The organism is Pseudomonas sp. GCM10022186 (assembly GCF_042656385.1).
Taxonomy (GTDB): Bacteria; Pseudomonadota; Gammaproteobacteria; order Pseudomonadales; family Pseudomonadaceae; genus Metapseudomonas.
Genome location: NZ_JBHSOU010000059.1, coordinates 1 through 49959, shown reverse-complemented (window position 1 = coordinate 49959; position 49959 = coordinate 1). Strand labels below are relative to the sequence as shown.

Annotated in this window: 48 protein-coding genes and 1 riboswitch; of the genes, 18 read left to right on the top strand and 30 right to left on the bottom strand. The window is 65.2% G+C overall.

The window, feature by feature from the left end; all coding sequences use genetic code 11:
- Positions 1 to 984 precede the first annotated feature (984 nt).
- Entirely contained in the window at positions 985 to 1755 is a 771-nt protein-coding gene (locus tag ACFPU0_RS18910; RefSeq protein ID WP_377694819.1) for a lysophospholipid acyltransferase family protein, read from the bottom strand.
- A gap of 127 nt (positions 1756 to 1882) precedes the next feature.
- Here ACFPU0_RS18910 and ACFPU0_RS18905 point away from each other — a divergent pair, with 127 nt between their 5' ends.
- The 5 genes from ACFPU0_RS18905 to ACFPU0_RS18885 all read left to right on the top strand — a co-directional run bounded on the left by ACFPU0_RS18905 (position 1883) and on the right by ACFPU0_RS18885 (position 6873).
- Positions 1883 to 2359, top strand: coding sequence for an Lrp/AsnC family transcriptional regulator (locus tag ACFPU0_RS18905; RefSeq protein ID WP_377694818.1), 477 nt, complete (start codon positions 1883 to 1885; stop codon positions 2357 to 2359).
- 205 nt (positions 2360 to 2564) lie between these two features.
- The gene (metC, locus tag ACFPU0_RS18900) at positions 2565 to 3740 is read left to right on the top strand and encodes a cystathionine beta-lyase (RefSeq protein WP_377694817.1); all 1176 of its coding nucleotides are present in this window, start codon (positions 2565 to 2567) and stop codon (positions 3738 to 3740) included.
- 106 nt (positions 3741 to 3846) lie between these two features.
- Positions 3847 to 4701: a sulfurtransferase gene (locus ACFPU0_RS18895; protein ID WP_377694816.1), complete on the top strand. Its 855-nt coding sequence runs from the start codon at positions 3847 to 3849 to the stop codon at positions 4699 to 4701.
- Between the two features lie 244 nt (positions 4702 to 4945).
- On the top strand, positions 4946 to 5425 hold the full coding sequence (locus tag ACFPU0_RS18890; protein WP_377694815.1) for a hypothetical protein: 480 nt from the start codon (positions 4946 to 4948) through the stop codon (positions 5423 to 5425).
- A 179-nt stretch (positions 5426 to 5604) separates the two neighbouring features.
- Entirely contained in the window at positions 5605 to 6873 is a 1269-nt protein-coding gene (locus tag ACFPU0_RS18885) for an OmpP1/FadL family transporter (RefSeq protein ID WP_377694814.1), read from the top strand.
- Positions 6874 to 6930: 57 nt separating this feature from the next.
- Here ACFPU0_RS18885 and ACFPU0_RS18880 read toward each other — a convergent pair whose 3' ends face one another.
- From ACFPU0_RS18880 to ACFPU0_RS18870, 3 genes are all read right to left on the bottom strand, one after another.
- Positions 6931 to 7485, bottom strand: a complete 555-nt coding sequence (locus ACFPU0_RS18880) for a glutathione peroxidase (RefSeq protein WP_377694813.1) — start codon at positions 7483 to 7485, stop codon at positions 6931 to 6933.
- A gap of 170 nt (positions 7486 to 7655) precedes the next feature.
- Entirely contained in the window at positions 7656 to 8861 is a 1206-nt protein-coding gene (locus ACFPU0_RS18875; protein WP_377694812.1) for an MFS transporter, read from the bottom strand.
- A 43-nt stretch (positions 8862 to 8904) separates the two neighbouring features.
- Positions 8905 to 9318: a MarR family winged helix-turn-helix transcriptional regulator gene (locus tag ACFPU0_RS18870; protein ID WP_377694811.1), complete on the bottom strand. Its 414-nt coding sequence runs from the start codon at positions 9316 to 9318 to the stop codon at positions 8905 to 8907.
- 170 nt (positions 9319 to 9488) lie between these two features.
- Between ACFPU0_RS18870 and ACFPU0_RS18865 the strand changes: the two genes are divergently transcribed.
- Entirely contained in the window at positions 9489 to 9857 is a 369-nt protein-coding gene (locus tag ACFPU0_RS18865) for an endonuclease domain-containing protein (RefSeq protein ID WP_377694810.1), read from the top strand.
- Positions 9858 to 9962: 105 nt separating this feature from the next.
- Here ACFPU0_RS18865 and ACFPU0_RS18860 read toward each other — a convergent pair whose 3' ends face one another.
- The 11 genes from ACFPU0_RS18860 to btuB all read right to left on the bottom strand — a co-directional run bounded on the left by ACFPU0_RS18860 (position 9963) and on the right by btuB (position 20723).
- Entirely contained in the window at positions 9963 to 10712 is a 750-nt protein-coding gene (locus ACFPU0_RS18860; RefSeq protein WP_377694809.1) for an adenosylcobinamide-GDP ribazoletransferase, read from the bottom strand.
- Positions 10709 to 11275: an alpha-ribazole phosphatase family protein gene (gene cobC / locus ACFPU0_RS18855; protein ID WP_377694808.1), complete on the bottom strand. Its 567-nt coding sequence runs from the start codon at positions 11273 to 11275 to the stop codon at positions 10709 to 10711. The genes ACFPU0_RS18860 and cobC overlap by 4 nt, the downstream gene beginning before the upstream one ends.
- Positions 11272 to 12330, bottom strand: coding sequence for a nicotinate-nucleotide--dimethylbenzimidazole phosphoribosyltransferase (gene cobT / locus ACFPU0_RS18850; protein WP_377694807.1), 1059 nt, complete (start codon positions 12328 to 12330; stop codon positions 11272 to 11274). Before cobT ends, cobC begins: the two co-directional genes overlap by 4 nt.
- Complete coding sequence (gene cobU / locus ACFPU0_RS18845; protein ID WP_377694806.1) at positions 12327 to 12848, bottom strand: bifunctional adenosylcobinamide kinase/adenosylcobinamide-phosphate guanylyltransferase; 522 nt, start codon at positions 12846 to 12848, stop codon at positions 12327 to 12329. The genes cobT and cobU overlap by 4 nt, the downstream gene beginning before the upstream one ends.
- Entirely contained in the window at positions 12841 to 14310 is a 1470-nt protein-coding gene (locus tag ACFPU0_RS18840) for a cobyric acid synthase (protein ID WP_377694805.1), read from the bottom strand. The genes cobU and ACFPU0_RS18840 overlap by 8 nt, the downstream gene beginning before the upstream one ends.
- Entirely contained in the window at positions 14307 to 15299 is a 993-nt protein-coding gene (gene cobD, locus ACFPU0_RS18835; RefSeq protein ID WP_377694804.1) for a threonine-phosphate decarboxylase CobD, read from the bottom strand. The genes ACFPU0_RS18840 and cobD overlap by 4 nt, the downstream gene beginning before the upstream one ends.
- Complete coding sequence (gene cbiB, locus ACFPU0_RS18830) at positions 15292 to 16200, bottom strand: adenosylcobinamide-phosphate synthase CbiB (protein ID WP_377694803.1); 909 nt, start codon at positions 16198 to 16200, stop codon at positions 15292 to 15294. Before cbiB ends, cobD begins: the two co-directional genes overlap by 8 nt.
- Complete coding sequence (gene bluB / locus ACFPU0_RS18825) at positions 16197 to 16847, bottom strand: 5,6-dimethylbenzimidazole synthase (protein WP_377694802.1); 651 nt, start codon at positions 16845 to 16847, stop codon at positions 16197 to 16199. Before bluB ends, cbiB begins: the two co-directional genes overlap by 4 nt.
- Positions 16844 to 18142: a cobyrinate a,c-diamide synthase gene (locus tag ACFPU0_RS18820; protein ID WP_377694801.1), complete on the bottom strand. Its 1299-nt coding sequence runs from the start codon at positions 18140 to 18142 to the stop codon at positions 16844 to 16846. The genes bluB and ACFPU0_RS18820 overlap by 4 nt, the downstream gene beginning before the upstream one ends.
- Positions 18143 to 18232: 90 nt before the next feature.
- Entirely contained in the window at positions 18233 to 18844 is a 612-nt protein-coding gene (gene cobO, locus ACFPU0_RS18815; protein WP_377694800.1) for a cob(I)yrinic acid a,c-diamide adenosyltransferase, read from the bottom strand.
- 13 nt (positions 18845 to 18857) lie between these two features.
- Complete coding sequence (gene btuB / locus ACFPU0_RS18810) at positions 18858 to 20723, bottom strand: TonB-dependent vitamin B12 receptor (RefSeq protein ID WP_377694820.1); 1866 nt, start codon at positions 20721 to 20723, stop codon at positions 18858 to 18860.
- Between the two features lie 70 nt (positions 20724 to 20793).
- Positions 20794 to 21007, bottom strand: a riboswitch (cobalamin riboswitch).
- A gap of 160 nt (positions 21008 to 21167) precedes the next feature.
- Here btuB and ACFPU0_RS18805 point away from each other — a divergent pair.
- Positions 21168 to 21455: a type II toxin-antitoxin system Phd/YefM family antitoxin gene (locus ACFPU0_RS18805; RefSeq protein WP_377694798.1), complete on the top strand. Its 288-nt coding sequence runs from the start codon at positions 21168 to 21170 to the stop codon at positions 21453 to 21455.
- Positions 21439 to 21780, top strand: coding sequence for a type II toxin-antitoxin system RelE/ParE family toxin (locus ACFPU0_RS18800; RefSeq protein WP_377694797.1), 342 nt, complete (start codon positions 21439 to 21441; stop codon positions 21778 to 21780). Before ACFPU0_RS18805 ends, ACFPU0_RS18800 begins: the two co-directional genes overlap by 17 nt.
- A gap of 247 nt (positions 21781 to 22027) precedes the next feature.
- Here ACFPU0_RS18800 and ACFPU0_RS18795 read toward each other — a convergent pair whose 3' ends face one another.
- The 6 genes from ACFPU0_RS18795 to ttcA form a co-directional block, all read right to left on the bottom strand.
- Positions 22028 to 22678: an O-methyltransferase gene (locus tag ACFPU0_RS18795; protein ID WP_377694796.1), complete on the bottom strand. Its 651-nt coding sequence runs from the start codon at positions 22676 to 22678 to the stop codon at positions 22028 to 22030.
- Positions 22679 to 22685: 7 nt separating this feature from the next.
- Positions 22686 to 23204: a C40 family peptidase gene (locus ACFPU0_RS18790; RefSeq protein WP_377694795.1), complete on the bottom strand. Its 519-nt coding sequence runs from the start codon at positions 23202 to 23204 to the stop codon at positions 22686 to 22688.
- Between the two features lie 141 nt (positions 23205 to 23345).
- Positions 23346 to 23966 (bottom strand): C40 family peptidase, encoded by a 621-nt coding sequence (locus ACFPU0_RS18785; RefSeq protein ID WP_377694793.1) that lies wholly within the window; start codon positions 23964 to 23966, stop codon positions 23346 to 23348.
- Positions 23967 to 24045: 79 nt separating this feature from the next.
- Positions 24046 to 24810, bottom strand: coding sequence for an NAD-dependent deacylase (locus tag ACFPU0_RS18780; RefSeq protein ID WP_377694792.1), 765 nt, complete (start codon positions 24808 to 24810; stop codon positions 24046 to 24048).
- A 66-nt stretch (positions 24811 to 24876) separates the two neighbouring features.
- Positions 24877 to 25548: a DNA-3-methyladenine glycosylase I gene (locus ACFPU0_RS18775; protein ID WP_377694791.1), complete on the bottom strand. Its 672-nt coding sequence runs from the start codon at positions 25546 to 25548 to the stop codon at positions 24877 to 24879.
- Positions 25549 to 25642: 94 nt separating this feature from the next.
- Positions 25643 to 26467 carry a tRNA 2-thiocytidine(32) synthetase TtcA gene (ttcA, locus tag ACFPU0_RS18770; protein ID WP_377694790.1) on the bottom strand — a complete coding sequence of 275 codons (825 nt, stop codon included), beginning with the start codon at positions 26465 to 26467 and terminating at the stop codon, positions 25643 to 25645.
- A 101-nt stretch (positions 26468 to 26568) separates the two neighbouring features.
- On the opposite strand from ttcA, the gene ACFPU0_RS18765 reads away from it, so the two are divergent.
- From ACFPU0_RS18765 to ACFPU0_RS18755, 3 genes are all read left to right on the top strand, one after another.
- Positions 26569 to 27168: a DNA-J related domain-containing protein gene (locus tag ACFPU0_RS18765; protein WP_377694789.1), complete on the top strand. Its 600-nt coding sequence runs from the start codon at positions 26569 to 26571 to the stop codon at positions 27166 to 27168.
- A 155-nt stretch (positions 27169 to 27323) separates the two neighbouring features.
- Positions 27324 to 27923, top strand: coding sequence for a Yip1 family protein (locus ACFPU0_RS18760; protein ID WP_377694788.1), 600 nt, complete (start codon positions 27324 to 27326; stop codon positions 27921 to 27923).
- Between the two features lie 126 nt (positions 27924 to 28049).
- Entirely contained in the window at positions 28050 to 28541 is a 492-nt protein-coding gene (locus tag ACFPU0_RS18755; RefSeq protein ID WP_377694787.1) for a SprT family zinc-dependent metalloprotease, read from the top strand.
- 131 nt (positions 28542 to 28672) lie between these two features.
- On the opposite strand, the gene ACFPU0_RS18750 is transcribed toward ACFPU0_RS18755, so the two are convergent.
- The 4 genes from ACFPU0_RS18750 to ACFPU0_RS18735 form a co-directional block, all read right to left on the bottom strand.
- The gene (locus tag ACFPU0_RS18750; protein ID WP_377694786.1) at positions 28673 to 29854 is read right to left on the bottom strand and encodes a CaiB/BaiF CoA transferase family protein; all 1182 of its coding nucleotides are present in this window, start codon (positions 29852 to 29854) and stop codon (positions 28673 to 28675) included.
- A gap of 22 nt (positions 29855 to 29876) precedes the next feature.
- A complete protein-coding gene (locus tag ACFPU0_RS18745) occupies positions 29877 to 30704 on the bottom strand; it encodes an amidohydrolase family protein (RefSeq protein ID WP_377694785.1) in 828 nt (275 codons plus the stop codon).
- Positions 30705 to 30840: 136 nt separating this feature from the next.
- Entirely contained in the window at positions 30841 to 31980 is a 1140-nt protein-coding gene (locus ACFPU0_RS18740; RefSeq protein ID WP_377694784.1) for an acyl-CoA dehydrogenase family protein, read from the bottom strand.
- 214 nt (positions 31981 to 32194) lie between these two features.
- The gene (locus ACFPU0_RS18735) at positions 32195 to 33493 is read right to left on the bottom strand and encodes a dicarboxylate/amino acid:cation symporter (RefSeq protein ID WP_377694783.1); all 1299 of its coding nucleotides are present in this window, start codon (positions 33491 to 33493) and stop codon (positions 32195 to 32197) included.
- 324 nt (positions 33494 to 33817) lie between these two features.
- On the opposite strand from ACFPU0_RS18735, the gene ACFPU0_RS18730 reads away from it, so the two are divergent.
- Positions 33818 to 34816, top strand: a complete 999-nt coding sequence (locus ACFPU0_RS18730) for an AraC family transcriptional regulator (protein ID WP_377694782.1) — start codon at positions 33818 to 33820, stop codon at positions 34814 to 34816.
- Positions 34817 to 34970: 154 nt separating this feature from the next.
- Here the strand turns inward: ACFPU0_RS18730 and ACFPU0_RS18725 are convergent, their stop codons facing one another.
- From ACFPU0_RS18725 to ACFPU0_RS18715, 3 genes are all read right to left on the bottom strand, one after another.
- Positions 34971 to 36350: an ATP-binding protein gene (locus tag ACFPU0_RS18725; RefSeq protein WP_377694781.1), complete on the bottom strand. Its 1380-nt coding sequence runs from the start codon at positions 36348 to 36350 to the stop codon at positions 34971 to 34973.
- Positions 36347 to 37024, bottom strand: a complete 678-nt coding sequence (locus tag ACFPU0_RS18720) for a response regulator (RefSeq protein WP_377694780.1) — start codon at positions 37022 to 37024, stop codon at positions 36347 to 36349. The genes ACFPU0_RS18725 and ACFPU0_RS18720 overlap by 4 nt, the downstream gene beginning before the upstream one ends.
- 61 nt (positions 37025 to 37085) lie before the next feature.
- On the bottom strand, positions 37086 to 37694 hold the full coding sequence (locus tag ACFPU0_RS18715; RefSeq protein WP_377694779.1) for an outer membrane beta-barrel protein: 609 nt from the start codon (positions 37692 to 37694) through the stop codon (positions 37086 to 37088).
- 363 nt (positions 37695 to 38057) lie between these two features.
- Here ACFPU0_RS18715 and ACFPU0_RS18710 point away from each other — a divergent pair, with 363 nt between their 5' ends.
- Positions 38058 to 38780, top strand: coding sequence for a 4'-phosphopantetheinyl transferase family protein (locus ACFPU0_RS18710; RefSeq protein ID WP_377694778.1), 723 nt, complete (start codon positions 38058 to 38060; stop codon positions 38778 to 38780).
- 105 nt (positions 38781 to 38885) lie between these two features.
- Here the strand turns inward: ACFPU0_RS18710 and ACFPU0_RS18705 are convergent, their stop codons facing one another.
- On the bottom strand, positions 38886 to 40502 hold the full coding sequence (locus tag ACFPU0_RS18705; RefSeq protein WP_377694776.1) for an ATP-binding protein: 1617 nt from the start codon (positions 40500 to 40502) through the stop codon (positions 38886 to 38888).
- Between the two features lie 29 nt (positions 40503 to 40531).
- Positions 40532 to 41254 (bottom strand): response regulator, encoded by a 723-nt coding sequence (locus ACFPU0_RS18700; protein WP_377694775.1) that lies wholly within the window; start codon positions 41252 to 41254, stop codon positions 40532 to 40534.
- 711 nt (positions 41255 to 41965) lie between these two features.
- Here ACFPU0_RS18700 and ACFPU0_RS18695 point away from each other — a divergent pair.
- From ACFPU0_RS18695 to ACFPU0_RS18675, 5 genes are all read left to right on the top strand, one after another.
- Positions 41966 to 44857 (top strand): ribonucleoside-diphosphate reductase subunit alpha, encoded by a 2892-nt coding sequence (locus ACFPU0_RS18695; RefSeq protein WP_377694774.1) that lies wholly within the window; start codon positions 41966 to 41968, stop codon positions 44855 to 44857.
- A gap of 189 nt (positions 44858 to 45046) precedes the next feature.
- Positions 45047 to 46294, top strand: a complete 1248-nt coding sequence (locus ACFPU0_RS18690) for a ribonucleotide-diphosphate reductase subunit beta (RefSeq protein ID WP_377694773.1) — start codon at positions 45047 to 45049, stop codon at positions 46292 to 46294.
- 343 nt (positions 46295 to 46637) lie between these two features.
- Positions 46638 to 47822 carry an SAVED domain-containing protein gene (locus ACFPU0_RS18685; protein WP_377694772.1) on the top strand — a complete coding sequence of 395 codons (1185 nt, stop codon included), beginning with the start codon at positions 46638 to 46640 and terminating at the stop codon, positions 47820 to 47822.
- A complete protein-coding gene (locus ACFPU0_RS18680; protein WP_377694771.1) occupies positions 47819 to 49048 on the top strand; it encodes a nucleotidyltransferase in 1230 nt (409 codons plus the stop codon). Before ACFPU0_RS18685 ends, ACFPU0_RS18680 begins: the two co-directional genes overlap by 4 nt.
- A 1-nt stretch (position 49049) precedes the next feature.
- The gene (locus tag ACFPU0_RS18675) at positions 49050 to 49691 is read left to right on the top strand and encodes a hypothetical protein (protein ID WP_377694770.1); all 642 of its coding nucleotides are present in this window, start codon (positions 49050 to 49052) and stop codon (positions 49689 to 49691) included.
- Positions 49692 to 49959: the final 268 nt, after the last annotated feature.

The following is a 49959-nucleotide window of genomic DNA, read 5'->3' as shown; positions in this document are numbered from 1 at the left end:
CCTGCCACGGCATCGCTCGAACTCCCGCTTCGAAGGATTCCGCAAGCCTAGATGCGTTACCCATGTCTCCCGACACCCGTTACCTATGTCCCCCGGCTGAACACACGGCGCACCCTACCGCATCGGCTTCATCCTGCCAGCCCGGACATTCGAATCGTCACAGGCAGAGCCGCTGACTCATGACCACGTCCTCAGGACGTGGTTTCCCAAGTTCGAATGAATTCGCTCCCACAACGGATGTGTAGGATGGGTCGGGCGGCGTTCCGCGAGCGGAGCGATACCCATCGGCAGGCCTGCGGCCTGCTTGGCGAATGAATTGGCTATGTCTGCATTAGCTGTTGCAGGACCGAATAGAAGTCTCTAGTACGGGGCTTTCAGGTCTCCGCACCAGTCTGACACCTCCCTCTCCCCCGGCCCCCGCCCTGCGCCCCTGCCTGATCGCTTCGCGCTCAGGCGTTCATCGGCACCGGAAGCGGTGCTTCCGAAAGCGTGCCTCTTCACCCCTGAAGAGGAGAGGGGTGACTCGCGCCGGCGAGGCACAAACAATCCTGAAGCCACCAGCAGCCTGGAACTGGGCAGCAGAGGTGGGGCGGCGACTGCGCCCCGTCAGGAGGCCGAGCGGAATCGTTGCAGAGGGGGACGAGCGGCATGGATGCCGCGAGAGGCGTGCGGGGCCAGGGATGGCCCCTCACGCCGGGCCCCCGGCGCAACGATGGAGCGAGGGGAGTCCGGCGAAGCAGGACGGGGACGCCGAGTTCCGGATGCAGGGGCAAGCGCTTTGGTTCCTTTCTGTGGTGCGGCATCCCGACGTTTGAGAAAGGGACTCGCCCGGGAGGGCGAAACAGAGACTCGCAGCCCGCTCTATAAGCAGCTGGGCTCGGGGCGTTCTAGCAACACTTAATGCAGACATAGCCAATTCATTCGCCAACCGGACCGCGATGCCAATGGGGGCAGCCGCGCCGCCCTTGGCGAATGAATTCGCCCCTACAGAGCCGCCACCTCGCGCGGCTCCTGCCCCAGCAGCTCCTGCATCCGCCCACGGGTATCGGCCATCAGCTCGCCGAGCCGCTCGACGCTGTACTGGCTGGCATCGATGGGCGCACCGACATGCACCTCCACCTTCTGCCCGAGGTTCAGGCGGAAGGTACGCGCCGGCAGCACGCGATGGATGCCGCGGATGGACACCGGAATGATCACGGCATCGGTGTCCAGCGCGAGGTGGAAGCAGCCCTTCTTGAACTTCAGCAGGCGGCCATCGGCGGAGCGCGTGCCCTCGGGCGCGGCCCAGAGGACGATGCCGCTCTCCATCATGCGCCGGGCGGTTTCCAGATCGGCCAGGGCCTGGCGGCGATTGTACCGGTCGATGGAGGGGAATTCCGCCGCGCGCATGGCAGCGCCGAGGAAGGGGATGCGGAACAGCTCCTTCTTCGCCAGCATGCGGATCGAGCCCGGCAGGGCCACGAAGCTGGCGGGGATGTCGTAGTGGCTGGAATGGCTGCAGAGGATCAGGTAGCGCCGCCCATCGTTGAAATCGGGTATCGCCCCATGCACCGACAGGTCCATGCGCACCAGGCGCAGCAACAGGCGCGACATGGCGCGGGTATAGCGGTCCACCAGGGCGCGATCGACCCGCCCCAGGGGCGCGCGCACCAATACCAGGCAGCAGTAGTGGAAGACCACCAGCAGGGTCCCCAGGATCACGCCAACACGGCGCAGCAGCGAGGCAGGTTCGTTCAATATGTGCAGGCTCGGCATCGAGGCTCTCCCATCTTCTGCCCGCGCGACTTCAAGCGCGGGGAACCTTATGATGCCGACTGTCATCGTTTCGACACAGGTGGCCCGCCAGGCACCTGACCAAACGCACCCGGCACGGACCCAGCCCATGGACAAGAAAGACCTGCAGATCATCGCCCTCCTGCAGCAGGACGCCTCCATCTCCCTTGCGGAACTCGCCGAGGCGGTGAACCTCTCGCCCACGCCGTGCTGGCGGCGCCTGCAGAAGCTGCGCGAGGACGGGGTGATCACCAGGCAGGTGGCGCTCTGCGACGCCGAGCGGCTCAAGCTCGGGGTCACCGTCTTCGTCAGCATTCGCACCAGCCGCCATAGCGACGACTGGACCCGGCAGTTCATCGAAGGCACCCGCGACATCCCCGAGATCGTCGAGATCTACCGCATGACCGGCGACGTCGACTACCTGCTGAAAATCGTGGTGCCCGATATCAAGGGCTACGACGCGGTGTACAAGCGCCTGATCCGAGTCGCCGACCTGTCCGACGTCAGCTCCGGCTTCGCCATGGAAGTGATCAAGCACACCACGGCCCTGCCCCTGGATCACCTGGCGCAGCCGGGCGACCCATGATTTGCTCGCCGCGGCGACCACCAGGAAAATATTTCCAATAAACCCTTTTCAAGTAGATTTATTTTCTAGCGCCAACGGCATCCCGGCCGATCAAAGCAAAGAAATTCCCCGCGCCCATCGGTAATCTTTCCCCCATTCCAGAGGCATTCCTGCTCGGCAGGCGCTGCTCCCATCCCGCTCTATTCGGCTCCAGAGGAACACCCAGGTGGACGACCGCAAACTGCATCTAGAAACGCTGCTGGCCCACGAGGGCCGCGAACGGGGCCAGGTCGGTGGCACCGTGAACACCCCGGTCTACCGCGCCTCCACCCTGCTCTTCCCGACCGTGGAAGCCCTGCACGCCCAGCACGGCACCCTCAACACCTACGGCCGCCACGGCAACCCCACCACCCGCTCCCTGGAGCGCGCCCTGGCGGAACTGGAAGGTGCCTACGGCGCCATGCTCACCCCCAGCGGCCTGAGCGCGCTGACCACCGCCCTGCTGGCCACCCTGAAGCCCGGTGACCACCTGCTGATGACCGACTCGGTCTACGACCCGACCCGCGCCTTCTGCGACGAAACCCTCAAGCGCTTCGGCATCGAGACCACCTACTACGACCCCCTGATCGGCGGCGGCATCGCCGAACTGATGCTTCCGAACACCCGTGTGGTTTTCCTCGAATCCCCCGGTTCCCTGACCTTCGAGGTGCAGGATGTGCCCAGCATCGCCGAGGTCGCCCACGCCCATGGCGCCCTGGTGATGCTCGACAACACCTGGGGCACCCCGGTGAATTTCCCCTCCTTCAAGCACGGCGTGGACATCTCCATCCATGCCGCGACCAAGTACATCGTCGGCCACTCCGATGTGCTGATGGGCGTGATCATGACCACCGAGGCGCTGTTCCCGCAGGTGCGCGGCTTCTACAAGCAGCTTGGCCTATCCGTCAGCGCCGACGACGCCTACCTGGCCCTGCGTGGCCTGCGCACCCTGTCCACCCGCCTGGAACGCCACCAGCGCAATGCGCAAAGGATCGCGGCGTGGCTGGCCGAGCAACCCGAGGTGGAACGGATCCTCTACCCGGCCCTGCCCGGCGCCCCCGGCCACGAACTGTGGAAGCGCGACTTCAGCGGCGCCTGCGGCCTTTTCGGGGTGGTGTTCAAGGAGCTGCCCGAACAGGCTATCCGCGCCATGCTCGACGGCATGCAACTGTTCGGCATGGGCTTCAGCTGGGGCGGCTTCGAGAGCCTGATCCTGCTGACCAATCCAAGCGCCCACCGCAGCGCCACCACCTGGAAGGCGGAAGGCCCGCTGGTGCGCCTGCACATCGGCCTGGAACATCCGGACGACCTGATCGCCGACCTCGAGGCAGGCTTCCAGCGCCTGCGCGCCAACTGCCGCTGAACCCCTGGCGGCGCGGTTCGCCGCGTCGCCCTCGATAGCGCGCGACAGCCCGTGCGGACGTCCTTATGATGCCTGTCACAACAACGGTCACGACAAGGAACCCGCCATGTCGCTCGCGCAACTCATCAGCCCTGCCCAACTCAGCGCCCGCCTGGACGAACCGGGCCTGATCATCCTCGACTGCCGCTTCTCCCTCGACGATCCGGCCTATGGCCAGCGCAGCTACGTCGAGAGCCATATTCCCAGGGCCCGCTTCGCCGACCTGGAGCGCGACCTCTCCGGTCCGGTGACCAGGGGCGTGACCGGCCGCCATCCGCTGCCTGATCCGGCCGTGCTGACCGAGCGGCTGCGCGCCTGGGGCATCCGCGCCGACAGCACCATCGTCCTCCATGACGACGGCCCCGGCGCGTTCGCCGCCCGCGCCTGGTGGCTGCTGGCCTGGCTGGGCAAACGCGATGGCGTGTTCCTGCTCGATGGCGGACTCAAGGCCTGGCGCGATGCCGAGCTGCCGCTGACCGCCGTGGAACCGGCGGTGCAGCCGGGCGACTTCCAGGGGCAGCCTGACGCCAGCCTGCTGGTCGACGCCGCCACCTTGCAGCAACGACTGGACAACCCCGCCCTGACCCTGCTGGACGCCCGCGCCCTGCCACGCTTCAAGGGCGAAGTGGAACCCATGGACCCGGTGGCCGGACATATTCCGGGCGCCCGATGCGCCGCCTTCACCGACAACCTCGGCGCCGATGGCCGCTTCCTGCCGGCCGACGCACTCAAGCAGCGCTTTGCCGCCATGCTCGGCGACCGTCCGCAGGAAGAACTGGTGGCCTATTGCGGCTCCGGCGTCACCGCCTGCCACAACCTCTTCGCCCTGTGCCTGGCCGGCTACCCCCTGGCGCGGCTCTATGCCGGCTCCTGGAGCGAGTGGATCACCGACCCCGGCCGCCCCCTGGCAACAGGCGACTAAGCGCCGAAGCACCCGGGAATACCCCTGGCCAGCGCCCTCTTGCGCTGGCTTTTTTTTAATCACAAGCAGCTATATGGACAATAACCAGAAGCCCGAAACAGTTTAAAAACAGTCCTTTACAGCATAAATATCGCACTAGACTTCAAATCGAGCGGCTAACTCCGCTCCCGGTGGGGCCCTTCCCTAGAATGATGAGAAGCTGCCAAAACGCCCCGGCCCCGCCGGCACCCTTCGCGAGGGCCATATGGGAATTGCCGCCTGCGATCTGCGCCAACACGTGATACGGCCGACGCTGCTCTACCTGCAGCGCCCCTCCTCCACCGCCGAACGCCTGCTGCTGGGCGCCGCCGCCTGCCAATCGGCCCTCGGCGCCGCCCTGGACTGCGACCAGGGCCGCGGCCTCTACCGCATCAGCGATGCGCGGCACCAGCAACTCTGGGACCAGCACCTGGCTCACTACCCGGACCTGGCCAGCCAGGTACGCGGGCTGGCCAGCCAGCACGCCTTCCTCGCCGCGCCGCACCTGGAACTGACGGTCAACCTGCGCTACGCCACCGCCATCGCCTGGATGCTGGTGGAGTCGACCATCCTGGTGCTGCCCGCCGCCGACGACCTGCTCGGCATGGCCATGATCTGGCGCCAGGTCTTCCACCCCGAGGGCAGCCCGCGGGAATTCATCGACGCCTGGCAACGCCATGTGGGCGGCCTCAGCCAGGTCGCCTGATCACTGACCGACCAGTCAGGAACAGGCAACCCGTGGAAATTGCACGATCAGTACAAATGCCATCACTTTTCCGATTGTTCGACAATCTTACAAGGATTTTTCCCACACTTATGACACTGGAAAGGGCTCCTGAATCCTGTTAGCGTGCCGCGCCTTGCACCACCGTTCAGGAGTTCACCGTGATAAGCAGAGTCTTCAAGACCGCCCTCGCCCTGGCCGTCAGCGCCGCATCCAGCTACAGCCTCGCCGCCGGCTTCGCCCTCAACGAACAGAGCGTGAGCGGCATGGGGACCGCCTTCGCCGGCCGTTCCTCCTCCGCCGATGACGCCACCACCGTATTCGGCAACCCGGCCGGCATGGCCCGCCTCAAGCGCGAGCAGGTCAGCGTCGGGGCGGCGGCGATCTTCGCCAAGACCGATATCGACGACGCCCGCAGCACCTTCGGCGGCAGCAACGATGGCGACATGGTTCCCACCGTGGGCGTGCCCATGGGTTATTACGTCAAGCCGATCGACGACAAGTGGGCGTTCGGCCTCGGCATGTACGCACCATTCGGCCTGATCACCGATTACGAGGGCGGTTTCGCCGGCCGTTACTACGGCAACAAGAGCGAAGTCCGGGTGATCACCCTGCAACCTACCGTCAGCTATCGCATCAACGACCGGCTGTCCGTCGGCTTCGGCCCCACCATCAACCGCATCGACGGCGAACTGACCTCCGCGGTGCTGAATCCGCTGTCTCCCGGCCGCAATGACGGCAAGGTGAAGGTCAAGGGCGACGACACCGCCCTGGGCTTCAACGCCGGCGTGCTCTTCGAACTGGATGCGCGCACCCGCTTCGGCCTGACCTACCACTCCAAGGTGGACTACAAGCTGCGCGGCGACACCACCGTTTCCGGCAGCGGCCCCGTACTGGGCAGCTCGGCGGGCAAGTACGACGCCTCGCTGGACCTGGAAACCCCGGAATCCGTCGACTTCTCCGTCACCCATGACCTGAACGACGCCTGGACCCTCTACGCCGGCAGTACCTGGACGCGCTGGAGCCGCCTGGAAGAGATCAAGGTGGAGAACAAGGGCGTTCGCGGCCTGCTGGCCCCGGCTCTCGGCACCATCACCGAGGAACAGGACTGGCGCGACACCTGGTCCTACGCCATCGGCGCCGCCTACAAGCTGAACCGGCAGTGGACCCTGCGCGCTGGCCTGGCCTACGACCAGACCCCGACCCGCAACGAATTCCGCTCGCCGCGCATCCCCAGCGACGACCGCAAGATCCTCAGCCTGGGCGCCGCCTGGAGCCCCAACGACGACGTGACCGTCGACGTCGCCTACACCTACCTCAAGGAAGAAGACGCCGACATCGACCAGGTCAGCGCCAGCAAGGGGGCCTACCGCGCCACCTTCGAAAACAGCGCCCACGGCCTGGGCGCGCAGCTGACCTACCGCTTCTGAGTGGGATCAACCGCGACAAAAAAGCCCGGACTGGTCCGGGCTTTTTCTTGTCGGCGTTCAGGGCTGACTGGCCAGCGCCTTTTCCACCGCTTCCAGAAGATCGGGATCGTCGGGCTTGGTCAGGCTGGAAAAGTGAGCGATCACCTTGCCCTGGCGATCCACCACGTATTTGTAGAAGTTCCAACGCGGCGTCTGCCCGGACTGGGCGATCAGCTCCTTGTAGAGCGGCGTCGCCTCGTCGCCGGTGACATGTTGAGGCTGGGTCATGGCGAAGGTCACGCCGTAATTGATGTAGCAGACCTTGGCGGTTTCCTCGGTGGTGGCGGCCTCCTGCCGGAAGTCGTTCGAGGGCACGCCCAGCACTTCGAAGCCCTGCCCCTTGTAGCGCTTGTACAGCGCTTCCAGCCCCTTGAACTGAGGCGTGAAGCCGCAGTGGCTGGCAGTGTTGACGATCAGCAGGGGCTTGCCGGCGAAGCGCTGGCAGAGGTCGATGCTTGCCTTGGAGCGCAGTTGCGGCAGCTCATGCTGCAGCAACGCGGGACATTCGGCAGCCAGGGCCTGGCCACCGAACAGGGCGAGCAGCGTCAGGGGCAGTACGGACAAGGCGTTCATGGCAGCTTCCAGCGCATTCGGGCGATCTGCCTACGCTACCGCCAAGCGCATCGCCTAGCAATTGAACCCCAACTGCATCAGCGCCAGGCCGCCCTGCTGCCAGCCCCACCAGCCGAGAGCCAGGAGCAGGCCGACCAGCAGCGCGCCGAAAACCCAGCCCAGGTACAGCCTCATACGGCCTCGGCGGGCTGCAGGCGCGCCACCGGCTGTTCGCGCACCGGCCAGTTCAGCACGGCGGCCGCCAGACTGAGGAAGATGGAAATCTGCCATACCAGTTCGTAACTGCCCGTGTGGTCATAGAGGTAGCCGCCCAGCCAGCCACCGAGGAAGGCGCCCAGCTGGTGAAACAGGAAAACGATACCACCGAGCATGGACAGGTTGCGCACGCCGAACAGGGTGGCGACCGTGCCGTTGGTCAGGGGGACCGTGGACAGCCACAGCAACCCCATGGCCATGCCGAAGGCATAGGCGCTCCAGATGGTCAGCGGCGAGTAGACGAACGCCACTATCACCACGCCACGCAGCAGGTAGAGCCCGGTGAGCAGCTTCGGTTTGGAATGGCGACCGCCCAGCCAGCCGGCGATGTAGGTACCGAACACATTGAACAATCCCACCAGCGCCAGCACCGTGGTGCCCACCGAGGCCGGCAGGTGCTGGTCCACCAGGTAGGCCGGCAGATGCACGCCGATGAACACCACCTGGAAGCCACACACGAAGAAACCCAGGGCCAACAGCCAGAACCCCGAGTGGCCGGTGGCCTCGCGCAGGGCCTCGCCCAGGCTCTGTTCATGGCCCTGGGCCGGCAGCGGATTGTCCTTGAGCAGCCCCACCAGCGGCACGATCAGCGCCACCAGCAGGCCCAGCGCCAGCAACGCGGACGACCAGCCGAGCCAGCCGATCAGGCCCAGGGTGCCGGGCAGCATGGCGAACTGGCCGAAGGATCCGGCCGCCGCGGCGATGCCCATGGCCATGCTGCGCTTGTCCACCGGCACCGCGCGGCCCACCACGCCGAGGATCACCGAGAAGGAGGTGCCCGACAGGCCGATGCCGATCAGCAGGCCCGCACTGAGGGACAACGACAGGGCCGAATCGGAAAAGCCCATCAGCACCAGGCCCAGGGCGTAGAGCACACCACCGACGATCACCGTCTTCGCCGCGCCGAAGCGATCGGCCAGGGCGCCGGTGAAGGGCTGTGCCACGCCCCAGATCAGGTTCTGCAGGGCAATGGCGAAGGCGAACACCTCCCTGCCCCAGCCGAATTCACTGCTCATGGGCGCCAGGAACAGCCCGAACCCATGGCGAATGCCCAGGGACAGCGCCAGGATCAGCGATGCCCCAAGAAGAATCCAGCCACTCGTACGCCATACCGATGTCATAGAAAAATCCTTTACGGGTAGATACCCGCTTTTCGGCGAAAAATCAGTCCATATGTTCCAGATCGTCCAGCAGCGCCATCAACGCCGCTCGTTTCTCCAGCCCCATGCGCTGCCCCATCTGCACCTGCACCCGTTCCCAGGCCTGCAGCGCCTCGTCGAGGCTGGCGCGGCCGGCCGGTGTCAGGGACACCAGGCGATTGCGCTGGTCCTCGCCACCCTCCAGCCGCACCAGGTGCTTGGCCTCCAGCACCTTGAGGTTGCGCCCCAGAGTGCTGCGGTCCAGCCCCAGGGCCTCGGCCAAACCGGTGATGCTCGGCTGGTCCAGCCGCGACAGGTTCTTCAGCAGCGAATACTGGGCGACGTTCAACCCGACGCCGGCAAGGGCATCGTCGTAGAGCCGCGTCACGTTGCGGGTGGCGCGGCGCAGTTTGGTGCAGAGGCATTGGGTCGGCAACATGGGTGCGTGTATATACCCGCATAGTCCTGGGCGTCAATCGAATTGCGCATTGACCGATGGTTGGTGATGGGTCTGGCGGCGTGGGATCGGGGGATTCGGAGCGGGTTATCAGACCGCTCCGAGCGTCGGGGGCAGGACAATCATGGTTTTCCAGGGCAAGGAATAAGGCCATGAGGAAACTCGAATTCGCCAAGCAACTCAGGACTGGGCAAACCGATGCCGAGCAACGACTCTGGCAGCATCTGCGCGCCAAGCGGCTGCAAGGTTTGAAGTTTCGGCGACAGAAACCTCTGGGGCCTTACATCCTGGACTTCATTTGCCAGGAGCGGATGCTGGTGGTCGAAGTGGACGGCGGGCAGCATCTGGAAAGTGCATCGGACCGGGCGCGGGATGAATGGCTGGCACGACGTGGCTTCAGGGTTCTGCGGTTCTGGAATCATGAGGTGCTGTCGCAGACCGATGCAGTGCTGGAAGCGATCTGGTTGGCGGCGAAGGAAGCGTTTCCCGGCGACACCCTCTCCCCCGGCCCCTCTCCCTGAAGAGGAGAGGGGTGACTCGCGCCTGAAGCATTTGTGGCCACCGGGAACCCGGAGTAGTGCTGGGCTCTTCAGCCGGGCGCGGCACGGACCGGCTCCCCTCGCCCTTCAGGGAGAGGGGCTGGGGGAGAGGGCAACAGCGGTACAAACCAGCACCACCACCTCCACCAATTCCACCATCGCCCCCGCCGTATCCCCGGTGGTCCCGCCCAGCCGCTGGACGAAGCGGCCACGCAACCAGGCAAACGCCGCCAACGCCATCGCCAGCGCAATCCAGGCCGCCCAGCCAAGCACCAGCATGACCACCCCCTGCCCCGCCAGCCACACCGGCAGTTCGCGGCGCGGCAGGTGTTCGGCCAGCGCCTGGCCAAGGCCGCCGGGACGGACATAGGGGGTGGTGAGAAACAGCAAGGGCAGCAGCCCCCGCGCCAGCCAGGGCGCCAGCAGCAGGGGCAGCGCCTGGCCGGCGTCCAGCAGCGCCACCAGCGCGGCGAACTTCAGCAGCAACACCAGCACCAGGACCACCACCGCGATGGGCCCGCTGCGCGGGTCCTTCATGATCTCCAGGGTACGCTCGCGGTCGCCGTAGCCACCCACCCAGGCATCCGCCGTGTCGGCCAGGCCATCCAGGTGCAGGCCGCCGGATAGCCCGACCCAGAACGCCAGCAGCAGGGCCGCCTGCAGCAACGCCGGCCGGCCGTCGAGAAGATGGGCGACTCCCAGCAGGAACAGGCCGATCAGCAGCCCGACCAGGGGATACCAGAGCAGCGACCGGCCGATCTGCCGGGGCTCGGGCATGCCGGGCAGGCGCACCGGCAGGCGTGTGAGGAACTGCAGGGCGATCAGCAGCGGCGTCATGGCCGCTCCCGCAGGCCGCGCGCGTCGTCGACCAGCCGGAACAGCTCGCCGTGGGCCACCGCCACCTGCATCAGCTGGTGGCGCGGCAGCCGGCGGGCGCGGGCCACCAGCAGGCGGATCACGCCGCCATGGGTGACCAGCAGCACTCGTTGGCCGGCGAAACGCTCCCGCAGGCGCTCGCCGGCGGCCAGTACCCGCGCCTCGAAGTCCAGCAGGGGCTCACCCTCGGGCGGGGTGAAGCCGTAGGGATCGTTCCAGAAGCGGCCCAGGCCGTCGGCATGCGCCTCCATCAGTTCGGCGGCGCTGCGCCCCTCCCACAGACCGAAGTGCAGTTCGCGCAGGTCGGCGTCGATATGCAGCGGCAGGCCGAGTTCCCGCTCCAACGCGTTGGCGAAGGCGGCGCAACGTTGCAGGGGCGAACTCACCAGCACATCCCAGGGCCCCGCCCCGTCGATGCCGGCGCGCATCTGCGCCCAGCCGCTGGCAGTCAGGGGATCGTCCAGGCTGCCGCGAAAGACACTGCCCCGTTCGGTTTCGCCATGGCGCAGCAGGTCGAGCTTCATGCCGGCCGATCCGATACCGAAGCCTCGGCGAAGGTGGCCATGCCACCGTGCAGCTCGCAGGCCAGGCGCAGCAGCGGCAAGGCGATGGCCGCGCCGCTGCCTTCGCCCAGGCGCAGGCCGAGGTCCAGCAGCGGCTCTGCCTCCAGCGCTTCCAGCACGGCAAGGTGGCCGGGCTCGGCGGAACGATGGGCGAACAGCAGCCACTCGCGGCAGGCGGGGTTCAGGCGCACGGCGCAAAGCGCCGCCACGCTGCAGATGAAACCGTCCACCAGCGCCGGCAGCCCGAGCTGGGCGCAGGCCAGGTAGGCGCCGGCCAGTGCCGCAACCTCGAAGCCGCCGAGGCGACGCAGGATTTCCTCGGGGCTGTCGCAGCCGTCCCGATGCAGGGCCAGGGCACGCTCGATCACCCGGATCTTGTGGGCCACGCCCTGGCCATCCAGCCCGGTGCCGGGGCCGGCCAGCGCAGTGGCCGGCAAACCCAGCAGGGCACAGGCCAGGGCACTGGCGGTGGTGGTATTGCCGATGCCCATCTCGCCGCCGACATAGAGCTCGGCCCCGGCCGCCTGGGCGCGCTCGACGCTGGCACGGCCCGCCTGCAAGGCGATCAGGCACTGGGCGGCAGTCATCGCCGGCTCACGGGCGAAGTTCGCCGTGCCGGCGCCCACATGCAGGTGCAGCACGCCCGGCAGCGGCTCCAGCGGCAGCGCGGTACCCAGGTCCACCAGTTCCAGGGTTGCGCCCAGGTTCCTGGCCAGGACACTGATGGCGGCGCCGCCACGGACGAAGTTGCGCAGCATCTCGCCGGTCACGGCCTGCGGATAGGCGGATACGCCCTCCCCCACCACGCCGTGGTCGCCGGCGAATACGGCGAACCAGGGACGGTCGGCGCGCGGCCGTTCCCGGCCTTGTTGGGCGGCCAGGGTGATGGCCAGATCTTCCAGCTGGCCTAGGGCGCCACGCGGCTTGGTCAACTGGTCCTGGCGAGCCCGGGCCTTGGCACGGGCGATGGGATCCAGCGGCTGGCAGGGAGCCTGCCACCATTGCAGGGGGGTCATAGGGGTTCTCCCTTGAGAATCATGGGCAGGCCGGCGACGGTAAAGATCACCCGTTCGCTGCGTTCGGCCAGGGCCTGGTGCAGCCAGCCGGCTTCGTCGACATAGCGACGGGTCAGCTCGCCCAGGGGCACGACGCCGAGGCCGGTTTCATTGCTCACCAGCAGCACGCGGCCAGGCAGTCCGCCGATGCAGCCGAGCAACGCCTCGCGCTCTTCATCCAGTCGCGCCGGGTCGTCCAGCATCAGCAGGTTGGTCAACCAGAGGGTCAGGCAATCCACCAGCAGGCAGGTGTCGGCAGCAGCCTGCTCGCGCAGCACGCGGGCCAGCTCCAGCGGCTCTTCCACCAGCCCCCAGTGGTCGGGGCGGCGGGCGCGGTGATGGGCGACCCGCGCGCTCATTTCACCGTCCAGGGGCTGGCTGGTGGCGATGTAGATGACCTTCAGGCCGCTGTCGACGGCCAGCTTCTCCGCCAGCCGGCTCTTGCCGGAGCGGGCACCGCCCAGGATGAGTTCAGGCATGGGCGTGCTCCTGAATGCCGCAGAGTTCGGCAAGCAGGCCGGTGTCCAGATGCTGCTCGACCTGATCGGCCAGGCGCTCGATATCGCGCTCGCGCAGGGCGTGGTAATCCACCCTCTGCACCGCTTCCAGGCCAGCCCAGCGGAGGATGGCGGCGCAGGCCTCAGAGGATTCGAACAGGCCGTGCAGGTAAGTGCCCATGACCTGGCCATCGGCACTGCAAGCACCATCGGCACGGCCATCGGCCAGCATCACCGCGGGACGTTCGAGGCCGGCGCCGCTACTGACACCGGCATGGATTTCGTAGCCGCTCACCGGGACATTCGCCAACGACAGACGCCCAGTGACATTGCGCAGTTGCTTCTCCGGCGCCAGGACCGTGTCGATATCCAGCATGCCGAGGCCCGCACTCGCCCCCGCCGGGCCTTCCAGGCCATGGGGATCGGCAATGTCGCGGCCGAGCATCTGGTAGCCGCCACAAATGCCCAGCACCTTGCCGCCATACCGCAGGTGGCGCTGCAGGGTGTGGTCCCAGCCCTGTTCGCGCAGCTGCGCGAGGTCGGCGCGTACGCTCTTGGAGCCGGGCAGGATGATCAGGTCCGCCGGCGGAATCGGCTGGCCGGGAGCGACGAAGGTCAGCTGCACTTGCGGGTGCAGGCGCAGGGGGTCGAAGTCGGTATGGTTGCTGATGCGCGGCAGCACCGGCACTGCCACCCGCAGCGCCTCGCCGGCCTTGGCCGCCTGGCGCGGGTCGATGGCGTCCTCGGCTTCGAGGTGGAAGTCGGTGAGGTAGGGCAACACCCCCAGCACCGGCTTGCCGGTGCGCCGCTCCAGCCAGTCCAGGCCCGGCTTCAGCAGGGCGATATCGCCACGGAAGCGGTTGATGACGAAGCCCTTCACCCGCGCCTGCTCACTGGGCGAGAGCAGTTCCAGGGTGCCCACCAGATGGGCGAAGACCCCGCCCCGGTCGATGTCCGCCACCAGTATCACCGGGCAGTCCACCGCCTCGGCGAAGCCCATGTTGGCGATGTCGTTGGCCCGCAGGTTGATCTCCGCGGGCGAGCCGGCGCCCTCCACCAGCACCACCGGGTACTGGGCCGAAAGGCGCTGGTGGGACTGCAGCACGGCCTGCATCGCGACCTTCTTGTAGTCGTGATAGGCCGCGGCATTCATGCTGGTGACCGCGCGGCCATGGATGATCACCTGGGCGCCTATGTCGGTATTGGGCTTGAGCAGCACCGGGTTCATGTCGGTGTGGGGCGCCAGGCCGCTGGCCTGGGCCTGCACGGCCTGGGCGCGACCGATCTCGCCGCCGTCCAGGGTCACCGCGCTGTTCAGCGCCATGTTCTGCGGCTTGAACGGCGCCACCGCCACGCCCTGGCGCCTGAGCCAGCGGCACAGGGCGGTCACCAGGGTGCTCTTGCCGGCGTCGGAGGTGGTGCCCTGCACCATCAGGGTGGTCATGGATGTTCCTTGGAATAGTCGATCAGGGCCTGGCCCAGGCGTGCCCAGCCCGCTTCGTCCGGCGGCAGGCCGAAACGCAGGCTGGGCGGCGTGGCGAGCAGGCGGGTGAGGATGCCGCGGGCGGCGAGGAATTCGTGCAGGGCCGCGGCGTCGCCACGAACCAGTCGCTGGAACAGCGCGGTGCCGCCACTGGGCGCCAGGTCGCAGGCCCGCAGCAGGCCTTCCAGGCGTTGGCCGTCGGCCAGCAGGCGCTGGCGCTGGCGCTCCTGCCCGGGCCGGTCGAGCAGGATCGCCTTGGCCAGGGCCCGCGCCGGCCCACTCACCGCCCAGGGTCCGAGCCATTCGTTCAGCCCGTTCAGCACTGGCGCCTCGGCCAGCACGAAGCCGAGGCGAATGCCCGCCAGGCCGAAGAACTTGCCGAAGGAGCGCAGCACCACCAGCCCCGGCAGCGGGCAATGGCCGGCCAGGCTGTGCTGCGGCGTGCAGTCCATGAAGGCTTCGTCCACCAGCAGCCAGCCGCCCCGCTTCACCAGGCGCGCGCGCCAGGCCAGCAGGCGTTCCGCTGCCAGCCGCTGGCCGGTGGGATTGTTGGGGTTGACCACCAGCAACAGGTCGAAGCGTTCCAGTTCGCGCTCGGCGGTATCGGCGTCCAGCTCTTCCAGCTCATGGCCTTCGCGGCGCCAGGCGTGGGCGTGCTCGGCGTAACAAGGCGAGATCACCCCGACCCGGCTGCGTCCACGCAGGCGCGGCAGCGCCTGGATCGCCGCCTGGGAGCCGGCCACCGGCAGCAGGGAGTCGCAGCCGTAGTACTGCCGCGCCGCCGCTTCCAGGCCGTCATCCAGTTCGGGCAGGCGCGCCCAGGCCGCGGCCGGAAGGGACGGCAGTTCCCAGCCATAGGGCGCGATGCCGGTGGAGAGGTCGAGCCAGTCGGCCTCGGCTATGCCGTAGCGCTGCGCCGCCGCGCGCAGCCGTCCGCCATGTTCAAGCAAGGAGCCAGCCTCCGCTGATCAGTAGCGCCAGCCAGAGCAGCACGCCCTGGCGTACCAGATCCATGGCGCGGCCGATGTCCTCGGCGCGCGCCGCCGGGCCTTCGCCCAGCACCGGGCGCTGGTGCAGTTCGCCGTGGTAGACCGCCGGCCCGCCCAGGGCCACGCCCAGGGCGCCGGCACCGGCGGCCATCACCGGACCGGCATTGGGGCTGTCCCACTGCGGGGCCTGCCGGCGCCAGCAGCGCAAGGCCAGGCCGGTCTTGCCGAGCAGCGCGTAGGTCAGGGCCACCAGGCGGGCCGGGATGTAGTTGAGCACGTCATCGATGCGCGCCGCCGCCCAGCCGAAGCGCTCGAAACGCTCGTTGCGATAGCCCCACATGGCGTCCAGGGTATTGGACAGGCGGTAGAGGACCACCCCCGGCGCACCGGCCACGGCGAACCAGAAGAGCGCGGCGAACACCGCGTCGCTGCCGTTCTCCAGCACCGATTCGGTGGCGGCGCGGGCCACGGCGGGCTCGTCCAGTTCACGGGTTTCGCGGCTGACCATATAGCCGACGCGCTTGCGCGCCTCGGCAAGGTCGCCCGCCTGCAAGGCGGCGGCCACCGGCTCGGCATGTTCGTTGAGGCTGCGCAGGCCGATGGCGGCATAAAGCGCGACCACCCCCACCAACCAGCCAATGTAGGGCAGCTCCGAAAGCAGCCAGGCGCCGAATGTGAGCGGCAGCACCGCCAGCGTCCAGGCGCTGACGCCATGGCTGCGCCAGCCACGGCCGCCGGGATTGAAGCGCTGCTCCAGGCGGCCGGCGAGCTTGCCGAAGGCCACCAGCGGGTGCCAGCCCCTGGGTTCGCCGAACAGGGCATCCAGCGCCACCGCGCCAAGGGTGAGGAATCCCAGGCTCATGGGCGGTTCCCCCAGCGGTTCTCGAATACCAGCTCGGCCAGCGGGCGCGGCTGCGCCCAACCCTCCAGGGCCAGCATGGGCGCCGGGTAGAACTCGGTGACCGGCCCCAGGCAGAGCACCGCCAGGGGCTTGCTGCCGGCCGGCATGCCCAGCAGGTCGGCCAGGGCGTCGGGATCGAACAGCGACACCCAGCCCATGCCCAGCCCCTCGGCGCGGGCCACAAGCCACATGTTCTGGATGGCGCAGGAGAGCGAGGCGAGGTCCATTTCCGGCAGGGTGCGGCGGCCGAACACATGGGCCTCGCGGCCGTCCATCAGGGCTGCCACCAGCAATTCGGCGCAGTCGCGGATGCCTTCCACCTTGAGCCGCATGAACTCGTCCGAGCGCTCGCCCAGGGCCTCGGCGGTGCGCACCCGCTCGGACTCCACCAGGGCATGGATACCTTCGCGCAGCGCCGTCGTGGTGACGCGTATGAAGCGCCAGGGCTGCATGAGGCCGACGCTGGGCGCCTGGTGGGCGGCCTCCAGCAGCCGCGCCAGCAGCTCGGGGGCCACCTCGCCGCCGCTGAAATGGCGCATGTCGCGGCGCTCGGCAATGACCCGGTAGACCGCCGCGCGCTCATCGGGGCTGAAGGCGTGTTCGCTCATGGTCGGAACAGCTCCGCGGCCGCCCGGGGATTGGACGGCAGGTAGAAGTGAATGTAGGAAGCCGTCAGCCGGCCGCGACGGAATACCGCTTCGGCCACCGGCTTGTCGTTCGGGCAGAGACCACGGACCAGGGGTTCCAGCGCAGACTCCAGCAGCGAGTGGTGGAAGGTATGCCCGCGCAGGCTGCCTTCCGGCAGCGGCGCTTCCTGCAGCGCCAGGGCCGCCAGGCGCTTCTGCATGGTGGCGCGGCCGGGCAGCAGACCGACCAGCTCGGCCGTCTCGCCGCCCGCGTCGGTAAGGGCATCCAGCAGGTAGAGCATGCCGCCGCACTCGGCGAGGATCGGCTTGCCGCCCTCGTGGTGGGCACGGATGGCCTCGGCCATGGCGCGGTTGCCGGCGAGTTTCCCGAGGTGCAGTTCCGGGTAGCCGCCCGGCAGGTAGAGGCTGTCCACTTCCGGCAGTTGTTCATCCTCCAGCGGCGAGAAGAACACCAGCTCGGCGCCCAGCCGCTGCAACAAGTCGAGATTGGCCTGGTAGAGGAAAGCGAAGGAGGTGTCCCGCGCCACGCCTATGCGCACGCCGGCCAGTTGGTCGCCCAGAGCTTGCGGCTCGGGGGCGGTGAACTCGACCGCCGGCGGCAAGGCGACTTCGGCGCTGGCGGCCAGGGCATCGGCGGCGGCGTCCAGGCGCGCATCCAGGTCCGCCAGTTCCTCGGCCTGCACCAGCCCCAGGTGACGGCTGGGCAGCTCGACCTCGGCGCTGCGCGGCAGGGAGCCGTACCAGCGGATCCACCCCGGCAGGCTGTCGCGAATCAGGTCGCTATGGCGCTGGCTGCCGACCCGGTTGCCGAGCACGCCGGCAAAGGGCAGGTCCGGCTGGTAGGTGGCCAGGCCCACGGCCAGGGCGCCGAAGGTCTGGGCCATCGCCGCGCCATTGATCACGCCGAGCACCGGTACGCCGAAGCGCCGCGCCAGGTCGGCGGCCGAGGGCGAGCCGTCGAACAGGCCCATGACGCCCTCGATCAGGATCAGGTCGGCCTCCCCCGCCGCTTCCCAGAGCAGGCGACGGCTTTGGGCCTCGCCCACCATCCACAGGTCCAGCTGGTAGACCGGCGCACCGGAGGCGCGGGCGAGGATCATCGGGTCGAGGAAGTCCGGCCCGCACTTGAATACCCGCACGCGCTTGCCCTCGCGAGCGTGCAGGCGAGCGAGCGCGGCGGTGACCGTGGTCTTGCCCTGGCCGGAGGCGGGGGCGGCGATCAGCAGCGCGGGACAGGATCTGGAGTGGTCAGTCATGGAGGGCCCTCTCCCCGGCCCTCTCCCTGAAGGGAGAGGGAGTTGGAAGCGCCATCTCCGTGACGGGAGAGGGGGAATGTGGGAAAGCCATCAGAATTCCACGCCCTTCTGGGCCTTCACGCCGGCCTTGAAGGCGTGCTTGACCACAGTCATCTCAGTGACGGTATCGGCAGCGTCGATCAGTCCCTGGGGCGCGCCGCGGCCGGTGGCCACCACATGCTGGTGCTCGGGGCGGGATTCGATATCCCGCAGCACCTCGTCCAGCTCCAGGTAGCCATGCTTGAGGGCGATGTTCAGCTCATCCAGCACCACCAGGCTTACCTGCGGGTCGTCCAGCAGGGTGCGGGCGACGGCCCAGGCGGCACGGGCCTTCTCGATATCGCGCTGGCGGTCCTGGGTATCCCAGGTGTAGCCCTCGCCCATCACGTGGTAACTGACCTCGTCGGGGAAGCGCCGGAAGAAGTTCTCCTCGCCGGTGGACATGCCGCCCTTGATGAACTGCACCACACCCACCTTGAGGCCGTGGCCGAGGGCGCGGGCGACCATGCCGAAGGCCGAGCTGCTCTTGCCCTTGCCGTTGCCGGTGTGCACCAGCAGCAAGCCGTATTCGTCCTGGGCCTGGGCGATCTTCTCGTCGATCACGGCTTTCTTGCGTTGCATGCGCGCCTTGTGGCGGGCGTCGCGGTCAGTGGATTCACTCATGGGGACATCCTCGTCACAGGGCCTGGTAGCGGACGGTGAAAAACACCGCCTGCCCCGGCTGGTTGAAGTCCAGTGCGGTTTCGTAGTCGGCATCCAACAGATTGGTCACCTTCGCCTGCAGGCGCCACTCCTCGGTCAGCCAGTACTCGCCACGCAGGTCGACAGTGGCGTAGCCGGCCAGACGCTGGTCATTTTCCACATCGTCGTAGCGCCGCCCTTCGGCATGCAGGGTCGCTCCCATGCCGAAGCGGCCGATGCGGCGATCCAGGTCGAGGTTGAACACCTGCCGGGCACGGCGCGGCAAGTCGTTCCCCTTGTTGGCGTCGTCTGCACGATTCTCGGCATCGAGCAGGGTGGCGTTGGCCTGCCAGTTCCAGCCCAGCCACTGGCTGCCCAGCACCAGTTCGACGCCATCCATGCGCGCCTCGCCGATATTGTTGGGGCTGCCGAAGGGCCCGAGCCCGGAGTTGGCGTCATGGACGATCAGGTCGTCCACGCGGGTGCGGAAGGCGTTGGCCGACCAGCGCCCCCAGGCGTGCTCGCCGGCCAGGCCGACCTCGAGGGTCTCGGAGGTTTCCGCGTCCAGATTCGGGTTGCCATAGTCGGGGAAGTACAGCTCGTTGAAGGTCGGCGCCTTGAAGGCGGTGCCATAGCTGAGGCTGAAGCGCACAGCGTCGGTAAGGGCGTAGCCCCAGGCAGCGCTGCCGGTGTCGTGGGTGCCGAACTGCTCGTTGTCATCGCGACGCAGGGACAGCTGCCAATCCTGGCGCCCGTGCTCCCCCAGGTACTGGGCGAACCAGCCCCTGTTCAGCCGTGAGTCCTTGTCGAAGGCCGTGGAACCGCTGACTTCGTCCTGCTGCCAGTCGTACCCCAGGGTCAGCACATGGCCTTCGGCCAGGGTCAGGTCGTTCAGCCAGGAAGCCGAATTGCGCTGGGAATCGAAGCGTGAGGAGAAAAGCCCTCCCGTTTCCTCACGGGAAAGGTCTTCACTGCGACCGGCCTGCAAGGTCACATCCCAGGGCTCCAGGGGGCTGAAACGGGCACGACCGCCGATGAGCCGTTGCTCGTTATCGGCGTTGGCGTTCAACCCGCCACCCGGATTGAACGAGCTGACCAGGTCATAGTCGTTGTGGCCACGAACGCGCAGCAGCGTGCCATCGAGTTCCAGGCCATTGTCGAAGCGATAACCGCCGCCGAGGCTGCCGGACAGGTTGCGATAACCGTCGGCATCAGGCTCGTGATAGCTGCTTCGCGCATCGAGTGCGTCGATGCCGTCGGTGTCCTGGCTGCTGACGCCAAGGTTGTACCAACCCTTGCCGTCTCCGCCGGAAACGCCGGCGCTGCCTTCATAGCGGTCGTGGGTGCCATAGCCGGCGGAGAACCAGGGCTTGGCACGCCCCTCGCCGCCCTTGCGGGTGAAGATCTGGATCACTCCGCCGATGGCCTCGGAGCCGTAGAGACTGGAGCGCGGGCCACGGACCACCTCGATGCGCTCGATCAGCTCGACGGGCAGGTCCTGGAAGGCGGTGAGCCCGTTACTGACCGATCCCACCTTGATGCCATCGATCAGCACCAGTACATGGTCGGACTCGCTGCCGCGCATGAACACCGTGGTGTTCTTGCCCGGGCCGCCGTTGTTGCTCAGGGTCACTCCCGGCACCTTGCGCAGCAGGTCGGGCACCGACTGGGCCTGGCTGCGCTCGATCTCTTCGCGATCGATCACGGTAGTGGCGGCCAGGCTGGCGCGCACCGGCCGTTCGCTGCGGGTGGCGGTGACCACCTGCTCGTCCAGGGTCAGGGGCGCCGCCGCCAGGAAGGGGGAAATGGATGTGCCGCCGAGCAGCGCGAACGCCGCCGGCCTGATGAAAGGCTTGCGAATCAAGGTCTGGATCTCCGTCGTGCCACCCGCGCGACATCTACAAGGGGTACTGCATGCGGAACAGCTCCGCGATGCCCTGCTTGCGCCAGGCCGGTCTCCGGGCTTGCGAGTGGAGCCAAGGCTCCCCTGCCGCGCCTTCCCATGCCTGAGCACAGTGGCCTGTTGCGGCGTTCTACTCGCCTACCGTTGCGGGGGCAGCGCCGGATTCTTCGTAGGAATGGACCGGCTTCCCTGTTTCACCCCTTGGGCAAGAGCCAAGGGGCACCTGAGGCAGCGGCGAAGGTTAGAGACTCATGGGGATAGCGTCAATTCGAGCCGTTCCGAAGTGCCGGATTGCACCCGGTCCTAATTCAGACTATAAACAGCCCACTGCTACAGCGCGCCCCTCCTGGGGGCGCCTTACCCCTACGGGGTAAAGCGCCCTCCTCCACCACGGAGCACACCATGAAAATTCAAACCATCAGCTACCTGAAGCAGCATGCTGCCTCGCTGGATCTCAGCGAACCCATGGTGATCACCCAGAATGGTGTGCCGGCCTATGTGGTCGAGTCCTATGCCGAACGCAAGCGCCGCGACGAAGCCCTTGCCTTGATCAAACTGCTGTCCTTCGCCGACCGCGATACGGCCGAGGGCCGGCTGATCTCTGGTGACACCTTGCTGGAGCGCCTCAAACAGCGCAGCCCTGCTGCACAAGGAACGGCAGGAGCCTCTCCGAATGAGCAAGACGACTGAAGTCGCCTACGCATCAACCGCTGAAGAAAGCCTGATTTCCCAGGTTCATCACCTGACGCCCCACGTCGGCCCCGACCAGGCGCAATCAACGCTGATCAAGCTGGTAAGAGATGTCGAAGGTCGCCTGAAAGCCCATCCACTGGCAGCCCCCATCTGCGAGGAAGCGGCCCTTCTCGGCGTCAGCCACTATCGGGAATTGCATATCCGGGAGTACCGCATCCTCTACCGCTTTCACGAGCCGGAAGCCTTGGTGGTGATTGCGCTCTTCCTGCGCCAGAGGCAAAGCATCGAGGAGCAGCTCATCAATTACTGCCTGATGCGCTAGACGCAGGTTGGCGCCCCGCTGGAGCGGAGCAAAAGCCAAGGCTATGCCTGCGTAGGAGCTGGCTTGCCAGCGAATGGCCCCTGTTCGCCAGCAAGCTGGCTCCTACAAGACTCTTGACCCTTCGCAACAGCTAACGCGGACACTAATGGTCGGCTGATAGGTTGCGCTTCGCCCCAGCGAAACGCCGTCCGCCCCATCCTATGTATGAAGGGTGAGGGCGGCAGGCGGATCGATTCGGGCATGCCCGTCAACGCTTGCGACAGAGGGTCAGGCCATCGCCTACCGGCAGCAGCGACAGGTCGACGCGCATGTCGGCCTTCAGGGCGCGGTTCAGGGCCTGGATGGCGCGGGTATCGGGATCTGCCGGTTCGGCCTCCAGCACACGGCCGCTCCAGAGCACATTGTCGAAGAGGATCAGCCCGCCCTGGCGCGCCAGGCGCAGGGCCTCTTCCAGGTAGGCCGGGTAGTTGGCCTTGTCGGCGTCGATGAAGATCAGATCGAAGCTGCCGGCTTCCAGGCCGGCCAGGGTGTCCAGTGCCGGCGCCAGGCGCAGCTCGATGCGCTCGGCAAGGCCGGCCTCTTGCCAATAGCGACGGGCGACGGCGTTGTAGTCGCCGGGCAGGTCGCAGCAGATCATGCGGCCGGCGGCCGGCAATTCGGCGGCCATGCACAGGGCGCTGTAGCCGGTGAAGGTACCCACCTCGAGGATTCGCCGAGCACCGGTCAGCTTCACCAGCAGCGCCATGAACTGCCCCTGCTCCGGGGCGATCTGCCAGCGGGCCATGGGCATGGCGGCGGTTTCCGCACGCAGGCGTTCGAGCAGCGGAGTCTCCCGCAGCGAGACATCGAGCAGGTAACCGTAGAGGGCATCGTCGAGGTTCAGCGTGCGGTTGGTCATGGAGACCTCAGGGGGTGCGAGCCAGGCGTGGATCGAATAGTACGCGCTTGGCGCTCAGGTAGCTTCTCTGCCAGTAGCTGTTGGACAGGCTGTCCAGGCGCACCGTTCCGCCGGTACGCGGCGCGTGGACGAAGCGCCCTTCACCCACATAGATGCCGGCGTGGCTGACCTGCCCGCCGCCGTTGGTGGCGAAGAACACCAGGTCGCCGCTTTGCAGGGCATCGATGCCGATACTGGGCGCTCCCATGGCGATCAGCTCGCGGGTGGAGCGCGGCAGGCTGATACCGGCGGCGTCGCGGTAGACGTAGCCGATCAGGCCGCTGCAATCGAAACCGCTGTCCGGAGTATTGCCGCCCCAGCGGTAGGGCGTGCCCACCAGGCCCAGGGCGCGGAACAGCACATCGTCGGCAACGGGCGAGAATTGCGGGACGGGAGCGGTGACGACGGGAGGGGGCGGCGTCTTGCTCGCGCAGGCGGTGAGCAGCGCAGCCAGGGCAAGGATGGCGAGGCGTTCCGGTGCGAGCATGGCAAGTCAGTCCTGACTTGAGGAATGCACGCTAATTTGCTGATCTCACGGTGATATTGCAAGCGGAAGCTGCGCGGCGGGGCAGAAAAAAACCGAGGCGGTCATTGAGACGGTCTCGGCTTTTCGTTTCAACCCGCCTGATCAGCGATGCAGCGGATGGCGACTCGAAGAAGCGGTGTTCATCGCCAGGACGCGCTTGGCCTCCATATAGCTGGCCTTCCAGTAGCGATCGTCGAGGCTGTCGACGCGCACGCCGCCGCTGCGGCTGCTGCTGGAGTGGATGAACTGGTCGTCGCCTATATAGATGCCGGCGTGACTGACGCGGCCGCGGCCACGGTTATTGAAGAAGACGATATCGCCGGGCTTCAGCTCGCTGCGCGCGATCACCGGAGCATCCAGGTTGATCATCTCGCGGGTGGAGCGCGGCAACTGGATGCCCGCCTCTTCCTTGAACAGGTAGCCGACGAAGCCGCTGCAATCGAAGCCGGTCTTCAGCGAACGGCCGCCGAAGCGGTAAGGCGTGCCCACCAGTTCGAAACCGCGCTCCAGCAGGCCGTCGGCCAGGGAGGGCATCTGGTAGGGCTCGTCGTCGGTGAGGTTGGCCAGGTCCAGGGCGGTGGGTTCGCGCTCACTCAGCAGCGAATCGGGGGCGCCATCGGCAACCGGCGCCTGGGACTGGGGTTGCTGCTGCACATTGCCTGCGCAAGCGGCGAGAAACAGGGCGAAGGTGACAGGCACGAGGGGTGCGAAGCGCTTCAGCATGGGCACGACCGTGTCGAATGAAATGGAATGAAAAATGATGAAGGCGCGACTATGCCTTCTATCACCCTCATTTGCAAATTTAATCGCCCGAAATGTGACTTAGCAGTCCTTGCAGAACATCTAAGGCCTTTCCTTGCAGATGGACGTCGACCACTGGGCTGAGGTCGGTGCGGGCCGGATTGATTTCCACGGTGAAACCGCCGGCTGCGCGGGTGCGGATGACAGGCTCGATGATGTAGGGAAAGCTCGCCGTGGTTCCCACCGAGATCACCGCATCGAATCCCTTGCGTAGCTCGGCGTAGAGGTTGTCGATGGCCTGCTCAGGGAGCATTTCCTCGAACAACACCACGGGCGGACGGAGAATACCACCACACTCATGACATTTGGGAGGCATTTCCCCTGCCAGATGTCGGGCTAGGTCGGGGCTTTCCGCCCCGCAGGACTGGCAAAAGAGCGGCGAAAGCTCGCCATGGATCTCGATCAGCCGCTCAGGCGGCGAGCCCGCCTGCCGGTGGTAGCCGTCGATGTTCTGGGTCAACACCCAGCATTCGGGCTTGAGCCGCTGCAGCTCGGCGATGGCTTCATGGCCGGCGTTCGGCCGCGCGCCCAGGCAAGCACGCCCCAGCTGGGCCAGGTACTTCCAGCAAAGCGCCGGATTGCGCCGCAGCATGGGCCCGGAGAGCGCCTCTTCAATGGGCAGCCCCTCCTCCGTCACGCCGTTGTAGAGCCCGCCAAGCCCGCGGTAGGTGGGCAGGCCGGAGTCGGCCGACAACCCCGCCCCGGTAATGACCAGGATTCTCTCGGCGGCCTTCAGAGCCGCCGCCACACGCTGGATATCCGACATTTCCCGCCCCCTGTTCCTGACCGCGCCCAGTGTCCGCCCGTAGCGAAGGCCAGCGCAACCGCGTGATCAGTGGTTGACGGTGTGGGCCAGCATCACCGACAGCTGGCAGAGGGGCCTGCCGCTCTCGGCGTGCCACTGATTGAAGGCGGCCTGGACCTGGGCCAGGTCCTTCTGGCTGGTGGGCGCCTTGTCGATGACGTCCTGGGCCTTGAGGGCGGCGACCATGTCATCGGTGGGGATGAAAGTATCCTTGCCGACCATGCGCAGGAAACGCGGCGCCGACAGCCCACCCAGCTGGTTGCCGCGTTTGGCGAGGAATTTCCACAACCCGACTATATCGGTCACCGGCCAATCGGCGATCAGCGCGCCGAAGCTGCCTTTCTCCCGTGCCACGTCCAGCACGAACTGGGCATTGCGCGGCACGCTCTTGAGCTTGCCCAGGTGACGGATCAGCCGGGTGTCCTGCATCAGCCGCTCCAGATGCTCGGCGCTCATCAGCACCACCTTCTGCGGGTCGAAGCCGAAGAACACCTCTTCGAAGGCGGGCCACTTGGCATCCACCAGGCTGTGCTTGAGGCCGGCACGGAACACCCGCAGGGCCATCAGCGACAGGTAGCGGTCATCGCCGAGCGAGCGCAGCTCAGCGTCGCTGCGCGGCTGCGGCAGGCGCGCCTCCAGGGCTTCGGCCGAGCCGAAGCGGTTCAGGCAGTATTTGTGGAGCCAGCGGTAATCGCGCATAGGGAGTCCTTTCGAGCCAGAGCGTGCGGTTTCCGGCAGGAGCCAGCTTGCTGGCGAACATTCGCGAGCAAGCTCGCTCCTACAAGAAGCAGGATCAGATATTGACCACGTCCAGGGTGCGCGGCGCGGCGGTTTCGTCGATGCGCAGGTTGACGAAGTCGAACAGGTTGCGGTCGGCCAATTGCGAGGGCACCACGTTCTGCAGGGCGCGGAACATGATCTCGGTACGGCCCGGGGACTTGCGCTCCCACTCGTTGAGCATTTCCTTGACCACCTGGCGCTGCAGGTTCTCCTGGGAACCGCAGAGGTTGCACGGGATGATCGGGAACTCCTTGAGCCTGGAGTAGGCCTCGATATCAGCCTCGTTGCAGTAGGCCAGCGGGCGGATCACCACGTTGCGGCCGTCGTCAGCACGCAGCTTCGGCGGCATGGCCTTGAGGGTGCCGCCGTAGAACATATTGAGGAAGAAGGTTTCCAGGATGTCGTCGCGGTGGTGCCCCAGGGCCATCTTGGTGGCGCCGATCTCGTCGGCGAAGGTATAGAGGGTGCCACGGCGCAGTCGCGAGCAGAGCGAGCAGGTGGTCTTGCCCTCCGGGATCTTCTCCTTCACCACCGAGTAGGTGTCCTTCTCGATGATGTGGTACGCCACGCCGATGGACTCCAGGTAGGCCGGCAGCACGTGCTCGGGGAAGCCGGGCTGCTTCTGGTCCATGTTCACCGCCACTATCTCGAACTTGATCGGCGCCACCTTCTGCAGGTAGAGCAGCACGTCCAGCATGGTGTAGCTGTCCTTACCGCCGGACAGGCAGACCATGACCTTGTCGCCATCCTCGATCATGTTGAAGTCGGCGATGGCCTCGCCGGCCAGGCGGCGGATGCGTTTCTGCAGTTTGTTCTGGTTGACCGAAAGGGTGCCCATGGTGCTCTGAAGTCCGGGGGGAGATGCGAAAAGCTGGCTATTTTACGCACAAAGCGCGTGCGGCCCCAGCCCCATCGTCAGCCTGTGCTAGGCTCCGCCGGATGAACAGCGACCTCGACCCCGCCCTGGACCTCAGCGAACAACTCCATGAACTCTTGCGTGGAGCGCCCCAGGGGCTGAGCGAGCATCAGCTGATCCAGGCCCTCAAGAGCCGTCACTCCACCCATATCCCCCACCTGGAACTCACCGACAAGCTGGTGCTGTTCCGCACCCATTTCCTGGTGTTCAACGCCCTCTACCTCCTGCGCGACCGGCTGAACGGCGAGGGGCTCGCCCGGCTTGCCATCAGCCCCCTGTGCGTCCAGTTGCTGCCTTGCGTACCGGGCACGACAGCGGCCCTCAGCGAACTGGACCCGCTACGGGACTACTATCTGGATCTGAAGAACCTGCGGGAAACCACCGAAGAGGATGTGGAACGGCTCCTGGCCAGCTTCTGGACGCGGATGCAGGGCAGCGAGGAAAAGCTCGCGGCCCTGGAGCTCTTCGGCCTGCATGACGGCAGCCAGCCACTCAGCCTGACCCTGATCAAGCAGCGCTACCGCCAGCTGGTGAGCCTGCACCACCCCGATCGCGGCGGCAGTACCTCGCGCCTGCAATCGATCAACAAGGCCATGGAAATACTTCAACGCTATTACAGCTGAGTCTGATTCTTCGATTCGCTCTAAGGCGCCTTCAGCTTGCCTGCCTATACTGCGACATAAGGTCGCATAGGTCGGCCGGGCACCGGGTGGCGCTGGCTACGCGCCCCCGGCGCTTCGCTGGGGGGCGACCTCATAATAATGAGGAGGTGTTCAGCATGATCCACCACGTTTGGGGGCTCTTCACCCATCCCGATCAAGAGTGGCAGGAGATTCGTGGCGAAGAGGAAAGCGTCAGCCACATGTACCTCACCCACGTCCTGATCCTTGCTGCAATTCCCGTGATTTCCGCCTATATCGGCACCACCCAGGTCGGCTGGGTACTGGGCAAGGGCGATCCCGTGATGCTCACCCAGGCCAGCGCCCTGCAGATGTCCATCATGTCCTACGTGGCGATGCTGGCCGGTGTGGCGGTGATGGGCGGTTTCATCCACTGGATGGCGCGCACCTACGACGCCAACCCGAGCATCACCGAGTGCATCGTCTTCGCCGCCTACTGTGCGACCCCGCTGTTCATCGGCGGCCTGGCCGCGCTCTACCCGCACCTCTGGTTCGGCGCGACGGTGGGCACCCTGGCCATCTGCTACACGGTCTACCTGCTCTACGTGGGCATACCGGCCTTCATGAACATTCCCAAGGACGAAGGCTTCCTGTTCTCCAGCTCGGTGCTGGCGGTGGGCCTGGTGGTACTGGTGGCGATGATCGCCTCGGCGGTCATTCTCTGGGGCTTCGGCCTGGGGCCGGTGTACACCAGCTGATCAACCCTGCTGACGATGAGGCCGCCTGCGGGCGGCCTTTTCCATTCCGGCGGAACGACCGCTCGGCGTCAGCAATCTCGGAAAGTCCCGGCTTTGCGGCATAATCGCACGCCAACGGAGTGCCTTATGCCCGAGCAGCTACTTGCCCGCGTCGAATCCTGCTACCAGCAGGCCGAAGACTTTTTCAAATGCCGGTTCCCCCGCCCCGACGTGAGTTTCAAGCTGCGCGGGCAGAAGGCCGGCGTCGCCCATCTCGACGAGAACAAACTGCGCTTCAACCCGCAGCTCTACCGCGAAAACCGGGAAGACTTCCTGCGCCAGACGGTGGCCCACGAAGTGGCGCACCTGGTGGCCCATCAGTTGTTCGGCCCGTGCATCCAGCCCCATGGCGAGGAATGGCAGCTGATCATGCGCGGGGTCTACGAGCTGCCGCCCAACCGCTGCCACAACTATGAAGTGAAGCGGCGCAAGGTCACCCGCTACCTCTATCGCTGCGCCTGCCCCGAAGGCCACCCCTTCTCGGCCCAGCGCCACGCCCTGGTGGCCCGCGGCCGCCGCTACTACTGCCGGCGCTGCCGGGTGACCCTGGTGTTCAGTGGGGAAGAGCGCCGCGAGTAAGGCGAAGCCTTACCTGTAGGGGCGAATTCATTCGCCAAGCAGACCGAAGGTCTGCCCTGCCGGCCGGAAGGGGGTCGCTACGCAACCCTTGGCGAATGAATTCGCCCCTACAGATTGCATCGCCCCCGGTTCTACCCCACCACCTTCGCCGCCATCAGCGCCTCTATCCGTTCGGTGCTCAGTCCCAGCTCGGCCAGCACATCAGCCGTATGCGAGCCCACCGCCCCGCCGGTATGGCGCGGCTCCGGCAGGCCAGCGGAAAACCTGATCGGGCAGGCGATCTGCTTCTGCGGCGGCAGCCCTTCCCGCGGCACTTCCACCACCAGCCCGCGGGCCTTGATCTGCGGATGCTCCACCGCCTCGGAAAGCGGCAGCATGGGCTCCACGCAGGCATCCAGCGCGGCGAAGACCTCCAGCCACTCGGCGAAATCGCGCTTCTCGAACTCGATCTCGATGGCGCGCTTCAGCTCGCGCTGGTCCTCGGCCTTGGGCGACAACCCCTTGGCCGCAAGCTCCGGCCGGCCGATCGCCGCGCATAACTGCTGCATGAACTGCGGCTCCAGGCTGCCCACCGAGAACCAGCGGCCATCGCGGGTGCGGTAGTAGTCGTAGAAGCTGCCGCCATTGAGTACCTGGTTCTCCATGTCCGGCTCCGCACCGGCGCCCAGGTACGCCGCGCCGGCCATGCCATGCAGGGCGAAGGCGCAGTCGGTCATGCTCACATCCACCTGCTGCCCCTCCCCCGTGGCCTGGCGATGGATCACCGCCGCCAGCAGGCCCATCACCCCGTGCAACGAACCACCGCCGATATCCGCCAGTTGCACGCCCAGCGGCAGTGGCCCGCTGTCGCGGCGCCCGGTGTAACTGGCGATGCCGGCCAGCGCCAGGTAGTTGATGTCATGCCCGGCACGGTCACGATAAGGGCCGGTCTGGCCGTAGCCGGTGATGGAGACGTAGATCAGCTTCGGATTGACCGCCTTCAGCGCCTCATAGCCCAGGCCCAGCCTGTCCATCACGCCGGGACGGAACTGTTCCAGGACGATGTCGTACTCGCCCACCAGTTGCTTGACCAGCTCCACCGCTTCTGGCTGTTTCAGGTCCAGGGCGATACTGCGCTTGTTGCGATTGAGGTAGGCGTGGCTGGTGGAGACGCCACCGTCGTGGGGCGGCAGCACGCGCACCAGGTCCATGCGCGAGGGGGATTCCACCCGCAGCACATCGGCGCCCATGTCGGCCAGCAGCAACGAGGCGAAAGGCCCTGGCAGCAGGGTGGAGAAATCGAGGATTTTCAGCGAAGACAGCGGGCCTTTCATGGTTTCTCCTTGAATCATGCCCCTACAGTTTGAACACTCTGCGCGCGTTGGCGTGCAGGAACTTCTCGCGCACCTCATCCGACAGGCCCAGCTCGGCTACCTGCTCCATGCAGCGGGAAAGCGACAGCTGCGGGAAGTTGCTGCCGAACAGCACCTTGTCCTGGCCGTAGCTCCTCATGTACTGCAGCAGGGCCTGGGGGTAGTAGCGCGGCAGGTAGGCAGAAGTATCGATGTAGATGTTGTCGTGCTTCCAGGCGACACCGATCATTTCCTCGGTCCAGGGATGGCCGATATGCCCGGCGACGATGCGCAGCTCGGGGAAGTCCAGCGCCACCTCGTCCAGATAGGGCACGGGCCGGCCGGTTTCCGAGGGCATCAGCGGGCCGGTGTGGCCGACCTGGGTGCAGAACGGGATGTCCAGTTCGATGCACTTCACATAGAGCGGGTAGTAAAGCCGGTGGTTGGGCGGCAGCTTCCATAGCCAGGGCACCACCCGCAGCGCCTTGAACCCCAGCTCGTTCACCGCCCGCTCCAGTTCGCGCAGGGCGGCCATGGGCTTGCTCATGTCCACCGCGGCGACGCCGACGAAACGGTCAGGGTAGGCGCGGGTGTATTCGGCCACTTCGTCGTTGGTGCTGACCCAGCGCTCGGGCCGGCACCAGGCGCTGACCATCAGCTTGTCGATGCCGGCCTTGTCCATCTCGGCCACGGTTTCCTCGGGGCTCAGGCCCCTGTCGAGCAGGGCCGTGGTCCCGGACTTCTCGAACAGGCGCACCGCTTCGGGAATCAGCTCGCGGGTGCGGCCGGTGGCCAGTTGGGCCCAGGCGTCGATGGTGCCGGTTCTGGACATGGTCAACTCCTCCGTTGGTTCATCTGCGCTGTGGTTGCGGTGGAAATCCGCCACGCGGATTTCCACCCTACGGAAAGCGGCCCTGCGTAGGGTGGATCACGCTTCATCGATCCACCATCAGGGGCCGGCCATGGCGTCAGAGCTTCATGCCGCGGCTGATGATCTCTTTCATGATTTCCGAGGTGCCGGCGAAGATGCGCTGGATGCGCGCGTTCGCGTACATCCTGCAGATCGGGTACTCCCACATGTAGCCCCAGCCGCCGTGCAGCTGCACGCCTTCATCGACCACCTTGCCCAGCAGTTCGGTGGTGAACAGCTTGGCCTCGGCGGCCACCTCCGGGGTGAGCTTGTTCTGGTTGTGGTCCATCACGCAGCGGTCGGTGAACACCTGGGCCACGTCGATCTGGGTACGCATCTCGGCCAGCTTGAAGCGGGTGTTCTGGAACTGCGCCACGGGTCGGTCGAAGGCCTTGCGCTCCTTCACGTAGTCGATGGTGGTCCGCAGCGCCGCCTCGGCCCCGGCGACCGCGCCACAGGCATTGGTCAGGCGCTCCTGGGCCAGCATGTTCATCAGGTAGAAGAAACCGCCCTTGGCATCGCCCAGCAGGTTCTCCTTCGGCACCTTGAGGTTGTTGAAGAACAGCTCGGCGGTGTCCTGGCTCTTCATGCCCAGCTTCTTCAGGGTGCGCCCGCGCTCGAAGCCCTCCATGCCCCGCTCCACCAGGAACAGGCCCATGGCGTGCTTGTTCGACGGGTCGGTCTTGGCGGCGACTATCACCACGTCCGCCAGCAGGCCGTTGGAGATGAACACCTTGGAACCGTTGAGCAGCCAGTGGTCGCCCTTGTCCACCGCCGTGGTGCGCATGCCGGCCAGGTCGGAGCCGGCCGAAGGCTCGGTCATGGCCACGGCGAGGATGGTCTCGCCACGGATGATCCCCGGCAGCAGGCGCGCCTTCTGCTCGGCGTTGCCGTACTCGGCGATATAGGGGCCGCAGAGGGCGGAATGCAGCGGGATCATGAAGCCCGGTTCGTTGATGTAGGCCAATTCCTCGGCCATGATCTGCTCGTAGCGGAAGTCCTTGAGCCCGGCGCCGCCGTACTCCTCGTCCGCCCAGGGCAGCAGGAAGCCCATCTCCCCCGCCTTCTTCCAGACGCCACGGTCGACCACCCCGGCGTCCTCCCACTCATCCTGGTGCGGCACTACCTCTTTCTGCAGGAAGGCGCGGAAGGCGTCGCGGAACAGGTTGTGCTCAGTCTCGAAATGAATGCGCTGCATGGTGTTGCCTCCCAGGGCCGAAGTCGTGCCGCAGGTTAGGCGCCAGCGCCGGACGCCCTCAATGACGCAAGCGCTCAGGGGAATTGACCCGATCGGTCACGGCATTCGCGATTGAAATCGCTCCCACAGGGGAAAAATCGCGGACAAAAAAAGCCCGGCTACGGGGGCCGGGCCTGAGAAATCCTCCTCGGCTGGAGGAGAACGCTTTAGCCGATCAGGCAGCAGTTTGCGGAGCAGCAGGCTGCTCGGCGGACTTGCCACCGGAAGCCAGTTCGCTCTGCAGGGTGTTCTCGTCCAGCTGCTTGCACCACTTGGCGACGACGATGGTGGCGACGCCGTTGCCGATCAGGTTGGTCAGGGCGCGGGCTTCGGACATGAAGCGGTCGATGCCGAGGATCAGCGCCAGGCCGGCAACCGGCAGGGTGCCGACGGCGGACAGGGTGGCAGCCAGCACGATGAAACCGGAGCCGGTGACGCCGGCGGCGCCCTTGGAGGCGACCAGCAGCACGGCCAGCAGGGTCAGCTGGTGGGTGAGGTCCATCGGCGTGTCAGTGGCCTGGGCGATGAACACCGCGGCCATGGTCAGGTAGATGGAGGTGCCGTCCAGGTTGAACGAGTAGCCGGTGGGGATGACCAGGCCGACCACGGACTTGTTCGCGCCCAGCTTTTCCATCTTGTTCAGCATGCGCGGCAGGGCCGACTCGGAAGAGGAAGTGCCGAGCACGATCAGCAGCTCTTCGCGGATGTAGCGGATGAAGCGCAGGATGCTGAAGCCGTGGGCACGGGCGATACCGCCCAGGACCACCAGGATGAAGAACACGCAGGTGATGTAGAAGCACAGCATCAGCTGGCCGAGCTGCACCAGCGAGCCCACGCCGTACTGGCCGATGGTGAAGGCCATGGCGCCGAAGGCACCGATGGGGGCGACCTTCATGATCATGTTGATGATGCCGAACATCACGTGGGCGATGCGGTCGATGAACTCCAGCACCGGACGGCCATAGTCACCCATGCGCTGCAGGGCGAAGGCGAAGATCACCGAGAAGAACAGCACCTGCAGGATGTCGCCCGAGGCGAAGGCGCCGACTATGGTGCCGGGGATGACATTGAGCAGGAAGGCGATGGTGCTCTGTTGCTCGCCGGCGGCGGCAAAGGCGGCGATGCCCTTGGTGTCCAGGGTGGACGGGTCGACATGCATGCCGACGCCAGGCTGCACGATGTTGACCACCACCAGGCCGATGATCAGGGCCACGGTGGAGACGATTTCGAAGTAAGCCAGCGCGTAGCCGCCGGTCTTGCCCACTGCCTTCATGTCCTGCATGCCAGCGATGCCGCTGACCACGGTGCAGAAGATGATGGGCGCGATGGCCATCTTGATCAGCTTGACGAAGCCGTCACCCAGGGGTTTGAGCGCGACGCCGGTTTCCGGATAGAAGTGGCCCAGGAGGATGCCGATGGTGATGGCGACAATGACCTGGACGTACAAGCTCTTGTAGAACGGTTGGCGGGACATGGCAGTGTTCCTTTCTAGTGATCCCGACCTGTTCCGTAAGGTCCGGCGTCACCGTGATCGACATATCTCCCTTTCCGGGAGACTTTTGTTGTTGTGCGGTCCAGTCGAATGGACGGCACTGTTCCTATAGCAGCCGCTGTGCCAAGTCCCCAAAATAGAATAAATCCTTATTTTTCAATAACTTAAATAAATAGCAGGCTTGCTGTTCAGCCCTGCTCGGGCGGATTTCCGCCACGCCCCCAGGGGGATTTCCGCCACTTCCGCCCTTGTGGCCACCACAATCGCCGCCCTACCATCGGCCTCCCCGACCACGGATCAGACCCCATGCGCGAACGCACCATTGCCAGTCATTTCGTCCGGGCCGCCCTGCGTGGCGCCGAACGCAATGGCGTGGATTGCGCAGCCCTGTTGCGCGGCGCCGGGATCCAGCCGGCGCTGCTGGACGAGCCCCGCGCCCGGGTCGCCCCGGAGCAGTTCGCGCGGCTGATGCGGCTGCTCTGGGAAACCCTGGACGACGAATTCATGGGGCTGGCCCGGCAACGCAGCAAGCGCGGCACCTTCGCCATGATGTGCCACGCCATCATCCACTGCCGCACCCTGGAAAAGGCCCTGACGCGGGGCGCCCTCTTCTATGGGCTGTTCCCCGATCCGCCGGACATCCGACTGGAACGGGACGGCGACTTCGTCATGCTGACGCTGAACGACTCGGCACTCCTGGACCCCGACCACTTCCTGGTGGAAAGCCTGCTGCTGATCTGGCACCGCCTGGGCAGCTGGCTGATCGGCCAGCGCATCCGCCTGGAAGAAGCCACCTTCGACTATGCGGAACCGGCCCACGCCAGCGAGTACGAACTGCTCTTCCCCACCGCCCGCCGTTTCAACGCGCCCCGTACCGGCCTGCGCTTCCACACCCGCTACCTGGCCATGCCGCTGCTGCAGGACGAGCGCACCCTCAAGCACTTCCTCGAAGATTCTCCGGCCGACCTGCTGGCCCGCCCCGATGGCGGCGACAGCCTGACCAGCCAGATCCGCCGCCTGCTGGGTCGCGACTGCCGCACCTGGCCCGACCTGGAAGCCGTGGCCCAGCAGCTGCACATCAGCCCGCAGACCCTGCGCCGGCACCTGCGGGAAGAAGGTTCGAGCTTCCAGGAGTTGAAAGACCACTTGCGCCGCGACCTGGCCATCTACCACCTTGGCCGCGACGAGCTGTCGATCCAGGACATCGCCGAGCAGCTCGGCTTTTCCGAGCCCTCGGCTTTCCATCGGGCGTTCAAGAAGTGGACGGGGCTGACCCCGGGGGCGTATCGGGCGCAGGAAGTGTGAACACCTAGCTCGGAGATCCTGTAGGGGCGAATTCATTCGCCAAGGGCAGCACCGCTGCCCCCGATCAGTCTCAAAGGCGCAGACCTTCGGCCTGCCTGGCGAATGAATTCGCCCCTACAAGGAAAGCGACCGCTTCACCTGAAGGCGAATCTGATTACAACACCGGAAACCTGATCCGAAACTCCGCCCCGCCCAGCGCCGACTCCTCGAGAAACAGCTCGCCGCCATAGCTCTCGACTATGTCCTTGACTACCGCGGTACCGATACCCTGCCCCGGATGCTGGGAGTCCAGCCGCTCGCCGCGCTTGAGGATGCGTTCGCGCTGGTCCATCGGCACGCCGGGACCGTCGTCCGCCACCCGCAGCTCGCACTGGCCGCCCTGTACCAGGGCGCTGACGCGGACTTGTCCGAGACAAAGGCGGAAGGCGTTTTCCAGCAGGTTGCCGAGCATCTCCAGCAAGGCCCCCTGTTCCATCGGGATCATCAGGCTCCGGTCGAAATCCCGCGTCACCCGCACACGTTTCTCGCGATAGACCTTGTCCAGGGCTTCGCAGAGGGTGTCCAGCAAGGGCGCCAGCTGCACGCGGTGGCGCACCAGGCCGCTCTTGCGCAGGGAGGCGCGCTGCAGCTGGTAGCCGATCTGCTGGCTCATGCGCTCGATCTGGCCCTGCAGCACCCGCGCCTGTTCGCGGTCGGCGGGCCTGGCGGCGATGGTCTCGCTGACCCCCTGCAGCACCGACAAGGGCGTCTTCAGGCTGTGGGCCAGGTCGTCCAGGGAGTTGCGATAACGCTCGCGCTGGAGGCGCTCACTGTCCAGCAGGCGGTTGAGGGACTTGGTCAGGCGCAGCAGCTCGCGGGGGTGCTCGTCGCTCAGGCTGTCGCGGCTGCCGGACTCCACCTCGTCCAGCTCGGCGCTGAGCCCGCGCAGGCTGCGGAATCCCCAGGTGAGCCCGAACCAGAGCAGGCCCAGCAGTACCAGCAGCGCCGCTCCCAGCCAGAAGTAGAGCTGCCGCACGAAGCCGTCATACATACCCTGGTAGTCGTTGAACGATTGCATGGTGACCACGCTGTAGGCGGCCTTCTGGCCCCGCAGCAGGTCCACCTCCACATCGTAGACGAAGAACTCGTGCCCCTCGCCATCGGCGACCCGGAGGAACTCATGGGTCTGGCCGTCGTAGCGCGGCTGGTAGTCCATGCGCTCGTCCCGCGACGAACGCGACTGCCAGACCAACCGCCCCTCGCTGTCATAGATGTAGCCCAGCTGGCGGGCGTCGAGGTTGTCGAACTCCTCATTGGGCAGCTTTTCGGGCATCCGCAGCTCGCCGTTCTCCACCCGCGCCGCGGCGATCAGCGCACTGGCGTCGGCCGCCAGGCGCTGCTGGATGGACTGCTCCAGGGCGATGACGAAAGCCCCGTGCAACGCCGGCAGCAGCGCCAGCATGAACAGCACCGCCATCACCGCTGCGCCCAGCATCAAGCGCACACGCAGGGAGGATCCCAGGCGCCGGTAGACGTATCGCCAACGACGGGTCATCGGCAGCGCTCGGTGAACAGGTAGCCCTGGCCTCGCACCGTGTCGATGGGTTTGAAGCCGCTGCCACCCTCCAGCTTGCGGCGCAGGCGCCCGACCAGCACCTCGATCACGTTGGGATCGCGCTCCTCGTCATCGGGGTAGAGCTGTTCCATCAGGCGCTCCTTGGCGACCACCTGCTGGTGATGACGCATGAGGTACTCGAGGATGCGGTATTCGTAGGCGGTGAGCGGCACCGTCTCGCCATCCAGCTGTGCCTGCTTGCGATTGAGGTCGAGCAGCAACGGCCCCGCCTCGATGGTCGACTGGACGAAGCCCGAGGAACGGCGCAGCAAGGCATTGAGCCGCGCCTCCAGCTCTTCGAACTGGAACGGCTTGACCACATAGTCGTCGGCGCCGGCGGCCAGGCCCTCCACCTTGTCCTGCCAGTTGCCGCGGGCGGTGAGAATCAGGATGGGGAAGTTCCTGCCCTGGCTGCGCAGCTGGCGAATCAGGTCAAGTCCGCTGATGCCGGGCAGGCCGAGGTCGATCACGGCCAGATCATGGTTGTATTCCGCGGCGCGGTAGAGCGCTTCCTCGGCGTTCGGCACGGCATCCACCACATGCCCCTGCTCGCCCAGGCGGGTGTAGAGGTGATGGCGCAGCAGCGCCTCGTCTTCCACGACCAGCAGTTTCATGAGCAGTTCCTCCTATGAATGAGGCAGCCGGGCAGGTGCCCGGCCGCTTGCTCGGAACGACTCAGAACTTGTAGTTGGCTCCCAGGTAGGCTTGGCCGCTGCTGTGCAGGCCCACGGAGCCCAGCTTGGGGCCACCCTGCTCGGCCAGGTCGACGCTGACATTGGTGCGCAAGTAGCGGTAGCCGGCCTCGATGGACGCACTCTTGTTCAGCTCCTGCAGGAGCCCCGCCTGCAGGCCGGCTGCATAGTTGATGTTGCTGTCGCGGCTGAACCCGCGGCTGTCCTGCTCCAGCTTCACCAGGCCAAGGGTGGCGCCGCCGAACAGCTTGGTGTTGTTGTCACCGAGCGGCAGGAACAGATCGTAGCTGCCCAGGAGGTTTTGCTGGCGCAGCTTGTTGCCGCTGTCGCTGTCGGAAATATTCTCGTAGGTCGCGTAGTAGCGGCCGACATCATCCTGTTGGCCGACACGCAGGCCCCAGGTCCCGGTCTTGTGGATGACCTTGTCCAGCGCGGGGCTGGGAACCAGGTTCGCATTCAGCGAATCGGATTTCTGGATGTTGTTGTTGGTCTGGCCCCAGGTCAGGCCGACGAAGGTGTCCGCGGCCTGGGCGCCGGCAGCAGCCAGGGCCAGGGCGGTAGCGAGGGCTATACGGTTCAGTGCGAGTTTCATGAGGTGTTCCTCTTCGAGTGGGGTATGGCTGAACACGGGATGCAGGTTGCCCGCTTGCCCCTGAACTCCAGCTGAACACTTCCTGTACCAACCCTGAACGAACCCCGGGTCCGCCACGCCCTCGCATCTGACGCAAAAAAAACGGGAGCCCAAACGGGCTCCCGCACTCGATTCAGAGAAAATGTCCGGAACCGGCAACGCCAGAAATCCAGACTACAACCTCACCTGCGTTCCAGAAGAAACGCAGGGCTAGTCTGGCAAAAAGCATGGCCGGGGTTCCGTTTCGCTTTGTTTGCCATTTGCAAACATATGTAAACGGTGCTGTTGCTGGCCGATTCCGCCGACGCCGGGCAGAATGCCGCCATGACTTCGAACCACCCCGCCTGCTGCAGCCCAATCGATCCCACCTGGCCCTTCGCTGAAGTCCTGCCAGGTGTGCTCATGCGCTCCTGCCGCTTCGATCCGGACCGACTGGCCGCCGACGACTTTTCCCGTTGCGCCATTCCCGCGCCGGCCAATATCCAGCGCTCGGTAGCCAAGCGGCAGACGGAGTTCCTCGCCGGCCGCCTCTGCGCCCGCGCCGCCCTCCTCGCCCTGACCGGTCGCCCCGAAGTACCCGCGCTTGGGGAGGACCGCGCGCCGGTCTGGCCGAGCGGCATCACCGGCAGCATCAGCCACAGCCACGGGCTGGCGTCCGCCCTGGTGGCCAGCAGCGAGAAGTGGCGCGGCCTTGGCCTGGACCTGGAAGAGCCGCTGGCGACCAGGCGTGCCCTGCGCCTGGCGGAAGAAATCCTCACCCCGGCCGAACTGCAACGACTGGCCGACCTCCCCCCCGAGCAGCAGGCCGAGCGCATCACCCTGACCTTCTCCCTCAAGGAGAGCCTGTTCAAGGCGCTCTACCCCCTGGTGGGCAAGCGCTTCTATTTCCATGACGCCGAGCTGCTGGGCTGCGATGGAAGCCGCGCCAAGCTGCGGCTGCTGATCGAGCTGTCGGGAGAATGGACGGCGGGAAAGGAGCTGGATGGCTGGCATTGCCTCTTCCAGGGCCGAATGCTCAGCCTGGTGGCAGTACCGACAAACTTGTAGGGGCGAATTCATTCGCCAAGCAGGCCGAAGGCCTGCCCTGCAGGGTTTGATGGGGGCAGCTGCGCCGCCCTTGGCGAATGAATTCGCCCCTACAGCGGCCAGAACCTACAGCGACTCCGCCTCGCTCCGCCGGCGCGGCCAGACCAGGCTGAAACGCGCGCCGCCCAGGGCTTCACTGCGGCCGATCTGGGCGCGGCCGGCATGCCAGTAGATGATCCGCCGCACGATGGACAGCCCCAGGCCATGGCCGCCGGAGGCTCGGGTACGGCTGTCGTCCAGGCGCATGAAGGGCTTGAAGATCTTCTCCCACTGGCTTTCCGGCACACCGGGGCCGTCATCCTCGACGTCGATGCGGCAACGCTTGTGGCCGATCTGGTAGTTCAGCTGCACCCGCGACTCGGCATGGCGTATGGCGTTGCTCACCAGGTTCTGCAGGGCACGGTGCAGATAACGCGGCTCGGCCTCCACCCAGGCGCCGTCGCTACCGACGTTCAGGCACAGGCCGCGCTCGATGCGCACCGAAGCACGCAGCGGTGAAAGCTCGGCGATCACCTGGTCGAACAGCGCATCCAGGTCCACCCGCTGGAAATGCAGGGCCGGCGAGCCCTGTTCCAGGCGCGCATAAGTCAGCATCTCGTCCACCAGCTTGTCCAGCTCCTGGATGTCGCCATCCATGCCGTCCATGTATTTGCGCCGTGCCTCGTCGGTCGCGGCATCGGCGATCATCTCCAGACCGAAGCGCAGCCGCGCCACCGGGGTGCGCAGCTCGTGGGACACCGCGCGCACCAGCTCCCGCTGCATCGTCAACAGGCGCTGCAGCTGCACGGCCATGCCGTTGAAGGCCGCGGCCAGGCGGCCCACCGAGTCACCCCCTCTCGCCGGCACCCGCGCATCCAGATTGCCCTGGGCGATGGCGGTGGCGGCACTCTCCAGGCCCATCAGACGGTGCTCCAGCTGGCGCACCAGGAAGTACACGGTAAGGCCGATCAGGGTCAGGCCGAGGAAGCCGATCAGCACCAGCATCTGCGGCGGATAGGGGTTCATCTGGTACAGCGGCCCCATCTCGAGCACCCAGGGCGTGTCCACCATGCCGGCGAACACGCGGATGGAGTCACCATCCTTGCCGAGCGCCATCACGGTATCGCCCTCGTCCACCCGGCGGCGCTGGTCGGCATCGAGGTCGGCCTCCTTCAGCGGGATCAGGCGCAGGTCGAAGCCGAACTGCTTGTTCTCCTTGATCGAGGCCAGGCGCTGGGGCTGCTCGTTCACCGGGAAGCGCACCAGCTCATCCATCAGCAGGTAAATGGTGGCCCGCGCCAGCTGTTCGCTGATCTGCTCCACCTCGCCGGTGAGCATCAGCCGCTCGCTCACGCTGACCAGGCTGATCACCCGCGCCGCGTGGGGCCCGGTCTGTTCCACCAGCACCTGGCCGCGCACCAGGCGGCTGCGCGCCCGGTTATCCAGGCCCGCCCCCTCCATGGGCTGCAGCTCCAGGGGAATGCCCAGCAGGCGGCCCCAGAGCACTATCGCGCGGCGTCGCTCCACTTCATTCATGGGCTGGAGGTTGTCCGCCATCAGGCGGAAGGTGCCGCGGGCCAGGCTTTCACGGTACTGCTCGGCGCGCACCTGGTTGACCTGGTGGATGGTGAAGACGCCCAGCAGCGCCACCAGCACCAGGGACACCAGCATGCCGCCATATATGCGCAGGAAGATCGAATTCATGAACTGTCGCCCGCTCGCCGGCGGCCTTGTCAGAGACCTTCGGCGGCCTCTCTTACGAATAGATAGCCCTTGCTGCGCACCGTCTTGATCAGGCGCGGGTGCATGGGGTCGTCACCGATCTTCGGGCGGATGCGCGAGATACGCACGTCGATGGAGCGATCCTGGCCGTCGTACTCGATGCCGCGCAGGGAGTTGAAGATCTCCTCGCGGGACAGGATGCGTCCGGCATTCACCGCCAGCAGCCACAGCAGGTCGAATTCGGCGCTGGTCAGCTCGATGCTGCGCGCGTTCAGCCAGGCTTCGCGCATGGCGTTGTCGATCACCAGCGGACCGAATTCCAGGCGCCGCTGGTTCTCCGCCGCCGGCGGCTCGGCCACCGCCTCGCTGCGCCGCAACAGGGCGCGAATGCGTGCCAGCAACACACGCGGACGCACCGGCTTGCACACGTAATCGTCGGCGCCCAGCTCCAGCCCCAGCACCTGGTCCATGTCATCGGTGCGCGCGGTGAGCATCAGGATCGGCCCCTCGTACTGGCCGCGCAGCTTGCGGCAGATGGACAGGCCGTCCTCGCCCGGCAGCATCAGGTCCAGCACCACCAGGTCCGGGCGCTCCTTGAGGATGCGCGCCACCGCCTGGCCGCCGTCGGACTCGATGGCCACCTGCAGGCCGTTGCCTTCCAGGTATTCACGAGTCAGATCGGCCAGCCGCTGATCATCTTCGACAATGAGGATTCGCCAGGCTTCTTGCTCCACCACGCACTCCCGCAGACAGCGTCAAGACCATCGGAAAAAGGGCCCGCATTGTAGCAACGACGGACCGATAGCACAGCGCATGCCAAAGAAACTCCAAAACACAAGATATTGTGTTAGCTTGCGACGCCATCGACAGCTCCGCCAAGGCCGGAAAACATGCATTTCGGCGGCGACGAACGGCAGAGCCTAGAGCCGCCGGGCCTTCGCCATCGTTACCCCGCAGTCACCCACAAATCACCCACAACTTATCCACAGGCTAGATGTTGTGGGTCGCCTTGCAATGCCCCCGATAGCGCATTATCTTGTACCCCCATCGAGCCCAGCCCCTACATATTGGGGTGAGGGCGTACCACCGGACACAATTAGAATCAAGCGCTAGAGGCTTTTTCCGAGCCCGACCACCGGTGCGTCACATGCGGTATTTCACCCACCGCCCGCCTTTGGCGAGCAGTGCCGGCCCAGGACACGAAGACCGTGACTGGGGGCCGGAAGCGGGTGCGGCGTGAACAGCGTCCACCACTAGGTATTGTGTTGTCACGGCGGCTTCACACCGTGGCAATTGACTTGTAGGGCCAGGAAGGCACTTGAGTCCTGTCCTTCAGCCCCGTCGCACTCCTTCACGCCCGGCCCCCCCGCCGTGCGTATGGCGTTGTGAAAAGGGAACGAAGGCGACTCGGGCGCCCTTAGATAAATCAGAACATGGAGAACCCCATGCAGACCGACACCACTCGCGAGAACCCGCAGGCCGCAGCGCCGCAGGCCGCCGATTCCAACCAGGATCTGGCAGCTACTGCGCCCGGCCAGCTGCGCGTGATCAAACGCAACGGCACCGTCGTTTCTTACACCGACGACAAGATCACCGTTGCCATCACCAAAGCGTTCCTCGCCGTGGAAGGCGGTACTGCCGCTGCTTCTTCGCGTATCCATGAAACCGTCGCGCGCCTGACCGAGCAGGTCACCGCCACCTTCAAGCGCCGCATGCCCTCCGGCGGCACCATCCACATCGAAGAAATCCAGGACCAGGTCGAACTCGCCCTGATGCGCGCCGGCGAGCAGAAGGTCGCCCGCGACTACGTTCTGTACCGCGAAGCCCGTGCCCAGGAGCGCGCCAAGCGCAGCGCCGGCGCCGAAGTCGCCCAGCCGCACCCGAGCATCCGCATCACCCGTGCCGACGGCACCCTGGTTCCGCTGGACATGGGCCGCCTGAACACCATCATCAGCGAAGCCTGCGAAGCCCTGGCCGAAGTCGACGGCGCGCTGATCGAGCGTGAAACCCTGAAGAACCTCTACGACGGCGTGGCCGAAAAAGACGTCAACACCGCCCTGGTGATGACCGCCCGCACCCTGGTGGAGCGCGAGCCGAACTACTCCTACGTCACCGCCCGCCTGCTGATGGACACCCTGCGCGCCGAAGCCCTGGGCTTCCTCGGCGTCGCCGAAAGCGCCACCCATCACGAAATGGCCGACCTCTACGCCAAGGCCCTGCCGGCCTACGTCGAGAAGGGCGTCGAGTTCGAACTGATCGATCCGAAACTGAAGGAATTCGACCTGGAGAAACTGGGCCGCGCCCTGAACCACGAGCGCGACCAGCAGTTCACCTACCTCGGCCTGCAGACCCTGTACGACCGCTACTTCATCCACAAGGACGGCATCCGCTTCGAACTGCCGCAGGTCTTCTTCATGCGCGTGGCCATGGGCCTGGCCATCGAAGAACCGCAGAAGGAAGAGCGCGCCATCGAGTTCTACAACCTGCTGTCGTCCTTCGACTACATGAGCTCGACCCCGACCCTGTTCAACGCCGGCACCCTGCGTCCGCAGCTCTCCAGCTGCTACCTGACCACCGTTCCGGACGACCTGTCGGGCATCTACAGCGCCATCCACGACAACGCCATGCTGTCGAAATTCGCCGGTGGCCTGGGCAACGACTGGACCCCGGTGCGCGCGCTGGGCTCCTACATCAAGGGCACCAACGGCAAGTCCCAGGGCGTGGTTCCGTTCCTGAAAGTGGTGAACGACACCGCCGTCGCCGTGAACCAGGGCGGCAAGCGCAAGGGCGCCGTCTGCGCCTACCTGGAAACCTGGCACCTGGACATCGAGGAATTCCTCGAGCTGCGCAAGAACACCGGTGACGACCGCCGCCGTACCCACGACATGAACACCGCGAACTGGATTCCGGACCTGTTCATGAAGCGCGTGTTCGAAGACGGCACCTGGACCCTCTTCTCCCCGTCCGACGTACCCGACCTGCACGACCTCTACGGCAAGGCCTTCGAGGAGCGCTACGAGTACTACGAAGCCCTGGCCACCTACGGCAAGCTGAAGCTGCACAAGGTCATCCAGGCCAAGGACCTGTGGCGCAAGATGCTCTCCATGCTGTTCGAGACCGGCCACCCGTGGCTGACCTTCAAGGACCCGTGCAACCTGCGTAGCCCGCAGCAGCACGTGGGCGTGGTGCACAGCTCCAACCTGTGCACCGAGATCACCCTGAACACCAACAAGGACGAGATCGCCGTGTGCAACCTGGGTTCGGTGAACCTGGTGAACCACATCAATGATGGCAAGCTGGACGTCGAGAAACTCGGCCGCACCGTGAAGACCGCCGTGCGCATGCTCGATAACGTCATCGACATCAACTACTACTCGGTTCCGCAGGCGAAGAACTCCAACCTCAAGCACCGTCCGGTTGGCCTCGGCATCATGGGCTTCCAGGACGCCCTGTACCTGCAGCACATCGCCTACGGTTCCGACGCCGCCATCGACTTCGCCGACAAGTCCATGGAAGCCATCAGCTACTTCGCCATCCAGGCCTCCTGCGACCTGGCCGAAGAGCGCGGCGCCTACGAGACCTTCCAGGGCTCCCTGTGGTCGCAAGGCATCCTGCCGATCGACTCCCAGAAGCTGCTGATCGAAGCCCGTGGCGCCAAGTACATCGAAGTCGACCAGAGCGAGAGCCTGGACTGGGCCCCGGTGCGCGAGCGCGTCAAGAAAGGCATCCGCAACTCGAACATCATGGCCATCGCGCCGACCGCGACCATCGCCAACATCACCGGCGTATCGCAGTCCATCGAGCCGACCTACCAGAACCTCTACGTGAAGTCGAACCTCTCCGGCGAATTCACCGTGATCAACCCCTACCTGGTACACGACCTCAAGGCCCGTGGCCTGTGGGACCCGGTCATGGTCAACGACCTGAAGTACTACGACGGCTCCGTGCAGCAGATCGAGCGCATCCCGCAAGACCTGAAAGACCTGTACGCCACCGCCTTCGAGGTCGAAACCAAGTGGATCGTCGACGCCGCCAGCCGCCGCCAGAAGTGGATCGACCAGGCCCAGTCCCTGAACCTCTACATCGCCGGCGCCTCCGGCAAGAAGCTGGACGTGACCTACCGCATGGCCTGGTACCGTGGCCTGAAGACCACCTACTACCTCCGTGCCCTGGCCGCCACCAGCACCGAGAAGTCCACCATCAACACCGGCAAGCTGAACGCAGTGAGCTCGGTGATCGACGAAGGCCTGCAAGCCGCCCCGGCCGCCGCACCGCAACCGGCTCCGGTGCCGAAGGCCTGCTCCATCGACAACCCGGACTGCGAAGCCTGCCAGTAACAGGTCACGCACGAAGCCCCTCCCTCCCCTCTCCCGCTTGCGGGAGAGGGGCCGGGGGTGAGGGCAAGAACAGCAAGAGCCACACCCACAAACCGGGTGTGCACAGGCCAGGGCAATCCACCGCCCGGCCATGAACCACCGCTTTAGCGTGCACCACCAATCACGCATCCAGACACCAGGAGAGGAACAATGCTCAGCTGGGACGAATTCGACAAGGAAGACCCCACCGAAGCCAAGGCGGCCCCCGCCGTAGCCCAGGCCGCCGCCGCTGCCGTCGACAAGCTCGACGACGAAGCCGCCGGCTCCGTTGAAGACGCGCGCGCCGTATCCGCCGCCGACTCCGACGCCGTCGCCCGCGCCAAGAAGGCCCTGGACGCCCTCGACATCCAGGAAGGCCTGGACGACCTCGAAGGCTCCGCCGCGCGCGTGCAGGTCGGCGACAAGCAGATGATCAACGCCCGCGCCGACCTCAACCAGCTCGTGCCCTTCAAGTACGACTGGGCCTGGCAGAAGTACCTGGATGGCTGCGCCAACCACTGGATGCCCCAGGAAGTGAACATGAACGCCGACATCGCTCTGTGGAAGAGCAAGGACGGCCTCAGCGAAGACGAGCGCCGCATCGTCAAGCGTTCCCTGGGCTTCTTCTCCACCGCCGACTCCCTGGTTGCCAACAACCTGGTGCTGGCCGTGTACCGCCTGATCACCAACCCCGAATGCCGCCAGTACATCCTGCGCCAGGCCTTCGAAGAGGCTATCCACACCCACGCCTACCAGTACTGCATCGAGTCCCTGGGCATGGATGAAGGCGAGATCTTCAACATGTACCACGAGATCCCGAGCGTCGCGAAAAAGGCCTCCTGGGGCCTCAAGTACACCCGCTCCATCTCCGACCCGCGCTTCGAAACCGGCACCCCGGAAACCGACCGCCAGTTCCTGCGCAACCTGATCGCCTACTACTGCGTACTGGAAGGCATCTTCTTCTACTGCGGCTTCACCCAGATCCTCTCCATGGGTCGCCGCAACAAGATGACCGGCACCGCCGAGCAGTTCCAGTACATCCTGCGCGACGAGTCCATGCACCTGAACTTCGGCATCGACATGATCAACCAGATCAAGATCGAGAACCCGCACCTGTGGGATGCGGCGATGAAGGACGAAGCCACCCAGATGATCCTCCAGGGCACCCAGCTCGAGATCGAATACGCTCGCGACACCATGCCGCGCGGCGTACTGGGCATGAACGCGGCCATGATGGAGGACTACCTCAAGTTCATCGCCAACCGCCGCCTGACCCAGATCGGCCTGAAAGAGGAATACCCGGGGGCCAGCAACCCGTTCCCGTGGATGTCCGAGATCATGGACCTGAAGAAGGAGAAGAACTTCTTCGAGACGCGCGTTATTGAATACCAAACTGGTGGCGCGCTGAGCTGGGATTGAATTGGGCAAGCGTAGTTTTTCAACAAACACTGAAATTTTTTCACTGAATGTTGAAACGGTGCACCAATCCGGTGCTTAGCCGCTGCCCTGGGGAGGGCAGCGGCGCCGGCCATCCGAGGCTGGCTAGTAGTACGGTCGAGACCATTAGCCCCGAAGGAATTGAGGGCAGCAATGAGTAAACAACAGGGCCGGCGAGCATTGCTCGCTGGCCCTTTTTACTGGCGAGACAGCTCCGCTTTGGGGGAAAAGCAGCCGTCACCTTCCCGTGTAACTTACAACCTCAGTTTGATTCCGTCTGGCCATCACAAGCCAGGATCATCGATGTACCAGGGGGTACGCCGAATTGGACGAACAAGGAAAGACCAAGCCCGCAAATGGGCGGTACGACACCAACGACGAAACGAAACGAATCGTCTGGACTCAGGCTGCCGGCCACTGCGAGCTATGCGGCACCGATCTCACGTTCGACTATCGCGCAGGCAAGCCAATGAAGTGGGGCGAGGTAGCCCACATCCTACCGGCCAGCCCCCAAGGTCCGCGGGGGCGTAAGGACCATGACGAAGCAAAGGCGCAGGGGCTCACTAACGACAGCGCCAACCTCATGCTCCTCTGCCCAGGCTGTCACAAGAAGATTGATCGTGACGCGGATGGCTACCCGGAAAATGACCTGAGTGGCCTGCACCAAGCCTACCTCGAACGTATCCGCCTCGCTGCGACAACGCCCGATGGCGGCCGCGCAATTCCCGTAATCGTGCAGAGCCAGCACTTCGCAACGAGCAATGACATTTCCGTTCGCGATCTGCTGACTGCAATGTCTTCCGAGGGACTAACGGCCTTCGACCATCCCATCAAGATCACGTTCTCGCCTCCCGGACCTCGTGGCAGGGATACGTTCTATTGGCAGAAAATCAAGGACGACATCCAGCACGACCTGGAACAGCAACTGAAACGCCGTGGGGGCACCTATGGCGACGCGCCTGCGCTGGCCGTCGTGGGTGTGGCTGATATTCCAGCGCTGATGCTATTGGGACAGGCCATAGGCGACCGCTCTAAACGCCTGCTCTTTTCCTTCAATCGCGAGCATCGCCTGCGCTGGCCCGATCAAGCTGCTGAGCCGCCAGCGTTTCTGTTCACTCCCCCACCAGATGACGATGCGCCGCTAGCGCTGGTGCTGTCCATCTCAGCCCAGATCCCGCATCGCGATGTGTACGAAGCCCTACCTGGCGCACGCATCGCCGAGCTGACCATTCCGGAGCCCAGTTACACGATGGTCCAGAATCGGCGGGTGATTCATGCGTTCCGCGACGCGCTCCAGATACGTCTCAGCCAACTCGAGGCTCAGACCCCGAAAACGATCCATGTTTTTGCGGCGATTCCGGCCGCCCTTGCTATCGAGTTTGGCGCCCTGCTCACCACGCAACATCAGCATCCGTACCTGATCCTTGATCGGGATAGAGATAGCCAGAACCAGTTCAAGCCAACACTGCATTTGGGCCCGGAGGCCCAGGAGGCCCAGCAATGCTCATGAGCAACGAACAGACCAAGCGCGATAGTTGGGAGAACATGGCTGCCGACCGCTACGAGAAGACGCTCAAACTGGCCGTGGAAGCTCTGGAGCTCCCGGAAAGTGCCTATGAAAAGGCGATCAGCCGCTACCAAGATCTGGGGGCATGGTTCGGCCGCCCCGAGTCCTCGATAGATGCTAACGATCCGCATGTTTTCGCCCAAGGGTCCTTTGCCTTAGGCACTGCCATCCGGCCGCTGCTCGATGGTGAAAGCTATGACCTCGATCTGGCTTGCAAACTGCGTACAGGAGTGACCAAAGCGACTCACAATCAGTACGACCTGAAGCAGATGGTGGGGAAAGAGCTCGAGAGCTACCGAGAGGCTCGCCGTATCTCCAACCCTCTAGAGGAAAAGCACCGCTGCTGGCGACTTGAGTATCAGGACGGCTTGAGCTTCCACATGGATGTCGTGCCCTGCATTCCCACCGATCTCGGCTACAGGCAGCAGCTAACTGCTGCATTGGAGAGCCGGGGGCTAGATAAAGCCCTGGCCAGCACGGTAGCAGACGACTCGGTGAACATCACTGACGACCGGGCGCCCAACTACAGAATCAGGGACCTCTACTGGCAGGTTAGCAACCCCGAGGGCTACATCGAGTGGTTCAAGTCCCGCCAGCGGGGAGAAGGTTTAATGGGCTTGATTGAAGCTCGCGCCCAGGTTGATGAGGTACCGCTGTACCGCCGGAAAACGCACCTGCAGCGCTGCATCCAGTTACTCAAGCGACATCGAGACCTGATGTTCAAGGCAAATTCCGAGTCCAAGCCGATCTCGATCATCATCACGACGCTTGCTGCCCGCGGCTACAGTGGCAGTCCGACCTTAGCTGGGGCAATGGAACAGGTGCTTCGGAGCCTTATCGACTTCCGCGCATCGAACTCCAATGAAGTCCCGAACCCCGCCAACCCAAGTGAGAATTTCGCCGATCGCTGGATTACCCCCGAAGGACAGCGCCTCCATCTCAAGGAGAATTTCCACTTCTGGGTACGCCAAGCAGCCATCGACATCCCCCGTCTAGGCGATCTCGTTAACAGCACCGAGCTATCTGAGCAGCTCGAAGACAAGTTGGGTGTCCGATTCTCCGCTACAACGCTGGAGAGCAAAGTCGGCCTGCAGATTGCCGCGAGCACCGTCCAGGCGCCACATGTGCACATCCCGCAAGATGCGCCTCGCCCGTGGGGTCGCAACTAAGATGTCTCGGCTGGACGAACTTGAGGCCTTCCTTCACAGCCAACCTGGGATGGCTCTCAAGCCATCTCAGGATGGCTGTGTCCATATCAAGGGACGGCTGAGATTTTCTGCTTCATACGACGGATCCCCTACGGTAGTAGACAGCTTTCAGTTGCACATCAAAATCTCGCAGCAGATCAAAGATCAACTGCCAGAGGTATATGAGATTGGAGGAAGAATACCCAGCGACGGCAACCATCATATCAATCCAAACGGGACACTTTGCCTTGGAGCCCCAATTAGGCTCCACATGATTCTCGGCAAAAGCTTCAAGCTCACCGAGTTCATAGAACGCTGCGTCATTCCCTTCCTCTATGCAATATCGCTTGGCGAGATGGGGCACGAGAGGTTCAAGCTTGGCGAGCTTGCACATGGATCAAGGGGGTTGGTGGAGGACTACATCAAACTCTTCGGCTGCTTGTCTAGGGCTGAGGTGAAACGCTTTCTCCAGACTCTGACTCAAAAGAAGCGCCTGGTAAACAAGAAGCCCTGCCCATGCGGCTGCGGTAGAAAGTTAGTGAAATGCCGAACTCACAAATTAATGGCAGCGCTGCGGGTCGCTGCCCCTAGAAGACTACTCAAGGACACGCTTGCAGAGATCTAAGTCGATAGCCTTCCACGGCGAGTGTATCGCAATCCTCTCACTGAAATTAATCATGCCATCCTCATTCTCTGGATCAAGGCGCTTTTGGCGCCCCGATTGCTACGCGTCGGTTTGCTAAGAGATCACCAGTCGGCTTGTGGCTTGTGGTGTTTGGCGGCAATACCGATCGAGTAGGAGGTGGGGTCGCCCCCACCGTCCTCTCACACCACCGTACGTACGGTTCCGTATACGGCGGTTCAGGTCATACGGCTAAGCCGATTGATCGTAT

What these genes read in the sequence shown, in the direction of transcription:
- ACFPU0_RS18910 (WP_377694819.1), bottom strand. Translation starts at nt 1,755, where the DNA reads ATGCCGAGCCTGCACATATTGAACGAACCTGCCTCGCTGCTGCGCCGT.
- ACFPU0_RS18905 (WP_377694818.1), top strand. Translation starts at nt 1,883, where the DNA reads ATGGACAAGAAAGACCTGCAGATCATCGCCCTCCTGCAGCAGGACGCC.
- ACFPU0_RS18895 (WP_377694816.1), top strand. Translation starts at nt 3,847, where the DNA reads ATGTCGCTCGCGCAACTCATCAGCCCTGCCCAACTCAGCGCCCGCCTG.
- ACFPU0_RS18890 (WP_377694815.1), top strand. Translation starts at nt 4,946, where the DNA reads ATGGGAATTGCCGCCTGCGATCTGCGCCAACACGTGATACGGCCGACG.
- ACFPU0_RS18880 (WP_377694813.1), bottom strand. Translation starts at nt 7,485, where the DNA reads ATGAACGCCTTGTCCGTACTGCCCCTGACGCTGCTCGCCCTGTTCGGT.
- ACFPU0_RS18875 (WP_377694812.1), bottom strand. Translation starts at nt 8,861, where the DNA reads ATGACATCGGTATGGCGTACGAGTGGCTGGATTCTTCTTGGGGCATCG.
- ACFPU0_RS18870 (WP_377694811.1), bottom strand. Translation starts at nt 9,318, where the DNA reads ATGTTGCCGACCCAATGCCTCTGCACCAAACTGCGCCGCGCCACCCGC.
- ACFPU0_RS18865 (WP_377694810.1), top strand. Translation starts at nt 9,489, where the DNA reads ATGAGGAAACTCGAATTCGCCAAGCAACTCAGGACTGGGCAAACCGAT.
- ACFPU0_RS18860 (WP_377694809.1), bottom strand. Translation starts at nt 10,712, where the DNA reads ATGACGCCGCTGCTGATCGCCCTGCAGTTCCTCACACGCCTGCCGGTG.
- cobC (WP_377694808.1), bottom strand. Translation starts at nt 11,275, where the DNA reads ATGAAGCTCGACCTGCTGCGCCATGGCGAAACCGAACGGGGCAGTGTC.
- cobT (WP_377694807.1), bottom strand. Translation starts at nt 12,330, where the DNA reads ATGACCCCCCTGCAATGGTGGCAGGCTCCCTGCCAGCCGCTGGATCCC.
- cobU (WP_377694806.1), bottom strand. Translation starts at nt 12,848, where the DNA reads ATGCCTGAACTCATCCTGGGCGGTGCCCGCTCCGGCAAGAGCCGGCTG.
- ACFPU0_RS18840 (WP_377694805.1), bottom strand. Translation starts at nt 14,310, where the DNA reads ATGACCACCCTGATGGTGCAGGGCACCACCTCCGACGCCGGCAAGAGC.
- cbiB (WP_377694803.1), bottom strand. Translation starts at nt 16,200, where the DNA reads ATGAGCCTGGGATTCCTCACCCTTGGCGCGGTGGCGCTGGATGCCCTG.
- bluB (WP_377694802.1), bottom strand. Translation starts at nt 16,847, where the DNA reads ATGAGCGAACACGCCTTCAGCCCCGATGAGCGCGCGGCGGTCTACCGG.
- ACFPU0_RS18820 (WP_377694801.1), bottom strand. Translation starts at nt 18,142, where the DNA reads ATGACTGACCACTCCAGATCCTGTCCCGCGCTGCTGATCGCCGCCCCC.
- cobO (WP_377694800.1), bottom strand. Translation starts at nt 18,844, where the DNA reads ATGAGTGAATCCACTGACCGCGACGCCCGCCACAAGGCGCGCATGCAA.
- ACFPU0_RS18805 (WP_377694798.1), top strand. Translation starts at nt 21,168, where the DNA reads ATGAAAATTCAAACCATCAGCTACCTGAAGCAGCATGCTGCCTCGCTG.
- ACFPU0_RS18800 (WP_377694797.1), top strand. Translation starts at nt 21,439, where the DNA reads ATGAGCAAGACGACTGAAGTCGCCTACGCATCAACCGCTGAAGAAAGC.
- ACFPU0_RS18795 (WP_377694796.1), bottom strand. Translation starts at nt 22,678, where the DNA reads ATGACCAACCGCACGCTGAACCTCGACGATGCCCTCTACGGTTACCTG.
- ACFPU0_RS18790 (WP_377694795.1), bottom strand. Translation starts at nt 23,204, where the DNA reads ATGCTCGCACCGGAACGCCTCGCCATCCTTGCCCTGGCTGCGCTGCTC.
- ACFPU0_RS18785 (WP_377694793.1), bottom strand. Translation starts at nt 23,966, where the DNA reads ATGCTGAAGCGCTTCGCACCCCTCGTGCCTGTCACCTTCGCCCTGTTT.
- ACFPU0_RS18780 (WP_377694792.1), bottom strand. Translation starts at nt 24,810, where the DNA reads ATGTCGGATATCCAGCGTGTGGCGGCGGCTCTGAAGGCCGCCGAGAGA.
- ACFPU0_RS18775 (WP_377694791.1), bottom strand. Translation starts at nt 25,548, where the DNA reads ATGCGCGATTACCGCTGGCTCCACAAATACTGCCTGAACCGCTTCGGC.
- ttcA (WP_377694790.1), bottom strand. Translation starts at nt 26,467, where the DNA reads ATGGGCACCCTTTCGGTCAACCAGAACAAACTGCAGAAACGCATCCGC.
- ACFPU0_RS18765 (WP_377694789.1), top strand. Translation starts at nt 26,569, where the DNA reads ATGAACAGCGACCTCGACCCCGCCCTGGACCTCAGCGAACAACTCCAT.
- ACFPU0_RS18760 (WP_377694788.1), top strand. Translation starts at nt 27,324, where the DNA reads ATGATCCACCACGTTTGGGGGCTCTTCACCCATCCCGATCAAGAGTGG.
- ACFPU0_RS18755 (WP_377694787.1), top strand. Translation starts at nt 28,050, where the DNA reads ATGCCCGAGCAGCTACTTGCCCGCGTCGAATCCTGCTACCAGCAGGCC.
- ACFPU0_RS18750 (WP_377694786.1), bottom strand. Translation starts at nt 29,854, where the DNA reads ATGAAAGGCCCGCTGTCTTCGCTGAAAATCCTCGATTTCTCCACCCTG.
- ACFPU0_RS18745 (WP_377694785.1), bottom strand. Translation starts at nt 30,704, where the DNA reads ATGTCCAGAACCGGCACCATCGACGCCTGGGCCCAACTGGCCACCGGC.
- ACFPU0_RS18740 (WP_377694784.1), bottom strand. Translation starts at nt 31,980, where the DNA reads ATGCAGCGCATTCATTTCGAGACTGAGCACAACCTGTTCCGCGACGCC.
- ACFPU0_RS18735 (WP_377694783.1), bottom strand. Translation starts at nt 33,493, where the DNA reads ATGTCCCGCCAACCGTTCTACAAGAGCTTGTACGTCCAGGTCATTGTC.
- ACFPU0_RS18730 (WP_377694782.1), top strand. Translation starts at nt 33,818, where the DNA reads ATGCGCGAACGCACCATTGCCAGTCATTTCGTCCGGGCCGCCCTGCGT.
- ACFPU0_RS18725 (WP_377694781.1), bottom strand. Translation starts at nt 36,350, where the DNA reads ATGACCCGTCGTTGGCGATACGTCTACCGGCGCCTGGGATCCTCCCTG.
- ACFPU0_RS18720 (WP_377694780.1), bottom strand. Translation starts at nt 37,024, where the DNA reads ATGAAACTGCTGGTCGTGGAAGACGAGGCGCTGCTGCGCCATCACCTC.
- ACFPU0_RS18715 (WP_377694779.1), bottom strand. Translation starts at nt 37,694, where the DNA reads ATGAAACTCGCACTGAACCGTATAGCCCTCGCTACCGCCCTGGCCCTG.
- ACFPU0_RS18710 (WP_377694778.1), top strand. Translation starts at nt 38,058, where the DNA reads ATGACTTCGAACCACCCCGCCTGCTGCAGCCCAATCGATCCCACCTGG.
- ACFPU0_RS18705 (WP_377694776.1), bottom strand. Translation starts at nt 40,502, where the DNA reads ATGAATTCGATCTTCCTGCGCATATATGGCGGCATGCTGGTGTCCCTG.
- ACFPU0_RS18695 (WP_377694774.1), top strand. Translation starts at nt 41,966, where the DNA reads ATGCAGACCGACACCACTCGCGAGAACCCGCAGGCCGCAGCGCCGCAG.
- ACFPU0_RS18690 (WP_377694773.1), top strand. Translation starts at nt 45,047, where the DNA reads ATGCTCAGCTGGGACGAATTCGACAAGGAAGACCCCACCGAAGCCAAG.
- ACFPU0_RS18680 (WP_377694771.1), top strand. Translation starts at nt 47,819, where the DNA reads ATGAGCAACGAACAGACCAAGCGCGATAGTTGGGAGAACATGGCTGCC.
- ACFPU0_RS18675 (WP_377694770.1), top strand. Translation starts at nt 49,050, where the DNA reads ATGTCTCGGCTGGACGAACTTGAGGCCTTCCTTCACAGCCAACCTGGG.